General features: G+C 46.5%; 64 protein-coding genes and 5 pseudogenes (1 of these 69 only partly in view). 60 read left to right on the top strand and 9 right to left on the bottom strand.

The window, feature by feature from the left end; all coding sequences use genetic code 11:
* Positions 1 to 73 precede the first annotated feature (73 nt).
* Genes Q0V21_RS08440 through Q0V21_RS08430 form a run of 3 tightly spaced genes read left to right on the top strand, consistent with a single transcriptional unit; the run spans position 74 to position 4,036 of the window.
* Entirely contained in the window at positions 74 to 1,039 is a 966-nt protein-coding gene (locus Q0V21_RS08440) for a cation diffusion facilitator family transporter (RefSeq protein ID WP_285078910.1), read from the top strand.
* Positions 1,040 to 1,078: 39 nt separating this feature from the next.
* Positions 1,079 to 3,487 (top strand): single-stranded-DNA-specific exonuclease RecJ, encoded by a 2,409-nt coding sequence (recJ, locus tag Q0V21_RS08435; RefSeq protein ID WP_079350714.1) that lies wholly within the window; start codon positions 1,079 to 1,081, stop codon positions 3,485 to 3,487.
* A gap of 36 nt (positions 3,488 to 3,523) precedes the next feature.
* Complete coding sequence (locus Q0V21_RS08430) at positions 3,524 to 4,036, top strand: adenine phosphoribosyltransferase (protein ID WP_024633046.1); 513 nt, start codon at positions 3,524 to 3,526, stop codon at positions 4,034 to 4,036.
* Positions 4,037 to 4,229: 193 nt separating this feature from the next.
* Here Q0V21_RS08430 and uraA read toward each other — a convergent pair whose 3' ends face one another.
* Positions 4,230 to 5,546, bottom strand: a complete 1,317-nt coding sequence (uraA, locus tag Q0V21_RS08425) for a uracil permease (RefSeq protein WP_079350713.1) — start codon at positions 5,544 to 5,546, stop codon at positions 4,230 to 4,232.
* Positions 5,547 to 5,920: 374 nt separating this feature from the next.
* Between uraA and Q0V21_RS08420 the strand changes: the two genes are divergently transcribed.
* The 12 genes from Q0V21_RS08420 to Q0V21_RS08365 all read left to right on the top strand — a co-directional run bounded on the left by Q0V21_RS08420 (position 5,921) and on the right by Q0V21_RS08365 (position 22,536).
* Positions 5,921 to 8,098 (top strand): RelA/SpoT family protein, encoded by a 2,178-nt coding sequence (locus tag Q0V21_RS08420; protein WP_024633048.1) that lies wholly within the window; start codon positions 5,921 to 5,923, stop codon positions 8,096 to 8,098.
* Positions 8,099 to 8,110: 12 nt separating this feature from the next.
* The gene (gene dtd, locus Q0V21_RS08415; RefSeq protein WP_024633049.1) at positions 8,111 to 8,572 is read left to right on the top strand and encodes a D-aminoacyl-tRNA deacylase; all 462 of its coding nucleotides are present in this window, start codon (positions 8,111 to 8,113) and stop codon (positions 8,570 to 8,572) included.
* Between the two features lie 75 nt (positions 8,573 to 8,647).
* Entirely contained in the window at positions 8,648 to 8,815 is a 168-nt protein-coding gene (locus Q0V21_RS08410; protein WP_160319650.1) for a hypothetical protein, read from the top strand.
* 303 nt (positions 8,816 to 9,118) lie between these two features.
* Positions 9,119 to 9,625, top strand: coding sequence for a type 1 glutamine amidotransferase domain-containing protein (locus Q0V21_RS08405; protein ID WP_024633050.1), 507 nt, complete (start codon positions 9,119 to 9,121; stop codon positions 9,623 to 9,625).
* 112 nt (positions 9,626 to 9,737) lie between these two features.
* Positions 9,738 to 10,184 (top strand): hypothetical protein, encoded by a 447-nt coding sequence (locus Q0V21_RS08400; RefSeq protein ID WP_024633051.1) that lies wholly within the window; start codon positions 9,738 to 9,740, stop codon positions 10,182 to 10,184.
* 617 nt (positions 10,185 to 10,801) lie between these two features.
* Positions 10,802 to 12,070 (top strand): SEC-C metal-binding domain-containing protein, encoded by a 1,269-nt coding sequence (locus Q0V21_RS08395; RefSeq protein ID WP_301878364.1) that lies wholly within the window; start codon positions 10,802 to 10,804, stop codon positions 12,068 to 12,070.
* Between the two features lie 617 nt (positions 12,071 to 12,687).
* The gene (hisS, locus tag Q0V21_RS08390; protein WP_024633053.1) at positions 12,688 to 13,938 is read left to right on the top strand and encodes a histidine--tRNA ligase; all 1,251 of its coding nucleotides are present in this window, start codon (positions 12,688 to 12,690) and stop codon (positions 13,936 to 13,938) included.
* A gap of 104 nt (positions 13,939 to 14,042) precedes the next feature.
* A complete protein-coding gene (gene aspS, locus Q0V21_RS08385; protein WP_079350693.1) occupies positions 14,043 to 15,821 on the top strand; it encodes an aspartate--tRNA ligase in 1,779 nt (592 codons plus the stop codon).
* An 18-nt stretch (positions 15,822 to 15,839) separates the two neighbouring features.
* A complete protein-coding gene (locus tag Q0V21_RS08380) occupies positions 15,840 to 16,598 on the top strand; it encodes a tRNA threonylcarbamoyladenosine dehydratase (protein ID WP_024633055.1) in 759 nt (252 codons plus the stop codon).
* Positions 16,599 to 17,011: 413 nt separating this feature from the next.
* Positions 17,012 to 18,310: an NCS2 family permease gene (locus tag Q0V21_RS08375; protein ID WP_079350691.1), complete on the top strand. Its 1,299-nt coding sequence runs from the start codon at positions 17,012 to 17,014 to the stop codon at positions 18,308 to 18,310.
* 70 nt (positions 18,311 to 18,380) lie between these two features.
* The gene (locus Q0V21_RS08370) at positions 18,381 to 20,174 is read left to right on the top strand and encodes an ABC transporter ATP-binding protein (protein ID WP_024633057.1); all 1,794 of its coding nucleotides are present in this window, start codon (positions 18,381 to 18,383) and stop codon (positions 20,172 to 20,174) included.
* 175 nt (positions 20,175 to 20,349) lie between these two features.
* On the top strand, positions 20,350 to 22,536 hold the full coding sequence (locus tag Q0V21_RS08365) for a HelD family protein (RefSeq protein ID WP_301878362.1): 2,187 nt from the start codon (positions 20,350 to 20,352) through the stop codon (positions 22,534 to 22,536).
* 139 nt (positions 22,537 to 22,675) lie between these two features.
* Here the strand turns inward: Q0V21_RS08365 and Q0V21_RS08360 are convergent, their stop codons facing one another.
* Complete coding sequence (locus Q0V21_RS08360; protein WP_367620510.1) at positions 22,676 to 23,581, bottom strand: DMT family transporter; 906 nt, start codon at positions 23,579 to 23,581, stop codon at positions 22,676 to 22,678.
* Between the two features lie 162 nt (positions 23,582 to 23,743).
* Between Q0V21_RS08360 and Q0V21_RS08355 the strand changes: the two genes are divergently transcribed.
* The 3 genes and pseudogenes from Q0V21_RS08355 to Q0V21_RS08345 all read left to right on the top strand — a co-directional run.
* Positions 23,744 to 24,622, top strand: coding sequence for a LysR family transcriptional regulator (locus Q0V21_RS08355; RefSeq protein WP_079350688.1), 879 nt, complete (start codon positions 23,744 to 23,746; stop codon positions 24,620 to 24,622).
* Positions 24,623 to 24,676: 54 nt separating this feature from the next.
* Positions 24,677 to 25,984, top strand: a complete 1,308-nt coding sequence (locus Q0V21_RS08350) for a replication-associated recombination protein A (protein ID WP_079350687.1) — start codon at positions 24,677 to 24,679, stop codon at positions 25,982 to 25,984.
* A gap of 68 nt (positions 25,985 to 26,052) precedes the next feature.
* A pseudogene (locus Q0V21_RS08345) lies at positions 26,053 to 26,224 on the top strand (AAA family ATPase); the annotation flags it as partial.
* Positions 26,225 to 27,109: 885 nt separating this feature from the next.
* Here Q0V21_RS08345 and Q0V21_RS08340 read toward each other — a convergent pair.
* Both Q0V21_RS08340 and Q0V21_RS08335 read right to left on the bottom strand, forming a co-directional pair.
* Positions 27,110 to 27,871, bottom strand: a pseudogene (locus Q0V21_RS08340) (COG4705 family protein); the annotation flags it as partial.
* 40 nt (positions 27,872 to 27,911) lie between these two features.
* Positions 27,912 to 28,142 carry a hypothetical protein gene (locus tag Q0V21_RS08335; protein ID WP_079350686.1) on the bottom strand — a complete coding sequence of 77 codons (231 nt, stop codon included), beginning with the start codon at positions 28,140 to 28,142 and terminating at the stop codon, positions 27,912 to 27,914.
* 206 nt (positions 28,143 to 28,348) lie between these two features.
* Between Q0V21_RS08335 and Q0V21_RS08330 the strand changes: the two are divergent.
* Positions 28,349 to 28,543 (top strand): annotated as a pseudogene (locus Q0V21_RS08330) (winged helix-turn-helix domain-containing protein); the annotation flags it as partial.
* Positions 28,544 to 28,656: 113 nt separating this feature from the next.
* Here the strand turns inward: Q0V21_RS08330 and Q0V21_RS32980 are convergent.
* A pseudogene (locus tag Q0V21_RS32980) lies at positions 28,657 to 28,740 on the bottom strand (helix-turn-helix domain-containing protein); the annotation flags it as partial.
* A 165-nt stretch (positions 28,741 to 28,905) separates the two neighbouring features.
* Between Q0V21_RS32980 and Q0V21_RS08325 the strand changes: the two are divergent.
* The 3 genes and pseudogenes from Q0V21_RS08325 to crcB (Q0V21_RS08315) form a co-directional block, all read left to right on the top strand.
* Positions 28,906 to 29,781: pseudogene (locus Q0V21_RS08325) on the top strand (AAA family ATPase); the annotation flags it as partial.
* 28 nt (positions 29,782 to 29,809) lie between these two features.
* Entirely contained in the window at positions 29,810 to 30,211 is a 402-nt protein-coding gene (gene crcB, locus Q0V21_RS08320; RefSeq protein WP_301878360.1) for a fluoride efflux transporter CrcB, read from the top strand.
* The gene (crcB, locus tag Q0V21_RS08315) at positions 30,208 to 30,567 is read left to right on the top strand and encodes a fluoride efflux transporter CrcB (protein ID WP_301878359.1); all 360 of its coding nucleotides are present in this window, start codon (positions 30,208 to 30,210) and stop codon (positions 30,565 to 30,567) included. The genes crcB (Q0V21_RS08320) and crcB (Q0V21_RS08315) overlap by 4 nt, the downstream gene beginning before the upstream one ends.
* A gap of 140 nt (positions 30,568 to 30,707) precedes the next feature.
* Here crcB (Q0V21_RS08315) and mnmA read toward each other — a convergent pair whose 3' ends face one another.
* Complete coding sequence (mnmA, locus tag Q0V21_RS08310; RefSeq protein WP_301878357.1) at positions 30,708 to 31,832, bottom strand: tRNA 2-thiouridine(34) synthase MnmA; 1,125 nt, start codon at positions 31,830 to 31,832, stop codon at positions 30,708 to 30,710.
* Between the two features lie 330 nt (positions 31,833 to 32,162).
* Here mnmA and cymR point away from each other — a divergent pair, with 330 nt between their 5' ends.
* Positions 32,163 to 32,582, top strand: coding sequence for a cysteine metabolism transcriptional regulator CymR (gene cymR / locus Q0V21_RS08305; RefSeq protein ID WP_024633066.1), 420 nt, complete (start codon positions 32,163 to 32,165; stop codon positions 32,580 to 32,582).
* A 92-nt stretch (positions 32,583 to 32,674) separates the two neighbouring features.
* Here the strand turns inward: cymR and Q0V21_RS08300 are convergent, their stop codons facing one another.
* The 3 genes from Q0V21_RS08300 to Q0V21_RS08290 all read right to left on the bottom strand — a co-directional run bounded on the left by Q0V21_RS08300 (position 32,675) and on the right by Q0V21_RS08290 (position 34,852).
* Positions 32,675 to 33,895: a tyrosine-type recombinase/integrase gene (locus tag Q0V21_RS08300; RefSeq protein ID WP_301878356.1), complete on the bottom strand. Its 1,221-nt coding sequence runs from the start codon at positions 33,893 to 33,895 to the stop codon at positions 32,675 to 32,677.
* 93 nt (positions 33,896 to 33,988) lie between these two features.
* Positions 33,989 to 34,393 (bottom strand): ImmA/IrrE family metallo-endopeptidase, encoded by a 405-nt coding sequence (locus Q0V21_RS08295; RefSeq protein ID WP_301878355.1) that lies wholly within the window; start codon positions 34,391 to 34,393, stop codon positions 33,989 to 33,991.
* A 9-nt stretch (positions 34,394 to 34,402) separates the two neighbouring features.
* A complete protein-coding gene (locus Q0V21_RS08290; RefSeq protein WP_301878353.1) occupies positions 34,403 to 34,852 on the bottom strand; it encodes a helix-turn-helix domain-containing protein in 450 nt (149 codons plus the stop codon).
* Positions 34,853 to 35,096: 244 nt separating this feature from the next.
* Between Q0V21_RS08290 and Q0V21_RS08285 the strand changes: the two genes are divergently transcribed.
* From Q0V21_RS08285 to Q0V21_RS08105, 37 genes are all read left to right on the top strand, one after another.
* Positions 35,097 to 35,300, top strand: a complete 204-nt coding sequence (locus Q0V21_RS08285) for a helix-turn-helix domain-containing protein (RefSeq protein ID WP_301878352.1) — start codon at positions 35,097 to 35,099, stop codon at positions 35,298 to 35,300.
* Positions 35,301 to 35,335: 35 nt separating this feature from the next.
* Positions 35,336 to 35,518: a helix-turn-helix domain-containing protein gene (locus Q0V21_RS08280; protein WP_301878351.1), complete on the top strand. Its 183-nt coding sequence runs from the start codon at positions 35,336 to 35,338 to the stop codon at positions 35,516 to 35,518.
* A gap of 35 nt (positions 35,519 to 35,553) precedes the next feature.
* Complete coding sequence (locus Q0V21_RS08275) at positions 35,554 to 36,342, top strand: phage antirepressor KilAC domain-containing protein (RefSeq protein WP_301878350.1); 789 nt, start codon at positions 35,554 to 35,556, stop codon at positions 36,340 to 36,342.
* A 23-nt stretch (positions 36,343 to 36,365) separates the two neighbouring features.
* Entirely contained in the window at positions 36,366 to 37,313 is a 948-nt protein-coding gene (locus Q0V21_RS08270; RefSeq protein ID WP_301878349.1) for a hypothetical protein, read from the top strand.
* 102 nt (positions 37,314 to 37,415) lie between these two features.
* Positions 37,416 to 37,697 (top strand): hypothetical protein, encoded by a 282-nt coding sequence (locus tag Q0V21_RS08265; protein ID WP_301878348.1) that lies wholly within the window; start codon positions 37,416 to 37,418, stop codon positions 37,695 to 37,697.
* The gene (locus Q0V21_RS08260; protein WP_301878347.1) at positions 37,694 to 38,164 is read left to right on the top strand and encodes a helix-turn-helix domain-containing protein; all 471 of its coding nucleotides are present in this window, start codon (positions 37,694 to 37,696) and stop codon (positions 38,162 to 38,164) included. The genes Q0V21_RS08265 and Q0V21_RS08260 overlap by 4 nt, the downstream gene beginning before the upstream one ends.
* Positions 38,161 to 38,376: a hypothetical protein gene (locus tag Q0V21_RS08255; RefSeq protein ID WP_301878346.1), complete on the top strand. Its 216-nt coding sequence runs from the start codon at positions 38,161 to 38,163 to the stop codon at positions 38,374 to 38,376. The genes Q0V21_RS08260 and Q0V21_RS08255 overlap by 4 nt, the downstream gene beginning before the upstream one ends.
* Positions 38,377 to 38,516: 140 nt before the next feature.
* Entirely contained in the window at positions 38,517 to 38,903 is a 387-nt protein-coding gene (locus Q0V21_RS08250; RefSeq protein WP_301878345.1) for a hypothetical protein, read from the top strand.
* Positions 38,893 to 39,219, top strand: a complete 327-nt coding sequence (locus Q0V21_RS08245; protein ID WP_301878344.1) for a hypothetical protein — start codon at positions 38,893 to 38,895, stop codon at positions 39,217 to 39,219. The genes Q0V21_RS08250 and Q0V21_RS08245 overlap by 11 nt, the downstream gene beginning before the upstream one ends.
* Positions 39,220 to 40,314, top strand: coding sequence for a replication protein (locus Q0V21_RS08240; protein WP_301878343.1), 1,095 nt, complete (start codon positions 39,220 to 39,222; stop codon positions 40,312 to 40,314). It abuts the gene before it with no gap.
* Positions 40,244 to 40,552 (top strand): replicative helicase loader/inhibitor, encoded by a 309-nt coding sequence (locus Q0V21_RS08235; RefSeq protein WP_301878342.1) that lies wholly within the window; start codon positions 40,244 to 40,246, stop codon positions 40,550 to 40,552. The genes Q0V21_RS08240 and Q0V21_RS08235 overlap by 71 nt, the downstream gene beginning before the upstream one ends.
* A complete protein-coding gene (gene dnaB, locus Q0V21_RS08230; protein WP_301878341.1) occupies positions 40,545 to 41,861 on the top strand; it encodes a replicative DNA helicase in 1,317 nt (438 codons plus the stop codon). Before Q0V21_RS08235 ends, dnaB begins: the two co-directional genes overlap by 8 nt.
* 19 nt (positions 41,862 to 41,880) lie before the next feature.
* The gene (locus Q0V21_RS08225; protein ID WP_301878340.1) at positions 41,881 to 42,261 is read left to right on the top strand and encodes a hypothetical protein; all 381 of its coding nucleotides are present in this window, start codon (positions 41,881 to 41,883) and stop codon (positions 42,259 to 42,261) included.
* Positions 42,233 to 42,667 (top strand): hypothetical protein, encoded by a 435-nt coding sequence (locus Q0V21_RS08220; RefSeq protein WP_301878339.1) that lies wholly within the window; start codon positions 42,233 to 42,235, stop codon positions 42,665 to 42,667. Before Q0V21_RS08225 ends, Q0V21_RS08220 begins: the two co-directional genes overlap by 29 nt.
* Before the next feature lie 143 nt (positions 42,668 to 42,810).
* Positions 42,811 to 43,062: a hypothetical protein gene (locus Q0V21_RS08215; RefSeq protein ID WP_301878338.1), complete on the top strand. Its 252-nt coding sequence runs from the start codon at positions 42,811 to 42,813 to the stop codon at positions 43,060 to 43,062.
* Positions 43,059 to 43,247 carry a hypothetical protein gene (locus Q0V21_RS08210; protein ID WP_301878337.1) on the top strand — a complete coding sequence of 63 codons (189 nt, stop codon included), beginning with the start codon at positions 43,059 to 43,061 and terminating at the stop codon, positions 43,245 to 43,247. Before Q0V21_RS08215 ends, Q0V21_RS08210 begins: the two co-directional genes overlap by 4 nt.
* Positions 43,244 to 43,450, top strand: a complete 207-nt coding sequence (locus Q0V21_RS08205; protein WP_301878336.1) for a hypothetical protein — start codon at positions 43,244 to 43,246, stop codon at positions 43,448 to 43,450. The genes Q0V21_RS08210 and Q0V21_RS08205 overlap by 4 nt, the downstream gene beginning before the upstream one ends.
* A gap of 22 nt (positions 43,451 to 43,472) precedes the next feature.
* On the top strand, positions 43,473 to 43,868 hold the full coding sequence (locus Q0V21_RS08200; RefSeq protein WP_301878335.1) for a hypothetical protein: 396 nt from the start codon (positions 43,473 to 43,475) through the stop codon (positions 43,866 to 43,868).
* A 335-nt stretch (positions 43,869 to 44,203) separates the two neighbouring features.
* Entirely contained in the window at positions 44,204 to 44,425 is a 222-nt protein-coding gene (locus Q0V21_RS08195) for a hypothetical protein (RefSeq protein ID WP_301878334.1), read from the top strand.
* A gap of 72 nt (positions 44,426 to 44,497) precedes the next feature.
* On the top strand, positions 44,498 to 44,677 hold the full coding sequence (locus Q0V21_RS08190) for a DUF3797 domain-containing protein (RefSeq protein WP_301878333.1): 180 nt from the start codon (positions 44,498 to 44,500) through the stop codon (positions 44,675 to 44,677).
* Positions 44,664 to 44,954: a hypothetical protein gene (locus Q0V21_RS08185; protein WP_301878332.1), complete on the top strand. Its 291-nt coding sequence runs from the start codon at positions 44,664 to 44,666 to the stop codon at positions 44,952 to 44,954. Before Q0V21_RS08190 ends, Q0V21_RS08185 begins: the two co-directional genes overlap by 14 nt.
* Before the next feature lie 17 nt (positions 44,955 to 44,971).
* On the top strand, positions 44,972 to 45,532 hold the full coding sequence (locus Q0V21_RS08180) for a tyrosine-type recombinase/integrase (protein ID WP_301878331.1): 561 nt from the start codon (positions 44,972 to 44,974) through the stop codon (positions 45,530 to 45,532).
* 518 nt (positions 45,533 to 46,050) lie between these two features.
* Positions 46,051 to 46,848, top strand: coding sequence for a phage terminase small subunit (gene terS / locus Q0V21_RS08175; RefSeq protein ID WP_301878329.1), 798 nt, complete (start codon positions 46,051 to 46,053; stop codon positions 46,846 to 46,848).
* Positions 46,841 to 48,175: a terminase large subunit domain-containing protein gene (locus tag Q0V21_RS08170; protein ID WP_285074775.1), complete on the top strand. Its 1,335-nt coding sequence runs from the start codon at positions 46,841 to 46,843 to the stop codon at positions 48,173 to 48,175. The genes terS and Q0V21_RS08170 overlap by 8 nt, the downstream gene beginning before the upstream one ends.
* Before the next feature lie 2 nt (positions 48,176 to 48,177).
* Entirely contained in the window at positions 48,178 to 49,680 is a 1,503-nt protein-coding gene (locus Q0V21_RS08165) for a capsid protein (protein WP_285074774.1), read from the top strand.
* Entirely contained in the window at positions 49,677 to 50,798 is a 1,122-nt protein-coding gene (locus tag Q0V21_RS08160; RefSeq protein WP_285074773.1) for a phage minor capsid protein, read from the top strand. The genes Q0V21_RS08165 and Q0V21_RS08160 overlap by 4 nt, the downstream gene beginning before the upstream one ends.
* 137 nt (positions 50,799 to 50,935) lie before the next feature.
* The gene (locus Q0V21_RS08155) at positions 50,936 to 51,526 is read left to right on the top strand and encodes a phage scaffolding protein (RefSeq protein ID WP_285074772.1); all 591 of its coding nucleotides are present in this window, start codon (positions 50,936 to 50,938) and stop codon (positions 51,524 to 51,526) included.
* Positions 51,527 to 51,562: 36 nt separating this feature from the next.
* Positions 51,563 to 52,438, top strand: a complete 876-nt coding sequence (locus Q0V21_RS08150) for a capsid protein (protein WP_285074771.1) — start codon at positions 51,563 to 51,565, stop codon at positions 52,436 to 52,438.
* 31 nt (positions 52,439 to 52,469) lie between these two features.
* Positions 52,470 to 52,793 (top strand): hypothetical protein, encoded by a 324-nt coding sequence (locus Q0V21_RS08145; protein WP_285074770.1) that lies wholly within the window; start codon positions 52,470 to 52,472, stop codon positions 52,791 to 52,793.
* An 8-nt stretch (positions 52,794 to 52,801) separates the two neighbouring features.
* Complete coding sequence (locus tag Q0V21_RS08140) at positions 52,802 to 53,167, top strand: head-tail connector protein (RefSeq protein ID WP_301878328.1); 366 nt, start codon at positions 52,802 to 52,804, stop codon at positions 53,165 to 53,167.
* On the top strand, positions 53,167 to 53,493 hold the full coding sequence (locus tag Q0V21_RS08135; protein WP_285074768.1) for a hypothetical protein: 327 nt from the start codon (positions 53,167 to 53,169) through the stop codon (positions 53,491 to 53,493). The genes Q0V21_RS08140 and Q0V21_RS08135 overlap by 1 nt, the downstream gene beginning before the upstream one ends.
* A gap of 1 nt (position 53,494) precedes the next feature.
* Complete coding sequence (locus Q0V21_RS08130) at positions 53,495 to 53,881, top strand: hypothetical protein (RefSeq protein WP_285074767.1); 387 nt, start codon at positions 53,495 to 53,497, stop codon at positions 53,879 to 53,881.
* Positions 53,878 to 54,267, top strand: coding sequence for a minor capsid protein (locus Q0V21_RS08125; RefSeq protein ID WP_285074766.1), 390 nt, complete (start codon positions 53,878 to 53,880; stop codon positions 54,265 to 54,267). Before Q0V21_RS08130 ends, Q0V21_RS08125 begins: the two co-directional genes overlap by 4 nt.
* Before the next feature lie 9 nt (positions 54,268 to 54,276).
* Positions 54,277 to 54,729 carry a phage tail tube protein gene (locus Q0V21_RS08120; protein WP_285074765.1) on the top strand — a complete coding sequence of 151 codons (453 nt, stop codon included), beginning with the start codon at positions 54,277 to 54,279 and terminating at the stop codon, positions 54,727 to 54,729.
* Between the two features lie 25 nt (positions 54,730 to 54,754).
* On the top strand, positions 54,755 to 55,066 hold the full coding sequence (locus tag Q0V21_RS08115) for a hypothetical protein (protein WP_285074764.1): 312 nt from the start codon (positions 54,755 to 54,757) through the stop codon (positions 55,064 to 55,066).
* Positions 55,035 to 55,400 (top strand): Gp15 family bacteriophage protein, encoded by a 366-nt coding sequence (locus tag Q0V21_RS08110; protein WP_285074763.1) that lies wholly within the window; start codon positions 55,035 to 55,037, stop codon positions 55,398 to 55,400. The genes Q0V21_RS08115 and Q0V21_RS08110 overlap by 32 nt, the downstream gene beginning before the upstream one ends.
* Positions 55,401 to 56,341 carry the 5' portion of a phage tail protein gene (locus tag Q0V21_RS08105; RefSeq protein ID WP_285074762.1) on the top strand. Its footprint extends 2,077 nt past the window's final position, so only the first 941 of its 3,018 coding nucleotides appear in the window; it begins with the start codon at positions 55,401 to 55,403; its stop codon lies beyond the right edge, outside the window.

Raw genomic sequence — 56,341 nt, 5'->3', positions numbered from 1 at the left:
CATTGTATTGTCAAGCCGCGTCTGCCAGGCGCGGTTTTGCAACTTTAGGTAGAGTATTAAGGGGGGCATCGCCATGACCAGAGAACGTTTCCCTTCTGTTCACGCTGCCACGTGGAGCGGGATCGCCGGGAATTTGACACTCGCAGTAATCAAGGCTGGGTTCGGTTATATGGCAAACAGCAAATCGTTGCTTGCAGACGGCCTGCACTCTGCTTCAGAAGCTGCTTCTTCATTGTCCGGCCTCTTTCCCTCGAAGTCTGTACAAACCAAAAGAAAGGCTCGTAGGGAGCGGTCAAAGGAACATTCACGTATCGCGAGACCTGGAATTTCGGTATTATTGTCTGTGCTCATCCTTATGGGAGGATTGCAGATTGCTATCTCCGCTTTGGGTAGTCTGTCTGGAGATGAACCAGAGTCGCTAGAGAAGTATACCCATGCACTTGTCGTGGCTTTTGCAGCACTGGCTGTGAAAGAAGCAATCTTTCAATATCAATACAGATATTTCCGTAAACGAAATCAATCGCAGGCTCTGGCGTATGCACAGCAGCATCGTCGGGCACTCTACTGTTCACTTATCGTCTTGGTCGGCATTGTAGGTTCCATGACAGGAGAAACAACGGGGTGGAGCATTCTTCGATATATGGACCCGGCAGCTGCATTAATCGCTTCCTGTTTTGTGCTTCATAAAGGGTACAGAATGATTGTGGATACCGTATATGGTTCGCTTGTTCAGGAACTGGAGCAGGAAGAAGCGCATGACTTCAAAGAAACGGTGCAGCGTGTATATGGCATTATTACAATTGAACATCTGGTCGCACGTGAACAGGAACATGATGTTACGATTGAACTGGTCATTAGTGTGAACCCGAGAATTTCTGTGCTCGAGGCACAGGAGATTGCGAATAGGGCGAAGACACTTCTTCTGACTCGTTTCAGTCATGTTAAAGAAGTACAGATCCAGGTTATACCTTATGATCCCGGATATCCTTATAAATCCAATCATGAACTGCCAGATCCTGAAGCGACATTAATTCAGTAATGAAGCTTGGTCCAGTAGATCAGGAAAGGAGCGTTATCATTGCTTTATTCGCAATACCGGTGGAATACACCGAATATCGATTTGGAGGCGGCTGCGGGACTCTCGCAGGCGCTTTCCGTTTCATCACTTGTTGGACGTTTGCTGGTCAGTCGGGGGGTTCATAATGAATTAGAGGCAGAACAGTTTTTGCATCCTGATCTGAATCAGATGCATGATCCTTATCTGCTTCTAGGCATGAAAGAAGCAGTGCCTCGAATCCAGCAGGCCATTGAGCGTGAAGAACATATTTTAATATATGGGGACTATGACGCGGATGGAGTATCGAGCACATCCCTGATGATTCATCTGATGCGTTATCTCGGTGCTTCCTACGATATTTATATCCCTCATCGTTCCAATGAAGGCTACGGGTTACACAATCATGCCTTGGATTGGGCTCATCAACAAGGCGTCACGCTGGTTATCACGGTAGATACCGGAATCAGTGCGGTAGAGCAGATTGCTTATGCTTCAACACTGGGCATGGAAGTTATTGTGACGGATCATCATGAACCGCCTGAAGTTTTACCTGAGGCTTATACGCTTATTAATCCCAAGCTTCCGGACTGTCCTTATCCTTTTAAAGGGTTAGCTGGTGCGGGTGTAGCATTGAAGCTGGCTCAGGCATTGATCGGTGAAGTGCCTGGAGAATGGATGGAGATTGCCGCGATCGGTACGGTTGCCGACTTGATGCCTTTGGAAGGCGAGAATCGGGTTATCGTCAGTTATGGCATTGAATCCATGCGAGGTACGCGTCTGCCTGGTGTAAGTGCTCTGCTTGAAATTAGTGGTGTGGATCAAAGTCAGGTCACCTCCATTAATATTGCTTTTGCAATGGCTCCGCGTATTAATGCAAGCGGACGTCTGGATCATGCTGGCAGAGCCGTATCGCTTCTCACAACCGAGAATCTGGATGAGGCTCACACTCTGGCAGGTCAACTGGACTTGCTGAATCGTGAAAGGCAGCAGGTTGTTGAGGGCATACTTCTGGAAGCGACAGCCCAGTTGGAACAGAAAATTCAGCTTAACTCGGGAGCAGTGCCGGATGTCATCGTTTTGGCGGGAGAAGGCTGGAATGTTGGAGTTGTAGGTATCGTGGCTTCCAAGTTACTTGAACGGTATTATCGGCCAACGCTTATCCTTGGAATCGACCCGGAGAGCGGCGCTTGTAAAGGCTCAGCACGCTCCATAGAGGGCCTGGACATCTATGAGGCATTAACGGCTTGTAAACACACGATGGATCATTATGGTGGTCATCCAGCTGCAGCAGGTATGAGCCTCCATCGTGATCAGCTTAAAGAGCTGGAAGACGGACTGAATGAGTTTGCGGCATCCGTGCTGACGGAGGAGGACTTTGTTCCCCATCGTCTTGCGGATGATGAGTGCAGAATCAGTGATGTGCCATTGCAGGTCATTCAAGAGATCGACAGACTCCAGCCATTTGGCATGAATAATCCTTCTCCTCGTTTTGTTTTGCGCAATGTGACTGTAAAAGAAACACGGACGATGGGACGCGAAAAACGCCATCTGAAATTGGTTTTGGAGCAGGACGGGCAGCAGCTGGAGACGGTCGCTTTTGGTAAGGGAGCATTGGCTGATTTTCTGCCACCAGGCACCATCATTGATGTTATGGGTGAGTTGTCCGTCAATGAGTGGAACGGGATGAGAAAACCACAATTGATGCTTCAGGACATTCAAGTACCACATGCGCAAGTGTTTGATTTGCGAGGCAGTACGGAGCCTTTGAACGCAATGAAGCAGTTCTTGAGCTCGCTTGAAGTCCATTTACGATACAAGTCAGGCTCTATTGGTGCCATCGTACGGAAAGAAACGAATGTTTCCGAGGGAAATTCATTGTATGAACCGTGCCTTTGGGTATATGATAGAAAGGTCGGGTTGTTTCCGTGCAATGCTGCCGCGCAGCATTATGGGCAGGAACAGGTCCGGACGTTATTTGTGTTTGATACGCCGGAAACCCCGGAACAACTTGATGCAATGCTGGCCTTATTCAGCGGAGCCGAGAATATCATCCTTCTGCACGGATCAGGCAACCGCCGAGATCGCCTTCAGATGCCTTCCAGAGAACTCTTCAAGCGTATTTATATGCTGGTGTCCAAATGGAGAGCTGAACCGGTGGAGGAACAAGAGATCACTCCTGTGCTCAGTCGTCAGTGTGGTTGTACACCGCGCATGATTACAATGATGTTGGATGTATTTGAAGAGTTATCGTTCATTACCCGAGAAGATGGAAAGATTATGTTTGTGGATAACCCGCCCAAGCGTGAGCTAACCGCCTCGCGTCATTATCAGGCGCTGGAAAGTATGGCTGAGACAGAGCAGGTGATGCTGGATGCATCTACCCCTCAACTGACACAATGGATGATATCCCGGATGAAGGGCGTATCTTAGATAGAAGTTGTGCATTTATTTTAGGAGGAGATTATTTTGGATTTTAAAGATTATATTCGTGTCATTCCTGACTTTCCACAACCGGGAATCAGCTTCAAAGACATTACGACATTGTTGAAGGATGGAGAAATGTACCGCAAGGCGATCAATGAGCTGAAAGTAATGGTTTCAGATCTCAAAATTGACGTTATTGCCGGACCTGAAGCACGTGGATTCGTTGTGGGCGCTCCTCTAGCGTACGCTCTGGGTGTCGGTTTTGCTCCGATTCGCAAAAGCGGAAAATTACCTGGAGAGACGATCGAAGTCGGTTATGATCTTGAATATGGCAAGGATACGCTTGCTATGCATACAGATGCGATCGAAAAAGGACAAAATGTTCTGATTGCGGATGATCTGCTGGCGACAGGCGGAACGATTGCTACCTCCATTAACCTGATTGAACAATTGGGTGGCAAGATTGTAGGTGCAGCATTCCTGATTGAGCTGTCTGATTTGAATGGACGTGCAAAATTGCCGGGAATTGATGTATTTACATTGATGAACTACTAGAATTCCAGCATTCATTGCTGTTAAATCACGTGAACTGGATCTCCCGTTTCCCGGGAAATAATATACAGCATTAACTATTTGCAAAAAGCCTGTCCCTCAACCTGTAAAGGTGAGAGAGCAGGCTTTTTGCGTTGTACGATGTATAAAATGAAGAATGAATAAACATGGTTCGTTCAGATCAGTCGGCAAGAAATCAATCCGGCGTTTTCTCGGTTAAAGGCTGTTTCTCCGTTTGATCATTCGACCAACCCAGTACTTCAAATAATTTAAACAACAAGCTCATCAGAATTCCGACGATGGTTGCCAGAGCCATTCCCTTGAGATGAATACCATAAAACGTGATCTCAGTACCACTGAGTCCGATGACGAGTACAAGGGTTGTTAACAACAGGTTGGTCGGTTTGGCAAAATCCACTTTCTGTTCGACCAGAATACGCAAACCGGATGCTGCAATAACTCCGAACAGAAGCAAAGATACACCACCCATAACCGGAACGGGAATGTTAGCTATAAGTGCCGAGAACGTACCTGAGAACGAAAGCACAATGGCAATGACAGCTGCGCCGCCAATAACATACGTCGAGTAAACCCGGGTCAGAGCCATAACTCCAATATTCTCACCATACGTTGTATTCGGTGTGGACCCAACGAAACCGGAAAGAATGGTTGAAACGCCGTTTCCGAGCAGGGAGCGATGAAGACCCGGGTCCTTGGACAGATCTTTACCCACAATGCTGCTCGTTACAAGCAGATGTCCGATGTGCTCAACAATGACAACAAGGGCGACAGGCAAAATGGTGAAGATGACAGACCAGTCAAATGTCGGTGTTGTTACGGTAGGCAGCGAGATAAAGTCAGCGTTCGCTATATTCTCGGTTTTCACCTCACCCATAAAGTATCCAAGCACGTAACCGGATACAATCCCGATTAGAATGTGAATGATCTTGGGGAATCCACGGAAGGTTACTGCACCAATCACAGTGATTCCGAGAGTAACCATGGCTAAAATAATCGGTTTGGCCTGAGGTACCCAGTCGGGGTTCTCAGCAGGGTTCGAATTGATCAGACCAGCCATTCCGGCTGCCACAGGGACAAGCTCGAGACCGATTAGGGCAACAATGGCACCCATAACCGCTGGCGGGAATACGACGTTAATCCAGCCTGTGCCCGCATACTTGATGATAAGAGCTACAATGCAGAAAACAACTCCCGTTACGATGAACGCTCCAAGTGCCATGGGGTATCCGTTATCAGGGTGAGCGAGTAACACGGAAGAAACAGGTGCGATAAAAGCAAAGCTTGACCCAAGATAGGCTGGAATCTTTCCTTTGCACATGAGTATGTACAACAATGTTCCAATACCGTTCATAAGCAAGATCATACTTGGATCGACACCGAACAGGTTCGGCACGAGCACGGTACTGCCAAACATGGCGAACAAATGCTGGAGACTCAGCAGTGAGCCTGAGCCAAGCGGCATTTTTTGATTAACCTGAATTTCACGTTGCAATGAATGTTCATCTCCTTTTTCCGAAACACAAATCTTCAATATAGTACAGAGTTTCTCTTCATTTAGCAATAACATTTTTCCGCTGAGCATTGAAAGCTCTATTTATTTTTACAATCTATCCTTCTATTTCGGTAAATAACGGTAATAATATATGGTAATTGAGGATGACCTCGAAGCCCTGTGGAGGACAGGGCAAGCTCTTTCGGGAATGATACATCACGTATAAAAAAATTGGATATGTGCTCTTATTCGTCAGTAGTTGACGGGAAACGGGCGAAGCGTCATAATTATAGGAAATTACTTTTACGGGGAACCTGTGTTGATATTATGTCACGGGTTCCATTTTGTATAGAAAGGACACGGAACAGATCAGAATGGGCATAGAGCAATTACTCGAGAAGGCCGGGGCATATATCAAAGAACCCGATCTGGTGCGCATACGTGAAGCTTACGAATTTGCTGATCAGGCCCACCATGGACAGACGCGAAAATCGGGAGAACCGTATATTCTGCATCCGCTTGCGGTTGCCGATATTGTTGTAAACATGCAGATGGACACCATCTCCATAATTGCAGCGCTTCTTCATGATGTAGTAGAAGATACTACGGTTTCACTTGAAGAAATCCGCAATCATTTCGGCAATACGTGTGCCATGCTTGTTGACGGCTTGACGAAGCTGGAACGTATTCAGTTCCGCTCCAAGGAAGAACAGCAGAACGAGAACTACCGCAAAATGTTCATCGCCATGGCGCAGGACATCCGTGTCATCGTGATCAAATTGGCTGACCGTCTGCATAATATGCGGACACTCAAGTTTCAGTCGGAAGAGAGTCAACGTCGGATTTCATATGAAACGTTGGAGATTTTCTGTCCGATTGCTAATCGTCTGGGTATCTCTGCGATCAAATGGGAAATGGAGGACATCGCCCTCCGTTATTTGAATCCGCAGCAATATTACCGAATCGCAAACCTGATGCACAAAAAGCGTGCGGAACGTGAGCAATATATAGATACCGTTATGGACGGTATTACGAGCAAGCTGGATGAGATGGGAATTCAGGCAGATCTGTCGGGTCGTCCTAAGCACATCTACAGCGTGTTCAAAAAAATGACTACGAAAAACAAACAGTTTAACGAGATTTATGATCTGCTTGCGATTCGTATTATTGTGGATAACATCAAGGATTGTTATGCTACGCTCGGAATTATACACACGTTATGGAAACCGATGCCTGGACGTTTCAAGGACTATATCGCGATGCCAAAGGCGAATATGTATCAATCGCTGCATACCACGGTCGTAGGTCCCAACGGTGAACCGACTGAAGTTCAGATCCGGACATGGGATATGCACCGCACTGCTGAATTTGGGATTGCTGCCCACTGGGCCTACAAGGAAGGCGCTGCGAACGGAAATAATTTTGAAGATAAAATTACGTTCTTCCGCGAGATTCTTGAACTTCAAAATGAAGCGCAGGATGCGTCTGAATTTGTAGAATCACTCAAAATGGATTTCTTCTCGGATCTGGTGTTTGTATTCACACCAAAAGGTGAAGTTATCGAATTGCCTACCGGATCTGTTCCATTGGATTTTGCATACAGAATCCATACAGAGGTGGGTAATCGAACGATTGGTGCGAAAGTAAATGGTCGTATCGTTCCGCTCGATTATCATCTCAAAACGGGCGATATCATTGAAATTTTGACGTCCAAACATTCTTACGGGCCGAGCCAGGACTGGCTTAAAATTGCAAAATCCTCTCACGCACGAGCGAAGATCAAGCAATGGTTCAAAAAGGAACGACGCGAAGAAAACGTTGAAAAGGGACGCGACAGTTGCGAACGTGAACTTAAGCGCATGGGGCTTGATCCATCTGCCTGGATGACGGACGATAAGTTGCAGGAAGCAGCCAAAAAGTATGCCTTCAATGATATTGAGGATATGCTCGCAGCGGTTGGATTTGGTGGCATTACGGCTGCTCAGATTGTGACCAAAGCAACGGAGAAACTCCGCAAGGAGCAGGAAGAATCCAGCTTGCTGGAACTGAATTCCGAGATGCGTGAGCTGAAGCCTGCACCTGAACGCAAAAACCGTCCGACCAATGGCATTCGTGTCAAAGGCATAGACAATTTGCTTGTTCGTTTTGCGCGCTGCTGTAACCCTGTACCAGGGGATGCTATTATCGGGTATGTTACACGTGGGCGCGGGGTTTCCGTGCATCGCAGTGACTGTCCAAATATTCCGTCCAGTACGGATGGAGAAGAAGCAGCTCGCGTCATTGAAGTCGAGTGGGAAGAGAATATTGAAGCCAACTACAGTGTGGATATTGAGATTACGGGCCATGATCGCAATGGTTTACTCAATGAAGTGCTTCAAGCTGTTTCCGAAAGTAAAACCAATATATCTGCCGTCACCGGACGTACAGATAAAAATAAATTAGCATTGGTGCACGTCACAATTCTGATACGTAATACGGAGCATCTGCATTCGGTTGTGGAACGAATCAAACGGGTGAAAGATGTCTATTCTGTGCATCGGATTATGCAGTAAGGAGCCTGTAAGATGAGGGTGCTTGTACAACGCTGTAAAGAGGCTCAGGTAACTGTTGGGGACGAGCTGACGGGAAGAATTGAATCTGGATTGATGCTACTCGTGGGCATTACACATGAGGACACGGAGAAGGATGCCATATATTTGGCAGACAAAATTGCTGGACTTCGAATCTTTGAGGATGAGCAGGAAAAGATGAATCTCAGTTTGATGGATGTGGGCGGGGCTGTATTATCTGTCTCACAATTTACATTGTACGGGGATTGTCGCAAAGGGAAACGCCCAAGCTTTGCAGCGGCAGCCAGACCTGAAGCGGCAGAATTGTTGTATGAAACATTTAATCAACTGTTACGGGATAAAGGAATTCAGGTGGAAACCGGGCGTTTCGGTGCGATGATGGATGTGACTTTTACCAATTGGGGACCCGTGACTTTAATGCTCGAAAGCCCTATTCGTCAAGAGGCACATGCATAATTGATGGGGGAACAGGCCATAATGAGGGATAATTCGGTTTATAACATAAGATGATCAAAGGAGTACCCTACCCTTATGCGCCAATCCGTCAAGGAAACACGTTCCCGAATAGAACCTTTGCTTCTACCTGGAAACCTGTATGAGTCCCTGAAGCTTGCCCGCGCTGCTGCCGAATGTGCAACAACAATTTGGGCCCTTCAGGATTCGGATAAAGGGGAGCAGAGCCGTCTTCCGCGTGACTGAGTGCTGACAGTATTCGATCAAATATTTAGGTAACAAAAGCGAAAAAGTCTTGATTCGATCATCGAATCAAGACTTTTTTTGTTAGGAAGCTTAATCATTTCGGAGTTGGAGTGTTTAATCAAAGTCAAAATAATACAGGTTCGTCTTGTTATAAATGACTCTGGTTAGGGTAATAACAGAACGAGGCGCGATGCGTGCCAGGTTCAGTGTTTATTACGGGCAATGAACAAGAAATGTAGAATATATGTTTCTGCGATTACCCGATTCCAAGAAATTTCGAATACGGAAAGGAGAACATACGTTATGAGTAAAGTTGCTTTTTTATTGGCGAATGATTTTGAAGATTCGGAAATGCAGGTACCATATGATGAGGTGAAAAAAGCCGGACACGATGTGGAAATTATCGGCTTGAAAGCAGGAGAGACACTGAAGGGTAAAGGTGGTAAAGCCTCCTACACTTCAGACAAAGCGATTTCCGAAGTCTCTGCTTCCGATTATGATGCAGTTGTGATTCCAGGGGGATCTTCACCAGAGAATTTACGTACAGATGCGCACATTCTGAAATTCGTAACGGAGATCAACAGTGCGAAGAAACCAATCGCTGCGATTTGTCACGGTCCTCAAATTTTGGCGTCTGCCAATCTGTTGAAAGGTCGGACAATTACGTCCTATCCACCGCTCAAGGATGATATGGTGAACGCGGGAGCAGAGTTTAAGGACCATGAAGCTGTTGTAGACGGCAACTATATTACTTCCCGAACACCTGCCGATGAGCCAGCATTTGTCCGGGAGCTGCTAAAAGTTATTTAATGATATGGAATCAGATAACTATCCGTTAAAAATGATTACGTTATAGGGTGGAACTGGAAGCTTTTAAGTTTACGTTTCATTCGGTATTTATTCCGATAAAGGAGGGTTTGACATGACAAAGCATATTCAGGCGTATTTTCGGACCGAGGACGAGGCGGAGGGAGCAAGAACTTCACTTCAGACGTTCCGTACAGAGCATTTGGAAGTAGGGCAACTGGACAGTGCAGTTGGCAGAGACAAGCGGATTATGGTACCTCTGGTGCCTTATAACACAGCAGGTGGCGTAGGAACCAATGGAGCTATGGGTGTGGGTGCAGCACCCGGGGTTCCCGCTAGTGAAAATGTAATTCCGGTCGTCAGTAATGTGGATCGCGATACCGAGAGAGGTTCCCGTGATAATGTCAATGAGGATGGCGACCTGTTGGATGCTGCGGATGTGTCCTCGGCTGACTATGACGATCTGCATTATGTTTTGTCTGCCAAAGTAAGGGATGAGGATTATGAGGAAATCGTTCATAAACTTCGTTCTAACCAAGCTTATGTGGAAGAATTGAATTAACATGTAAAAGAGAGCCCTTGCAAGGCCTGACTTGGTGTCAGGAGCCTTTGCAGGGGCTTTTAATATGTAGAAAAAATAAATTATAAAAAAAGCGCTATCATTTTTGTAATATTACTGTAATATTAGTTACATAAGCCTTTAACATAGCCCGTTTATAATAACACACATGACCCCCTTTTTTTATATATCCTTTGAGCCTGCACACCGTGTGCAGGTTTTTTTTTTGAGATGAGAATGTATATGTTTTGGGCAAAGCTTACCCCGTATTTAAATTTTTGCTAGAATAGAGAAATGGATTTAAATATTTTAAAGCGAATTTTTTTCATAGTTAGGCTACATTGGTCGGTAAATCAAGCTTCTAGCGATTGGGCTCAGTCGAATCCAATCCTATGATAGAGAGTGTGAGGAATTCATCGCCAGAGTGATCCGTCATATTCCAGATGAACATATACTCGCTGAAACGGCCCCCGCCCTTTTATAAGAGCGGGGCAGCCGTTTCTGCTTATGGAAATTGACAGCTATATAGAATGCCTCGTTTGAGAAATGAAATCTATAATGCTAAAGCAACAGTGTTCTCATGCGAAATGGCTAGTGAAAGATTTAAGGGGGAATTAGTTTTGAGTAAGGTTGGAAGAAATGATTTATGCCCATGCGGAAGCGGGAAAAAATATAAGAAATGCTGTCTGGACAAGGAGCCCTCTGCGGTAGAATCCGTACTGCGGCTGATATCAACCGAGCAGCCTGTCCAGGAAGCCTCGGTTCAGCCTGAGAGCAAACTGACCTTGACCAAGCTGAAAAAGATGGTGGAGCGCGAACTGAAATGGGCGCATCCGGCTCACGAACAGCTGGCCCTGCAGCTTATTGAGGACATGAGGAACCAATACGAGCGGGAGCTGATTTTGGAAGCTCTGGTGCTATGGAATGGCTATTCCCGTCAGACCCGCCCTACTGTGAAGAAGACAGGCTCGTTCTGTGCCGCAATCGAGTATTTGTTGTCCGAGGAATACGGCTTCAATGTTTCGAAGGATGAGCTAGCCGTTAAATATGAGGTAACGACAGCAACGATCTCCCGAAAGGTTAAGGAGATGTTCAATTACATCGAAGAATACGGCATGGGCGGCGAAACGGACGAGCTGATGATTCTGAACAGCCCAGACACACCGAAGGACAAAGCGCAGGCTCTGCTGAATAAGGCGATGGAATCCAGTTCTTCCAAACGCAGAATACAGCTGGCGAAAACAGCGCTGGAGATGTATTCTGACAGCTCTGATGCGTATCTTATTCTGGCTGAGGAATCGGACAATGAGTCTGATGCACGTGCTTACCTCAAGGCTGGAATCGCTGCTGGCGAACGCGAACTGGGCGAACTGTTTTTTGAGAAGAACAAGGGGGACTTCTGGGGGCTTCATGAGACTCGTCCATATATCCGGATATGCAAAAGCTACGCCGAATCCTGCTGGTTTGGCGGAGATGCCGAAGAAGCGGCACAAATCCTGGAGCATATTTTGGAGCTTAACACGGAAGACAATACCGGAGCGCGTTACCTGCTCGCTGCTGTGTATTTGTACAGCAACCAATTGAAGCAGGCAGAGCAACTGCTGGAGAAGTATGGGAAAGGTGACGCCGCAGCCGCCTTTGCCTATGACCAGATCATTCTGGAGTATAAGAAGAACGGAATCACCTCCCAGCTCAAAATGCTGTACCGTGTGGCCCGGGGTGTGAACAAGCATGTGCCTGACTACCTGCTGGGTTTGAAGCGGCTGCCGCATAACCTCCCTGATTTTGTCGGAATGGGGGATTCCGACGAAGCGATTGAATATGTCATTATGCACTCCCGTCTATGGGCGAATGTGCCGGATCTGTTGAAGTGGATGCTGAAACAATAGAGATATAAGAAGGCAATAGAAGTTGGAATTCATTTGATGAATCCAGCTTCTATTAGCCTTGATATCTGTGGACTCCGCATCTCGTACGGCGTGTGAGAATTTTTTTTAGTGCTATCTTTTTGTGTTAGCCCTTGACTTTAGCACTGCGGTTCATTACAATCAGAAAATAAATTAACTTTAAACGTTATATAATAACTATAGGCGTTATTCAATAATATAACTTGATGATTTGATGACGGGACCAAGTACTCCGTGCCCACATGAACAGAGAGGAATCCCCTGGCTGTAAGGATTCTCTTGATGAGCGGACGAATGACTTCCCCGAGAACAGACGGCGAACACATTAGATTTATATCTGATGATCATTAGCCGGCCTGCGCAGGGCGTGCGTTATACGTAGAGCGGAATGATCTGTGTTTGATCGGATTGCCTGGAGCAACCCGACATCATCACACGATCACCTGAACGGCGAAAGTGTCAGGGATTCCGGAATGTGGGTGGTACCACGGGTGAATGTGTAAACACAATCCCTCGTCCCTTTGTTTGCTGTTTATACAGCGACAGGGCGAGGGATTTTTTTATTATACAGAGAAAAATAGATGCTGGAGGGATGAAAGATGGCTTTTCAAAAACCGACTGGAACGCAGGACTTGCTGCCTGGCGTTGTCGAAAAGTGGCAGTTCGTAGAGGAAAAAGCGCGTGATCTGTGTCGCCGTTTTAATTACCGCGAGATTCGCACACCGATCTTCGAACAGACTTCTTTATTTGTACGAGGCGTTGGGGAAACAACCGATATTGTTGAGAAAGAAATGTACACCTTCAATGATAAAGGGGACCGCAGCATGACCCTTCGACCGGAGGGTACAGCGGGGGTTGTCCGCGCTTATGTGGAAAATAAAATCTATGGCGAACCGGATGTGAGCAAGCTTTATTACATCGGTCCGATGTTCCGGTACGAACGTCCGCAAGCAGGTCGCCAGCGTCAGTTCCACCAGTTCGGTGTAGAAGCCATCGGAGCCCTTGATCCAGCGATCGATGCTGAAGTCATTGCGCTTGGGTATCAACTGTGTGTAGAACTGGGATTGAAAGATGTCAAAGTCGAAATCAACTCGGTCGGTAACCCAACCAGCCGTGCGGAATATCGCGAAAAATTGCTTGGATTTCTCAGACCAATGAAAGACAGTCTGTGTAAGGACTGCCAATCCCGGATGGAACGTAATCCGCTGCGTGTGCTCGACTGTAAAGTTGATCAGGACAAGTTTGTAGGAGCACCGTCCATCTTGGATAGTCTGGATGAAGAGTCCTTGAACCACTTTGCCAAGCTGAAAGAGTATCTGGATGACTTTGGCGTAGATTACGCGGTGAACAATCGTCTGGTACGCGGACTGGATTACTACACCTTGACTGCTTTTGAATTGAAAGCCCAAGGTATTGGCGCGATTGATACAGTCGGTGGTGGCGGCAGATACAACGGTCTCGTTGGAGATATCGGTGGACCTGATCAGCCTGGTATTGGTTTCGGTATCGGTCTGGAGCGCATTCAATTGATTCTGGAACACCAGAACATTGATGTAAGTTCCCTTGCCCCACTCGATGTATATTTTGTTGCTCTTGGTGAAGCAGCCGATCGTGAAGTCAATCGTCAGCTGTTCAAGCTCCGTCAATCCGGACTGTCCGGTGAACGCGACTATCTCGGTCGCAAGATGAAAGCACAGATGAAATCTGCCGACCGATTCAAAGCCCGTTACACTGCCATTCTTGGTGATGATGAACTGGAGCGCGGCGAGATTGCCCTGAAGTCCATGGATACAGGTGAACAACAAACGGTGAAGCTGGATGATCTTGTTGCCACGGTAAGTGGAAAGTAAGCAGTAACACCATTTGAATAAAATCGTCTTCACGCAACCGCACTGTTGAAAAGCGGGTTCTGCCCGCCATACAGAACGGAAATTCACATATGAGGAGTTTGGTTATGAAAAGAAGTCATCATTGCGGCGCGTTAACACCCGCACACATCGGTGAAACTGTAACATTGAACGGCTGGGTACAGACCCGCCGTGACCTGGGGGGCGTACTGTTTATCGATCTGCGTGACCGCAGCGGAATTGTACAGGTTGTTTTTAACCCGGCATACTCTGGCGAAGCATTGCAAATCGCTGACAGAGTACGGAGCGAGTATGTTATCGCGGTAACGGGTAAAGTCGTTAAACGTGACGAAGAGACTGTAAACAAAAACTTGCCTACAGGCGAAATTGAAGTCCAAATTACGGAGATTGAAGTGCTGAACGCTGCTAAAACACCTCCATTCTTCATCGAAGATGGTGTGGAAGTCGACGAGTCCCTTCGATTGAAATATCGTTACCTGGACCTGCGTCGTCCGGAAATGTTCGAAACATTAAAATTGCGTTCCAAAGCATCCAAAGTGTTCCGTGATTATCTGGATGGAGAAGAATTTGTTGAAGTAGAAACACCAATCCTGACGAAGAGCTCCCCGGAAGGTGCGCGTGACTATCTCGTACCAAGCCGTGTGCATGAAGGTGAATTCTTCGCCCTGCCGCAATCACCGCAAATTTACAAACAATTGCTGATGGTCGGCGGACTTGAGCGTTACTATCAAATCGCCCGTTGTTTCCGTGATGAAGATTTGCGTGCAGACCGTCAACCGGAATTCACTCAAGTCGACATCGAGACTTCCTTCCTGCAACAGGATGACCTGCTGCCAATGATGGAAGAACTGATGGCCAAATTGCTGCGTGAGACGAAAGGTATTGAGCTGGAGCTGCCGTTCCAACGGATTACGTATGCAGATGCCATGGGTAAATACGGTTCGGACAAACCGGATCTGCGTTTTGGCATGGAACTGGTTGAAATGAACGATATTGTAGCAAACAGTGGTGTGAAAGTATTTGCTTCTGTCATTGAAAAAGGCGGAGAAGTGAAAGTTCTGAACGCTAAAGGCTGTGGCACATGGAGTCGTAAAGAAATCGATGACCTCGGTCCATTCGCAGCGCGTTACGGCGCAAAAGGTTTGGCATGGATTCAAGTGAAAGACGGCGAGTTCAAAGGACCAATCGTGAAGTTCTTTACACCGGAAGAGATCGAAGCAGTTAAAGAACGTACTGGCGCTGAAGAAGGCGACTTGCTGCTCTTCTCTGCTGACACCAAAAAAGTGGTTGCAGATGTACTGGGCGCGCTTCGTCTGAAAATCGGTCGTCAACTGGGCCTGATCGATGACAGCAAATTCAAATTTGCATGGGTTGTTGACTTCCCATTGCTCGGGTACGATGAAGATGCCAAACGTTATGTAGCAGAGCACCACCCATTCACACGTCCTAAAGACGAAGATGTACATCTGTTTGACACAGATCCGGGTGCGATTCGCGCTCAAGCTTATGACCTTGTTCTGAATGGTTATGAAGTGGGCGGCGGTTCAATGCGTATCTATAAACGTGATGTTCAAGAAAAAATGTTCTCTGCCCTGGGACTCTCTCCGGAAGTAGCCAACGAGAAATTCGGTTATCTGCTCGAAGCATTCGAATACGGAACGCCACCACACGGCGGAATCGCTTTTGGTCTCGACCGTCTGGTGATGCTGCTGGCAGGACGTACGAATCTGCGTGAAACGATTGCCTTCCCGAAAACGGCAAGTGCAACGGATCTGCTCATGAATGCACCTTCTGAAGTGGATAACTCCCAATTGGAACAACTTCACATCCGTGTAGCCCGTAAACCGGTGGCGGAAAAGAAATAAAGGAGGCATCGATTCTCAATGCTCCATCAATTTTCAAGAACAGAACTGGCAATCGGACCTGAAGGTCTGAACGCCTTGAAAAATAGTACAGTAGCTGTGCTCGGCATCGGCGGTGTGGGTGGTATTGCAGTGGAAGCCCTCGCTCGCAGCGGTGTTGGCCGTATCATTCTGATTGATAAAGACGTGGTGGACATCACGAACATCAATCGTCAGATTCATGCTTTGACAACGACCGTGGGTCAGAAAAAAGCAGATTTGATGGTGGAGCGGGTGAAGCTCATCAATCCAGAGTGTGACGCCATTGCACTGAATATGTTTTACACGGAAGAGACGTATGAGGAATTGTTCAAGTATGAGCTGGATTATGTGCTGGATGCTTCCGACACGATCATTTACAAAATCCACCTCATCAAGGAATGCCTCAAACGGAAGATTCCGGTCATTTCCAGTATGGGTGCGGCAAACAAAATGGACCCGACAAAATTCCAGGTTGCGGATATTTCGAAAACGACCATGGACCCGATTGCTCGTGTTGTCCGTACGACACTTCGCAAAGACGGTATTAAAAAAGGTGTAAAAGTGGTCTTTTCAACGGAAAAGCCGCTCAAACCACGCGAAGATGTAACACAGAAAATTGTACCTGAAAATGCGCCGGAAATTCGCAAGGCCAAACAGCCACCAGCGAGTAACGCCTTTGTTCCTCCGGTAGCCGGACTGATCATGGTCAGTGTTGCTGTCAAGGAACTGATTGAAATTGCAGAGAACAAGCAGCAGTAATTTGCTGTAAGGGAAAAGCGTAGATGCCGACAAGGTGTCTGCGCTTTTTTGCATACGCAAAACCCTAACCAATGTCAGGGTTACGTGATGTACTTCGATCCCAAAACCGTGTATGATATGTGGTGCTGCACGAAATGATGAAAAATACATAGAGAAATCGCAGCTATATAAGATGAATATAAGATTTGCACAAGAACGAAGAGGACAGAAAAAACCTGGAGAAGCGAAGCGTTCGACTAAAAGCTTTCTGAAAGAAAGCTGCATCGGAAGCATACGCTTATCACCGGATTTAACTTTAAAAACATAAATCTAAAAATCCGGGGATAACAGCGATCAGAAGGTTGTTCTGTCCGCGCAGTGGTAGAGTGTAAATACATTTGTTCGGCTTATATAGAGAGAGGAGAACGGAACGAATGAAACAAGGATGGATGGCCAGAAGACTTGGCCTGGAGCAGGGAGACCAGTGGAAGAAGGAAATTATGGCGGGGGCCATTTCCTATTTTGCCGTGGTGTATATCGTGATGGTCAATGCAACAATTCTGGCGGATGCCGGAATGCCGCTGCAGGCAGCTATGGTGGGCACACTTCTGACGTCCATTGCAGGTTGTTTGCTGATGGCATTTGGCGGCAAATCACCGATTATCGTTGTACCTGGCATGGGCATCAATGCATTTTTCACTTACACACTCGTACATTCGATGAAATTGAGCTGGCAGGAAGCCTTGGCGGTTGTATCGGTCACAGGTGTGCTATTTTCGGTCGTGACGTTTACATCGTTATATAAAATGATCAGTGAGGCCATTCCCAAAAACCTGCAGCATGGCATCACTGTCGGAATCGGTCTATTCCTGACGTTTATCGGTTTGCAAAAAAGCGGAATCGTCATCGCACATCAGACGACGTTTGTAGCCATTGGGCATTTTAACGACCCTGGAGTAATTACTGCTTGTGTTACACTTGTGCTTGCATTGATTCTATTTATACGAAATGTACAGGGCGGGCTTCTGATCAGTATTCTGGCGGGAACAGGACTGGCTTATGTGCTTGGGGCCGTAAAACCGGGTGACCCCGTGTCTGCCGCAGAAGCATTGCATCAATATGGCGGTTTGTTCGCTGAGCTTTCCTTCGCAAATCTGGTGGACTTGTCGTTCTGGATTGCTGTATTTCTGTTGCTGCTGATTGTTGTATTTGAAAATATCGGCCTGATTACGGCCCAGACCCATTTGATTGGTCGCCCCGAAAGATTTAAAGGCAGCTTGCGAGCCCTGTCAATTTCGAATATTTTTGCCGGGATCTTTGGAAGCAGCCCTACTGTAGCTGCGGCTGAGACAACAGCCGGTATAGCTGCAGGCGGGCGCTCAGGCTTGACTCCACTGGTTACCGCAGTGCTATTCGGTGCAACATTCTTCTTTATTCCACTGCTGGCTTATATCCCGGACAGTGCCATCGCTCCCATTTTGATCATTATAGGCGGATTGATGGTACAGGATGTGAAGGACATGGATTTCCGTGATTTTACGGAGGCTTTCCCGGCTTTTCTGATCATGGTCATGATTCCATTTACATATAGCATCGTCGACGGTATGGCATTTGGATTCATTGCGTATCCCGTAGCGAAGCTGGCGGTGGGTCAGGGTAAGCAGGTGCCTAAAGTCATGTATGGCATTGCAATTCTCTTTTTGGCGAATTTTGTTCTGCACGGGATATTGTAAAAGATAGGAAACATTATGTTAACTCATACGTATGATCTCTGGTGAACATCGGGAGAACGGGGGAACGGGAATGGAAGAGCAACAACAAGCGGGTCAAGCTGAACCGAAAGTAGGAAAAAAAGGATTCAGGGATTTTGTGAAGCTGATTGCTGCCACAAATCCACCGAAGCTTATTCTGATTATAGCGTTAATCCTGACACTCATTCAGACGACAGCTGGCCTGATTGTCCCGCTGATGACCAAAGGGCTGATTGATGGGCTGACGATGTCCGCGCTGAACAAGTCCGTTATTTTTCTGCTGCTGGGAGCATTCGTTATTCAGGCCATTGCTTCAGGCATCAGCATCTACATGTTGAACTATGCAGGCCAGCGCGTGGTTGCGACATTGCGAACGAAGCTGTGGAACAAAGTATTATCCTTGCCGATGCCATATTTCGACCGAAATCGTACGGGTGATACGATGAGTCGAATTACGAATGATACGAGTCAGATTATGACGCTAATTGCGGATTATCTCGTTTCTTTTGTATCCAATATCGTTGCGGTTGTGGGCGGGGTAGCGTTGCTATTCTATCTGGATTGGGTCATGTCTCTTATTATCCTGAGTCTGGTCCCGCTAACGCTGCTTATTCTGTTACCTGTCGGACGTAAAATGTACAAAATCTCCAAAAAGCAGCAGGACGAAATGGCGGGCCTTACTTCCGTGCTCAGCCAAGTCATAGGCGAGATTCGTTTGGTGAAAGCTTATGGTACGGAGAAACAGGAGGCAGAAGCAGGCGATTCCCGCATTGGCAAGATGTTTGCTTTTGGACTACAGGAAGCTCGGATCTTGGCGTTGATCGGTCCGCTCTTTACATTTGTCATGACGGCTGTACTGGTTGTTATTCTGGGTGTTGGCGGCATGCGGGTGGCTTCGGGATTGCTGTCTCCGGGAGAACTGGTTGCCTTCATTTTGCTGTTGTTCCAGGTCATTATGCCGATGGGGCAATTTACGACACTGTATTCACGTTTGCAAAAGGTTGTCGGTGCGACAGAACGCATTCAGGCTATTCTGGCTCATGAAGAAGAACCGCGTCATAGCACAGCAATTGCTCCCAAGGGAAATGAGACGATTACATTTAACAACCTGCACTTCTCTTATGTAACAGGGGAAGAGGTACTGCATGGGATTAATCTGACCGTTCCTGCCCGTAAAGTGACGGCTATTGTAGGCCCAAGCGGTAGCGGGAAATCAACGCTATTCTCTCTGTTGGAGCAGTTCTATCTTCCGGGGTCGGGCAGTATATCATATGGTGGACAAGCCATCACGGATTATTCGTTGGCTTCCTGGCGCAGCAAGATTGGATATGTCTCTCAGGAAAGCCCACTGATGGCAGGTACAATTAAGGAAAATATGACATACGGACTGGGCCGTGAGGCAAGTATGGACGAAATTCGACATGCGGCAGAGATGGCGTATTCCTCCGCTTTTATTGATAAGCTGCCTCAGGGCTATGATACGGAAGTGGGAGAACGCGGGATTAAGCTCTCCGGAGGCCAACGCCAACGGATCGCTATTGCTCGTGCACTGCTGCGCAGCCCTGATATTCTGATGCTGGATGAAGCGACGTCCAGTCTGGACAGCACCTCTGAACATGAAGTGCAGCAAGCCCTGTCCAATCTGATGGAAGGACGAACAACGGTTGTCATTGCACACCGATTGTCCACCGTTGTCGACTCTGATCAGATTGTTGTTCTGGAACAGGGCCATGTGACGGGAACCGGAACACATGCGGAGCTGATCAGCAACCATCCGGTATACCGTGAGTTGGCTCAGAAGCAGTTTGTGGCACAGGATGGTAAGTCGGATTTGGAGTCGGAGTAATGAAAAGGATGGCCGTTGTTCATCTGTTCTTTGCGAACAGGAGCAGCGGTTTCTTTCATTTTGCTATCCGGGTTACTGTAGCTTTTTGTACATCAATATGATATAGTGGGTATCCTTTTGTGTCGTCAGTGATTGGCTATGCAGAACAAACATATTCTTAGGAGGTAACTGAAACATGTCAGACAGCTTTCAAAGTGCCTATCAAGAAGAAGAGTACAGGTTAGAGCGAACGATGAAGGAAGTGGACAGTCAGCTGGAACGGCTGCACAATATTCCGGTGTACACCGGCCACGACTTCACAGAACAAGTGCTGGAAGCCGGACGCGAAGAGCGCCGCACCGCCTTGTCCAAGAGCGCGCAGCAACCCTATTTCGGACGCTTGGATTTCGAAGAACAGGGCAGTGGTGCACGGAAACCGCTGTATATTGGCAAAATCGGCGTAGACCGCGAAGAGGTGGGAGAGCATCCGCTCGTCATCGATTGGCGTGCTCCTGTCGCAAGCCTGTTTTACTCATTTACTGGAGGGGAAGCCTCCGCAACGTATGAAGCCCCGGAGGGACTCATTGAGGGCTTGGTTTATCTAAAACGAAACGTGGTCATTCGGCAGCGTATCTTGGAACGGGTGGCAGATACGTACAATCGGGACAGCGACCAGCCAGCCGTATCGGATGAATTCCTCGTGTATCGACTGGGAGAGAACAAGGACAACAAGCTCCGCGATATCGTATCTACCATTCAGGCAGAGCAGGATCAGATTATTCGTGCGGCAAGAAACACCGCATTGATCATTCAGGGTGTGGCCGGTTCTGGAAAAACAACCGTGGCCCTGCATCGACTTGCCTTCCTGCTGTATCAATACAAGGAGCAGGTATCTGCGGAGAAGATGGTTATTTTTGCACCCAACCACATGTTCCTGGATTACATATCAGATGTACTTCCAGAGCTCGGTGTAGGGGACATTCAGCAGCGTACATTCCCGGATTGGGCAATGAACCTGCTGGGACTGGACCAGCCTTTGGCGGATACGTCGGAGACATTGAACACCTGGTTTGAAACCCCGGATGCACGTCCTGAACTCAATGATGATGTGCCTGGGCGGTACAAAGGCTCGATCCGCTTCATGGAATTAATTCGCGAGTGGCTGTCCGGGATGGAAGAGGAGTCCGTACCCGATATGGACTTCAGTCCATGGGATGGTGCGGTGCTCCGTAAAGCCGAGATTGAGAACTGGTTCGGGGAAGAGTACAAACATTATCCGCTGGCGAAACGGAAAGAGCGGGTCATGGCGCGTATTCACCGCTGGATTGAGATGGAGCTCAAGAAGCCTTCGCCGGAAGCCGTTCGCAAAGAGCGTAAAAAGAAAGCGGCAACCCGTGAGAAAGCCTACGCCAAAAAATGGCCTCAATATGAACCGCTTACGCTGTACAAACAGCTGTTCAAGGTCGTTAAAGGTGGCTCGGTACCTGCCTCGCTGAGCGCTCTTATCCCCAAATTGGTGATGAAGCAAACGGCAGCAGATCTGAAGCAGGATATTATCCGTGAAGAGGATTTGCCTGCATTGGTGTACATTCATACCTTGGTTCATGATATTGAAAGTTCAGAGCGGTTCGATCACATCGTCATTGATGAAGCGCAAGACTTTTCTCCTTTTCATGTGGCATTATTGGATCAGTTCGTCAAAGGACATTCCTTCACCATACTGGGCGATCTGTCCCAAGGTATTCATGAGTACCGTGGTGTTCATGCGTGGGACGAGATGAGTTCGCTGTTCCCCGAGGAACAGAATGCATATTTTGCATTGACCCGGAGTTATCGCTCGACAATGGAAATTATAGATTATGCCAATACGATTCTGGAGCGGGGCGTCAAGAGCGGGATTACGGCGATTCCTGTATTCCGGAGTGGTGATCCTGTACGGACATTGTCCTATGGGAAAAAAGGACGTACAGCAAGCCTCGAACAGGCTTTGAAGCTGTTAACGGTCAAAGACTATCGCACCGTCTCCATTCTGACCCGTACCCTGCATGAGGCAAAGGAGCTTCATCATGAACTCCAGGCAGCAGGCTGGGAGCTGAACTTGATTGACGGCGGCAAAAAACAGTACACAGGCGGACACTCCGTTTTACCTGTCTATTTGTCAAAAGGGTTGGAGTTTGATGCCGTTATCGTAGCGGACGCGGATGAGAAACACTATTTGCCCAATGCGGGTGATGCGAAGTTGTTATACGTTGGCTGTACACGGGCATTGCACGAACTGTGGTTGTTCAACGATGGCCCATTGCCTGACTATGCTGCTGCAACTCACAATTCAGAAGGTGAGTCCGTTGCCATTCAGGGTTGGCCTGACAGCGAGTCAGAGTGAATTCTTGTTTGTTGAACATCGTATTCATATGGAAAGAGCATGGCGCTGTTCAAGCACCATGCTCTTTTGTACGTTCTCAGCAGAGGTGTGTTATTCACGAAAGTATATTTGCAATCAGGTAGTTGATATTATCCTGCGGTTAACTTGCAGGTGTTCGTTGGTTCAAACCCGGTTTATCCAAGGTTGAATTATGCCTGTTGGGATGACGGTTAACCAGAAAAATGCCCAGACAGATCATTACTCCACCTGCACCGACGATCCAGCCGACATGCTCTTCCAGCAAGACAAAGCTCGACAACAGTCCAAACAGCGGTGCCAGAAAAAGAAAGGAACTGGTTTTGGCTGGATCTGTGTTTTGCAGCAAATAAAACCAAAGTGTGAACTGAATGATGGAACAGAAAATCGTCAGCCATACCAGGACAACGATAGACGTTGTATTCACGATAAAATGGGGCTGCTCTGTAAAAACGCTCAGTAAGAGCAGTACGGCGCCTCCAGCAAGCATTTGATAAGCGGTAAGCACAAATGTATCATGAGCAGCTCCCCAGCGCTTAATAAGCAACGTGGATACAGCAAAGGATATAGCACCACCAAACCCAATCCCTGTCCCAGGATTCAAGCTGAGATGCATTCCAAAGGTCAACGCCACTCCGACAAATCCGAGAATTACACCGGTCCATTGGCTAAAACGATAGGACACACCGTATAATGCAGCACTCAGGATGATGACAAGCAAGGGATTTGTGAACGTGATAATGGCGGACTCTCCCGAACTGATCCAGTTCATGCTGTAGTAGGCACAGCCCATCACGCCCGCCGACTGGAACAGACCGATTACGCCGATTTGCATCCATTGTTTCCACCCCACAGGCATGGGTCGTTTTCTGATGATCCAGGCGAGTAATGCTCCTGCCAATATATAGCGAAGTCCCATTAACAAAAAGGGAGGAGCATACATCATACCGATTTTGCCTACAGGAAACGAGGTTCCCATGATGAGAGTGGTTACGATGATCAGGAACGTATATTTTAGAGGCTTCATCATCCTTAACACTCCTTAAGTGAACTCAGCGAAAGTAAGTTGCTGTGTTCTGATATACCCCGATTGTAGCTCGGAGTTGTTATACTGTATAATGATTGTTAATGGATTGGGTATCATTTTAAATGATGTCTGTCTAAAAAAGGTGATCGTTGGGAGGCTCATTCAATGGAGAGCGGCGATTTAAGGATATTTCAATGTGTGGCACAAGAAGGAAATCTGACCCGAGCTGCGGAGCGCCTCGGTTACGTGCAGTCCAATGTCACAGCAAGGATACGACATCTGGAATCTGAAGTAGGGACACTGCTGTTTATTCGTCATAATCGGGGAATGACGTTATCTCCAGCAGGTGAGATGCTGCTGACATATGCAGATAAAATTATCGGCCTGCTTGATGAGGCTGGAAAAGCGCTCAGCTCTACAAGTGTGCCAGCTGGCCCGCTGCGCATCGGCTCCACGCAGACTGCTGCAGCGGTTCGGTTGCCTGAGCTTTTTGCAAAATATTATAAACTGCATCCGGCGGTCTCCTTATCATTGACTACGGGGAACTCCCAAGTGCTTATGGATCAGGTTATTGGGTATGAATTGGAAGGGGCTTTTATCGGTTGTTCCTGTGATCACCCCGATATTGCGTCTACTCCCGTATTTGATGAAGAATTATATGTGGTCTCCTCCGGTATGGGACCGGAAGACGAAGAGCTCACCAGTAAACCGATTCTGGTCTACAGTATGGGTTGTTCATATCGTCAGGTTTTGGAGGAATGGTTATCGGTTAGTGGCGTAACCCGTCCGATCATTATGGAATTTGGAACCCTTGAAGCGATTATTAGCGGGGTTACCTCCGGCATGGGAATTTCAGTGTTACCTGAGATCGTCATTCGGCACCAGATCGAAAGTGGATCACTGCGAAAGCACACTCTCCCCGCAGGCATGAATCGGATGATGACTCATTTTATTACGCGCAAGGATGCCTTTGTCAGCAGTGCGCTTGGCGCTTTTATGGGTATGCTGCCGCGGGAGTATGATATGATAGAGAATAGAGATTAATCAGGATTTTGATAAGGGTCAAGTAAAGGAAATCCGTTAAGGAAGTGATGAGCAATGGATTTATTTTCGTTTCAGCAGGATTCAGAACCTCAAGCAAGACTGCTCGCTGACCGCATGCGGCCAGAGCGGCTTGATGAATATATTGGGCAAGAGCACATTATTGGACCGGGTAAACTGCTTCGGCGCGCTATTGAAGCCGATCAGATCTCGTCCATTTTGCTTTACGGTCCTCCGGGATGTGGCAAGACGACCCTCGCACATATTATTTCCCAGCATACGCAGGGACAGTTCGTTCGTCTGAATGCGGTGGATGCCTCGGTTAAAGATGTACGTGAAGTCATTGAGCAGGCACAGACGAACAAGCAGTTGTACGGATCAAAAACCATTTTGTTCCTGGATGAGGTACACCGCTTTAATAGTTCACGTCAGGATGCATTGCTGCCTGCAGTAGAGAAGGGCACGATCATTTTTATCGGCGCTACGACAGAGAATCCCTTTCATTATGTGAATGGGGCCTTGATGAGCCGTTCTACGCTGTTTCAGCTGGAGTCTTTGAACAAAGAGCATTCCCTGATTGCGATGCGCCGGGCACTGGCAGATGCGGATAAAGGTTTGGGATTCATGGATCTGCAGGCTGACGACGAGGCATTGGAGCATATTGCGACGATGGCGAATGGCGATATTCGGCGTGCGCTAAACGCGTTGGAACTGGCTGCCCTGACTACACCGCCAGAGAAGGACGGCTCCATTCACATCACGCTCGATGTAGCGGAAGAATCTATACGTCGTCCGATTGTGAAGGCAGATGAATCGACACAATATGATGTATTGTCAGCATTTCATAAAAGCATTCGGGGTTCCAGTGATGCGGCTCTGTTCTGGTTTTTGTATGCAGTAGAAAAGTTGGGTATGGACCCGATGACGTTTATACGTCGTCTGATTGCAGCGAGCAGTGAAGATATTGGACTTGCGAATCCGCAAGCGATGACCCAGGCCATCGGGGCGCTGGATGCTTATCGCAATAATGGCTGGCCTGAAGCCAAGCTGAACATTGCCCAAGCGATCCTGTTTGCTGTTGAAAGTCCGAAGTCCAATGCGGTGTACACTGCGATCTCAAAAGCGATGAATGCCATTGATGAGGTGAAATCTGCTGAGGTCCCTCTTCATCTGCGGGATACCCATTATTCGGGTGCAGTGAAGCTTGGACATGAGGGCTATCAATACCCGCACAATTATCCGGGCCATTACGTGAAGCAGGAATACTTACCGAAGCAGCTTTCGCGTCGTGTATTTTATGAAGCAACGGAACAAGGCAATGAATCCAAGATTCGTCTAAACCAGCAGCGGCGCAGAGAGCTTTAAGATCGATGAACCGGGAGAGGCTTGAACGATGAAAGAAATTTTCTATATTGGAATCGGTGGGATCTTGGGTACGTTGTGCTGATCCGAACGTAGGTAATATTACATGTAGTGCAATCGAATCGGCAGAGCGTTTGGGTCTCCCAGAAGCCCGTATATCACTCTCTGTCTCTTGGTGTAACTCCTAAGTCAAACACGGCCTATACAGCTTTGGACAGGGCTTGGGGAGACGTCCGCAAAGGGACCAAAATCCAGGGGAAAAGAGAAGGTAAATAATCTAGTAAAGGTTCAAACGATCTTGGGAAAGGGTTAAACGCTGAATAGTAAAAAAAGGTGCCTTGCTGTAGCTACACCCAGTTTATCTACATTATCCATAACTTTCTCCATTTCACTTGATGAGAGATGTGCACCGAACAGGCGTTTAACATCCATTGGCTTACCGCTACTATCATAATTAGTCACAATCTTTTCTGGATGGGCTACTTGTCCTATTAGGCCAGTTGACTCCCAAACTCCTTGAGAGTCAGTTGAACCATAACCCTTTTATCAAAACGCATTTTTTTTATATTTTAGCAAATGAAGTATGTTAATTTATCGATGTTGTGAAGGAATATTCTTAACGGAGTTTAGTTTAATAAAAAGTTCCATTTTAAAAGGAATCGCGGTTGGCGATTCCTAAGATTATTATTTATTTGCTGCGTTTAGGGTACTAAGTGAATTGTTAAGTGCTGTTTTGCACTTGTTTACATCAGGATTCGATGAACGACCTGCTGCTAATACAACATCAATTGTTCCATCAATTTTCGTCCATGTAGTGCCATCAATTTTTCGAAGCTTAGGTTCTTGTGTATCCCATTGATGTTCTAATTCATCTGCCCCTTTTTTTGCTGTAGCAAAGTCGTTTTTATTTACAGCGTTTAGCATATCATTTTCAATTTTAACAAAATCGTTTAATTCACCTCCTAACGTAGCTTGCTCAGCAGCACCTTGTGATGCAATATAATTACTGAGCCAGTTATAACCGCCTATACCAACAACTAAGAAAATTACGAGTACACCAATCGTTTGTGTTAGCACATGTTTCTTATTTGCATTACTTTGATTTGTTTCCGCTTTATCACTTTTAGCATTTGTATCCATTTTTGAAACGGAAAGGAAAACGATGATCGCTAAAATAGCGATAAGAAAAATGACACTCGTAACGGTTGTCCCGAGTCCTAATCCGCCATTTACTTTTGGTTGAGATAGGTAATCTCCAAGTGACGCTCCAAGAGGACGAGTTAAAATATATGCAATCCAGAAAGCTAATACCCCGTCAAGTTTCAAAAATTTATAAGCTAAGAACACAAGAGCAATAATAATAACAACGCCTATTCCTGTGTTAAGATAACCAAAACCAAGTTGTTCTGAATATAAATCGCCGACTGCAGTTCCAAGTGCAAAGGTGAAAAGGATCGTAAGCCAGTAGAAAACTTCTCTTTTTTTAGTAAAAATCGAGTGGATCGATAGTGTTTTTTCACTAAGATACCAAAATAGAAAAGTGAGTCCTAGTAGCACCGAGAAAACAGCTGTATTAACCTCAAGTGGTACGCTCATATTATCTGTCAAATTATCCGTTACCAGTGTTCCAAATACACTTATAAGAACAACTGTTACCCAGTAAATGGCTGGAACATACTTGTTTGCTTTAAGTTGAAAAAACAATGCAATAAAAAACGCAACTCCCATAATAATGGTAGTAAGAGTTAAACCAAGCCCAATGTTGAAATTGATGAAGTCAGCAAATGTTTCACCAACAGTGGTACATAAAATTTTGATGATCCAAAAGAAAATCGTCACTTGTGGCACTTTGTTAAGTAAAATTATCATTTTATTTTGGTTTTCTTGCATATATAATTTCCTTTCTTTAAAGTGGTTTCCCACAACTTTATTATATTTCATTTACTAATAAGGAAGTCTGCGTTGTTTCTCCCACACTGGTTGCCATAGCCCCGATCAAAAGCACCGTCATCAGCAGCGTCGTTACGGTCAGGCCAAGATTGAGGTTTTGGTTCAGCAGGTCCGCTGCCGTCTCCCCAACGGTCGTTGCCAAGATTTTAATGATCCCAAAAAAGATGGTGACTTGCGAGACTTTGTTTAACTTCCGTCTTCCCGGGCTCATGGGCGGCTGGATCAAGCCCTCCTGATTATGCGTCTACTGTTCCAATTTCCCATCCTCCTTTATCGTCATAGAAACCACCGCATCAGCTGCTCATACTGTCCATGTTGATTCGGTTTTGTCCATTAGTGTAACAGCTGAAAATGAGAATTTTCTGTGAAAGTGACCCATCTCAACCGAAGCTACGCAGTAAGCGTTGGATAAAATTACTGATCAAGCGTGAATTCGCCCTGTTGGCCGTGTTTATGAAGCATCCAAACCTTGTCCAAACGAGAGATATGCTGCTCGACTTGGTATGGGGCTACGATTCGCTGGTGGAAAGGAATGTGGTCGATGTGTACATCCGGTATTTACGGAATAAGCTGTATGTTCCCGGCAAGGATATTTCATGTCAGCAAAATTAAGGTCGAGTCTTAGCAAAGATCCTGGCCGGAACTGGCTTTAAAATAAATTGCCGCGCTAATTTGTTGTGTCCATAGGAGGGAACAAGCATGCTTACCCGTCTTCCTAATTCTTATGCGATGGCTCTTGAACTTTGACCTTGCCGATGGAGGATTTCTAGCTTGCTGCGCTCAATTATGCTAAGATGTGTGTAGCTTATGGTGGATTCTCCTTGTGTGAATATGGTGTAAGGAACCTTCATTCTACACGAATCCGGCCATGGGTCCTTTTTTATTTATTTTCAGTAGGTGTCGCACTTCATATTACAATCCGTCATTAATTTAAATCTAGGAGATATTAATTTTCACCAAATCCTATATATAAGACAGAGAATCCCTTTCATTATGTAAACGGGGCCTTGATGAGCCGTTCCACGCTGTTTCAGCTGGAGTCTATGAACAAAGAACATTCCCTGATTGCGATGCGCCGGGCACTGGCAGATGCGGATAAAGGTTTGGGATTCAGGGACCTGCAGGCTGACGACGAGGCATTAGAGCATATTGCGACGAGCAATGGCGATATTCGGCGTGCGCTGAACGCATTGGAACTTGCTGCACTAACTACACCGCCAGAGAAGGACGGTTCGATTCACATTACGCTTGATGTAGCTGAAGAGTCTATTCGTCGTCCGATTGTGAAGGCGGATGAATCGACACAATATGATGTATTATCGGCATTTCAAAAAAGCATTCGGGGTTCCAGTGATGCGGCACCGTTCTGGTTTTTGTATGCGGTAGAAAAGCTGGGCATGGACCCGATGACGTTTATACGTCGTCTGATTGCAGCGAGCAGTGAAGATATTGGACTTGCGAATCCGCAAGCGATGACCCAGGCCATCGGGGCGCTGGATGCTTATCGCAATAATGGTTGGCCTGAAGCCAAGCTGAACATAGCCCAAGCGATCCTGTTTGCTGTTGAAAGTCCGAAGTCCAATGCGGTGTACACTGCGATTTCAAAAGCGATGAATGCCATTGATGAGGTGAAATCTGCTGAGGTCCCTCTTCATCTGAGGGTTACTCATTATTCCGGTGCAGTAAAGCTTGGACATGAGGGCTATCAATACCCGCATAATTATCCGGGCCATTATGTGAAGCAGGAATATTTACCGAAGCAGCTTTCGCGTCGTGTATTTTATGAAGCAACGGAACAAGGCAATGAATCCAAGATTCGTCTAAACCAGCAGCGGCGCAGAGAGCTGTAAGATCGATGAACCGGGAGAGGCTTGAACGATGAAAGAAATTTTCTATATTGGAATCGGTGGCATTATAGGTACGTTTTGCCGATATGGGATTCAATTATGGGTGCCAGTAACAAATGAAGGCTTCCCTTGGGCAGTGCTGCTGATTAATGCCATCGGGAGTCTGTTTTTGGGTTGGTTCTTCACCATAGCTGTTCCAGGCAAAATAACGCCTCAACTTCGTCTAGCGATTGGGGCGGGGTTTACGGGCGCATTCACCACATTCTCCACGTTTACGTTGGATATTGTCCGTTTATCTGAGGAAGGAATGTGGGTGAAGGCTGTTGTATACCTCGTTGTGAGTTTACTTGCAGGGTTATTGCTGTGTGCATTGGGAATGAAGCTTGGACAGCGAATGTTGGGTAAACCAACGCAGGATGGTGTTGCACCATGATCATCTGGATTGGTCTTGCAGGGATGCTGGGAGCAGTGCTCCGCTATAGTTTGGGTAGATGGATATCCGGTTCGCTCGGAACGGCCTTCCCATGGGGGACATGGGTCATTAATATCAGTGGTTCATTGTTACTTGGATTGCTCTATGGCTGGCATCAGTCAGCCTCGATTTCGGACGGAATCTGGGTGATAGGGGGGACTGGATTTTGCGGAGCGTATACCACATTCTCTACATTTGGATATGAGACCCTCGGTCTGCTGGGGCAGGAACGTTACTCAAGAGCAGTTGTATACGTCATCAGTTCGGTACTGCTGGGGGTTGCGGCTTCTTTTGCAGGCGTGTGGTTGGCTGCATAAGTGAAAAAAATTATTTTTTTTGCAGGAAAAAGAAGGAAAAAAGCCATCCGTCATGGTATACATGAAAGATGGCTTTTGTTATAGGAATACAGGGTATTGTGCAAAATGCATATGGGATGGGTTCATTTCTATTATTGAATCTATTGCAGCGCTGGTACAGGCACTTTTTGAACCTGATCAATCGTTCCACCGCCGAGACACACATCTCCATCATAAAACACAACAGCTTGACCAGGCGTAATCGCTTTTTGCTGTTGGTCAAATTGTACATCCACGCTGCCATCATCCTGCCATGTCAGGGTTACACCCTGATCCGGCTGACGATAGCGGAATTTGGCGGTACAACGGAAGGGTACGTTTGGCATATGCGCTGAACCTGCGATCCAGTTTACACCCGTTGCAGTGAGACCAGTTGAGTACAGACTTGCATGTGCATCGCCTTGAACAACAAGCAGCTGATTTTTCTCCAAATCCTTGTCTGCCACGAACCAGGGCTCACCATTACCGGAACCGCCAATGCCGAGACCTTGACGCTGTCCAAGCGTATAGTACATCAGACCGTCATGACGGCCCTTCACTTCTCCGGTTGCAATATCAACCATGTCTCCGCCTTTGGCAGGAAGATAGTTGCTCAGGAACTCTTTGAAGTTGCGCTCGCCGATGAAGCAGACACCTGTGCTATCTTTTTTCTTCGCGGTGTACAGGCCAGCCGCTTCTGCAATCTTGCGCACTTCCGGTTTCGGAAGATGACCAATCGGGAACATGGCTTTGGACAGCTGGTTCTGATTCAGTGCATTGAGGAAGTACGTTTGATCTTTGTTACTGTCGACACCGCGCAGCAGTTTGAACGTTCCATCTTCTTCAATGAGGCGAGCATAGTGGCCTGTAGCCACATAATCAGCGCCGAGATCCAGTGCTTTGTTCAGGAATTCGCCGAATTTAATCTCGCGATTACACATGACATCCGGATTCGGAGTCCGACCCGACTTATATTCATCAAGGAAATAGGAAAATACTTTATCAAAGTACTCTTTCTCGAAGTTGACAGTGTAGTAAGGAATGCCGATCTGTTCGCAAACCCGGCGTACGTCCTCTGAATCCTCTTCAGCGGTACAGTGGCCGAACTCGTCCGTGTCATCCCAGTTTTTCATGAAAATGCCGATGACATCGTAACCCTGCTCCTTCAACAGCAGTGCGGTGACGGAAGAATCGACACCTCCGGACATGCCAACGACGACCCGTGTATTTTCAATTGTTTTGGACATCGTTATCACCATTTCTCTATATAAATGTGTTTCGTTTCTATTCTAGCATAACCGGACTCAAGTTACGATACACCCGGCCAATTTTGGATAGTGTCCACCACAGGCGTACATTTTCTGAATTTCGTCAATCTTTCTTTTCCATAAAGCAAGCAGATATGTTAACATTAGCTGAGGGTTATGATCGGAATACGGAGGATTAGAGGGACTAGGCCTGTATTTTTAATATCCCCCTGTGGCGGATCCTGGAATCCTGGAAAGACAGGCTTGGGCCACAGCCTGTAATTTATGTTTCACAACTTGTTTTTTCGAAAATTGAAAGAGGTGACTCCTTTGAAAATATCTACAAAGGGCCGTTATGGGCTCACAATCATGATGGAGCTGGCAGCCAGAACAGGCGAAGGCCCTACATCTTTGAAAAGTATTGCCGAGCGCAATCAGCTCTCGGAGCATTATCTGGAGCAATTGATCGCTCCCCTGCGTAATGCAGGATTGGTCAAAAGTATCCGTGGCGCCTACGGCGGTTATATTCTGGCAGGCGATCCGGCTACCGTAACGGCAGGGGATGTTATTCGTGTACTGGAAGGTCCAATCTCTCCAGTGGATTTCACGGAGGAAGATGATCCGGCGAAGCGCGACTTGTGGTTGCGCATCCGTGATAGCATTGCAGAAGTACTGGATTCAACAACGCTGAAGGATCTGATTACATTCCAAAATCAGGAACAAAAAGATAGCTACATGTTTTATATTTAATGCTGATTTGTATTATTGGCTGAAAAGCCTTATACAGCAAGGGTTTTCGAGGTTTATTTTAAATGGAGTTACCCACATTTTACCCACAATTTTTAATTATTGATGGCCCATTCAAAGTCATCAGCAATTTTGATTTGTCGATTCTTTGTGACGTGGAGATAAATTAGCTCTGTAACTTTGGAATTACTTTTGTGTCCGATCCGTGCCTGAATTTCTGGAAGACCAACACGGGGGTTAGACGCAAGAAGAGACACATGGGTATGACGTAAACTATGCGGCGTGAGATTTGTTGGCAGATTAGCTGGTTTGAGAACTCTCCTCATAAATTTACCGATCACAGTTACCTGAATTGGATATCCGGGAAAATAACAACTCCAGAAAACAAAGTTATCCTTAGGATTAAATTTCTTGGCAGATGCGCGTTCTTCGGTCTGCCATTCCTTTAATAATTCGAATGCTTTAGCTGCTGTATCCCCGAAACTCACCACACGTTCACTTTGTTCATTTTTCGGGGGGATAAACGAGTAATCCAGAATACTTGATCCGAAAATTTGCTTATTTATGTCTATAGTCCTGTTCTCCATATCAATATCTTCCCACTGAAGACCTGCCGCCTCACTGATCCGCAAACCTGTATAAGACAATATAACGAAGAGCGCCCATTGGTTTGTGGTGAGCATGAACCTTCCCATTTGAAGAAAAGCTTTAAGTTCGTCCTTCTCAAGAAATTTGGGGAGGACTTGTCTTTTTTCGCCAACTTTTCGAGCTGGTTTTCTCTCCTTAGGAATGACAGCATTTGCAGTCGGATCTACTTTAATTAGTTCCGTTCTTAACGCATGCTTAAACATTAGGGATGCAGCAGTGTGATGGGTTGTGATAGTGCTTCGACTCATACCCTTTCCTTTTAATTCATAGAGAAAATCCTGATACATACTCGAAGATACCTCATTGAGAGCAAAACCCCCAAACTCCTCTAAAACAACACTCAAACCGTACTCCCGGCTTCGAACGGTGTTTTTAGCTGGTTCTCTTTCTAAGATATAAGCCTTAATCCATGATTTGCTCCACGCACTGACTGTCAGGACCTCAGTATGGTTGAGTTTCTTCTTTATCTTCTTTGCTCCAATTAAGATTCCAAAATCAACAGCTTCTTGGATGGTTTCGAATCTAGGTGATTCCTTCTGTTTACTACTTTTCTTTTCAATCCCATCAACAATTATTGTAGTCGGCACACGATAACGATACGTGAATTTTCCATCTCGTTCTCTCACATTAGGCGGTAAAGGTTTGGTTATCTTGCTTTTCTTTTTCAAAGTAATTCTCCTTTCGTTTGGTTATTAAGGAACGTATGTTCCTTTTTTGGATATATTTAAACAGCCTTGCGACTGGGGATTGCAAAGTATACTTCAAATATGATGGAGCTGCTTAGGAATACCGCAGCGTAACAAATAAGATTCGTTGGATTCATCAATTTCAGGAGCGACCAAACAGGTGAGTAGTTTCACAGCAAAGGCATTGGCTTGTCGCTCAAATTTACCTGTATTGAAAAATGTGTGTTGATCTATCCAGAATCTACTGAGGCCAGGATGTAACCGATCATGAGCAAGCTCATGGGCACAAACTACTCTTTTCCATTCTTCTGATAAGTTAGAATCAATTACAATAAATCGCCTTCTCAGTTTTCTGTAGTAAAGTCCTCGTGTGCCTTCCTCGAAAGCGACGTATTTAACCCTTATATTTAAACCCTCTGCGATAACAAAGGGGTCGTTCGACTTAAATCTCTTCACAAGTTTATGAATAATCTCATCCAAAACAGTCACCTACTCCTGGCTGTTTTTTTCTTCTTCTTTTGCTTTCTTCTTCGTACCATATGTTTGTTTATTAAGCTCTTTAGCTTCCCAAAAGAGTCCAGAAAGGATGTCCATAACTCTTTGACGCTTCTCGCCTTCTATTGGTACGCCGTCAAACATAACCGGTTGATCTTCTTCCAGCATCTGTTTGAAGTCAGCAATATCTTTTTTAGTTGCCCAATTAGGCAATTCAGGTTTTTCTACCTTAGCTTCATTACTTGACCCAGAATCGATTAAATCATCAACATCTACATTGAAATACTTAGCTATGCTTTGCAGGGATTCTATTTGAGGATTCTTTGTGGTGCCATCAAGTATCTTAATCAAAGTTGTGTAAGGCACACCAGATTCTTTTGCCAATTTATACTTTGACAAACCCTCAGACTCCATAAGTTTAGACACTGTTTCAGCGATACTCACGACCTTATCCCCCTAAATATGTATATCCAAATTCGGTTATAACCGTTTAAGGTAATACTACTACGCAATTAGGATATAAGTCAAGCTTATCAAAGCATGATCGAGATATTAGTGGATTTTGTTACCGAAATGGGTTAATACGACACTTTACGACATACCGTATAAGGTAGTAATATCGAATTCGAAAGCAATACTACCTTATACGGTAGTAAATTATACGGTTGCATTCAGAGGGGGTGAGTGAATGGGATTGGCTGTGAAAAATAACGTGGACAAATTGCTTGCTTTAAAGAAATGGTCATTATACAGGCTGAGCAAAGAAAGCGGAGTCTCTCAAACAGTTCTATACAGTCTCGAACAGAAAGAGAAAGGACCCACAGCAGATACATTAATTAAAATCGCTGGTGCTTTGAACTGTTCTGTAGATGACTTGCTGAAAAACACCTAAAGAACTATTTCTTACAGCAAAGGTGGTGAGGGAAGATGGTAGCTGATTTAGGACCGACCCTTGATGTGATCGACGCTGCTAATTATCTGAAAGTCAGCAAATACACCGTGATTAATCGCATCAAGAAAGGCCAGTTAAAAGCCTATAAACAAGGACGTGGCTGGAGAATTAAAAGAGATTGGCTGATCGAGTATGAAAGGGAATTGTTTCCTGAATGAACAAAAAAACGAACTGGAAAGGAGAGTGAAAACGAATGACTCAAAATCAAATGGCGTTATTTGAAGGACAAGTATCAATCACGATCCTGATGCCGGGGGATGTGGACTTTGATTTTGTAGGGGATTTTATTATCTCTGCAAAGGATGTCGCTAACGGACTTGAATATCAAGGAGACAGAGCAACAAGTCATGTGTTGAAGTTCTGTAAAGAAAGCCATATTTATCAGGTTAAAAATTCAGACCTTCTGAAACGGAATGTCCGAACCTTAAATAATGCAGGTGAGAAGTTCATATCCAACTTGTCATTGAATCGGGTGCTGGGTCAGTCTGGACAACCAAAGGCAATTCCATTCCAAGATTTCTTGTATGAGGAAATGCTCCCTTCCGTGCAAAAGCATGGTGGTTATCTGACCCCTGCAAAAATCGAAGAAGTGTTGGCTGATCCAGATACAATCATTTCACTTGCTACTCAATTGAAAGTCGCTAGAGCGGAGAACGAGAAACAGAAACCGCTAGTTACCTTTGCTGAAATGTGCATGCAGTCAAATGATTCAATTAAAGTCCGTGACCTGGCACATTCTCTTAGTAGTCATGGTATCAAGATTGGACAGAACAGGCTTTACGACAAGTTGAGGGAATGGAAGCTGATTAGTAAAACCGGAACAGAACCAACGCAAAGGGCAATTGAACAGGAGTTGTTCGAAATTGTTACAGGCGTAAAGCAGAAACCGAGCGGCGAACCGTTCACATGGCGAACACCATATGTGACTGTCAAGGGTCAAGTGTATGTTGCTGATCGGTTGAAAAAAGAACAGGGAATCTAACCCACACTGAGAGGATGAACAATATGAAAAGAGCTGAAATCCAACAACAAATGAACGCATGGGTGATTAAGGCAAATAAATTTCTTGAGCATTTCCCTCTTGAAAGAAACAAACTGGATCTTGAATTGTTAGATTATAACATCAAAATTGGACGTGTTGCTGGTGGGTACTGGGCACGGCAAGTTTCCAAAGAAGATGTCGAAATCTTTAAACGTGAAATGGTGGAATATTATGGCGAAGGTAGTGAGGATGAACGCGAATTCTCAAATTATATCAACTCCATGCTAGCGCTTCCGTCTTATAAGGCGACCAATGTTTTTGCTGCATTGAGAATTTACGGAAGACGCCGTATCAAGGTTCTAACTAAATTTAGTTCTTTGAAAGATGAAGGGCGTGTTTTGCTGGACGAAATCAAGTCAATTGGAAAAGATGCGAAAGAACATATTAAAGAAAATCCATCTGCAGAAGCTGGTTTATTGATCTGGCAGACTCTCGACTTTTGGAAGCAGTTTAAGAAAATTTTAGATGAACCTTTGACTGGTAACAAGACCGATTTCATGATACAGGTTGAAGCTATTTTCAAAAATTCCACGATCACAAGAGATGAACTGTTACAGGTAATCACTATTGATAAAAGCCTAAAGTGGTGGGATGGTAGCAGACGCGAAACGTTCAAGGAAGTATACTCCAGAATCCCTGAGAAAATCGATTACGAAGCGTTCAAGGAAATCGTCTTCATAGAAAAAATTGAGCATGAACGTGATTGCTATTTGATGGATATTTTCATGCATCACATGTTTTCAATGATGGACAAGCACAAAAAGGAAACTGGCAAAGACATGATTGATACGTTTGGGATTTTGGAAGAGATTACAGGCAAACCGATCCAGACATTCACATCTAAACTTGATGAGTACGGGGACATTGTTGATATGGTACCAAACAAGCCTAATCTTAGGGTGGTGAAGTAACTATGACGTTGCCGGAACTTGCTCGTATCTGGTTCAGTCACCCCATGCAGCACTCCATCATTGTACGTAACATCCAAAAACAATCTAAAGGAGCTAAGTAATATGAAATTATCACCAAACGAAATTGCACTAATAGCCGTTCTTCGAACTCTTGATTTTTGCGACATGCTTGACATATTCGATTCTCTTGCGGAATTGTCTGTTCAGTCTCAATTAAAAGGCATGGCTCAAACCCAGAAAGGTGATAACCCTGCAAGTGCTGCTAGATGGCTGAAACGTGCATCTGATGTGGATAGACTTCGTGATGCTCTTTGCCTAGCGAATGATGATTATCGCGCCAACATTTTCCCTGAGACACAAGGACAACCGGAGGTGCTGCAATGAAGGGAGCTGACGGAATCTCTATCGCTCAAAAGTTGACATTGAGAGAAGCGCGGGAGAACTTCGGGTATTCTCTGGAGGACGTGGCCCGTAAAACAGGGATTGCTACAAGCAGGATTAGCGAACTTGAGGATGATGCCAATCATGCAGCCGTAGATGAATTTGTAAGTCTCTGCCAGTGCTACGAAAGCAATTGCAGACACATCTATTCCGGACTGGCTAATGATGTATACCGTGCCCGGTTGCATATAAAATCAGTTGATTTTAATGACTTATCCCAACTCATTCAAATTAAGTTAAGAGTAGCTGAATTGATTCAAAATGTAGAAGCTGATGACTTATTCAGCCGGGAGGATATTTCTAAGGAAATTAAAGGATTGTTCCGCGATCTGCATGAGTATGAAGCTATTAATCTCAGCCCGTTTTTGAAAGGTAACGACAATATATTTGTGGGAGGTAGGGCGGTATGACGGAAGGGCAACACACTGAACTGATGGCGTATTGGGAAATGAAGAAAGAGTTGTTGGATATCATCTATCTTGTGAGTACTGATGAAAATTATACCAAAGATCAGATGAACAAAGACATTACGAAAGTGCTGACCATTGTTGATGTGCGCGAAAAAGAAGCCATGTCAGCCATTACATCGGCGTACACAGCTTCTGTTAGTCATCTTAGATAGTCATTCATGGTGAGCCTTAATCTAACTCTTGGCGGGGTTATTAAGGCAACCTAAATCAAAGGGGTATCCCTTCGCGCACATTATATCATCATATTTTTGAAAAGCGCAAGGGCTGCCCCAAAATTAGAGGGGTGAACAATATGAAAACGGCTGTTCCTTTTGCAAGATTGAGCCGCGAAACAAAGGTTCAAGAACTGGCTGAAAGCATTCAAACAAAGGGCCTTTATCCGGTACTGAACAACTTTCATGTATATATCAGCGAACGTGGAACGTTAAAAAATAAAGTAGATGTATGGACATATGTATTGGGCTTGGTTTGTGATGCTATCCGTGGGTTGCCACAGGTAGAAGGGACGAACATTAAAGTGGCGCCTATGTACGATTCATCAAGTGAAATTGCTTCTATCATGGCGTGGCCCAGCGATTCGGAAGCCACCCATACCTGGTATAGCAAGCCGGTTCGTATTGAGGGGTTCGAAGTCATTTCAGCTCAATATGATTGGGAGGGTGAGAGTCTTGGAATCTAAGGAAACCATCGTTGACGTTGAATCGGTCAGTAATGATCTTATCAGTTATATTTCTCAATACAAATCGGATTCTGAGTTTGAAGGGATGTACCATCACATGGGTTTTCAATGGTGGTCATACGACATATGGAGCAGTGGGTTTCAAGCTACTATGCTTACACGTTTGGAATATTTGGATCGAAGCGAGTTATATGAATTTGTCTCCCAGTATCTTCGCCGTATGTGTGACACGAAGCAGCCAAAGGGCGATGCTATGCGGGCTTTGTTGGCGGCTGCATTCGGAACGCAAGATCAATTTGAAATAAAGGAAGAGTAGGTGAGACGTGTGACCGACTCTCGCAGGAGAAAAGGATTTATAGCAATTGCCAACGAGATTTGGGATGAGGTCATTCGTCGGGATTTCTCTAAGCGCCAGAAGGATATTTTGCTCCTTATCTGGCGCTTGTCTTACGGCTGTAATCAACAGATTGCAGTTATCCCGATGCAAAAGGATTTCGCCTTATGCGGTGTTGGGACTGGACATATAGGACAAGAGTTGAAGCACCTAGAGACATGTAAGGTAATCAGCCGGAAAGGCAGTGAATACAGCTTCAACGAGAATTACGATGCTTGGCAAGTCACTCCAAACCGAGGATGGGATAAAAGCCGTTTTAATGAATTGCTTCATCTAAATCTGAGCCAGTCGAAACCCGAAACGGAAGTTACCAAAACAGGAACTGGACAGGTAGATGAAGCACATGAAGAAAGTTACCAAAACGGGAACTCAGAGTTACCGAAACAGGAACCGGAACACGAAGGTAAATCACTTGTTCAGAGTTACCAAAACGGTAACTTTAATGAGGATTCGAAGTTACCAAAACGGGAACTTTGTGGGGATGATCAAAAACAGGTCAAAGTTACTGAAAAAGTAATCGTAACACCCCTTGAGCCCTTACAGGACGCGGCTTCCGGGCTCTCTAAAGACAGTAAAGATTTAAAATCTTTAAAAGATATAAAAGATATGTGTGTTTTGGACTTCGATACCTTCTGGTCAACCTACCCAAAAAAGACAGCGAAAAAGGCAGCCTTAAACATGTGGGAAAAAGCAATTAAGGCGAAGGTTGATGCATCACTTTTGGTTCAATGTTCAGAGAACTATGCTGCACATTGCAAAATGAATAGGACGGAAGAGAGTTTCATCATGCACGGGTCCACGTTTTTAAATCCCAAGAACGAACGGTATGCCGATTTCACGGAACCACCAGTTCAAGCGACGAACGTTCCGACAGGGAGCAACCAGACCAAAGACAAATTCAGTCAAAATAAAGACTTGTTACTTTCACTCATGCAGGAGGGACGACATGATCAAAACGGAAACAGTCGCATTGATGTCACTGATTATTATAGCTTACCCACAGGTACAACTGAATAATGACATTGCTAACTTGTGGATAGAAATGCTTTCAGACATACCTCAATCTGTAGCACTGGAAAACTTAAAACATCACATCAAGACATCCAAATGGCCGCCAACGATAGCTGATATCCGGGCAAATACATCTGCAGCAAATAATCTTCTACGGGTAGAGACGCAGGAACGGTTAAGACTGATGGAGTTTTGGGAAGAGAACGCGGTACCACTTCTGAAAGACGGTGAGCCGAATGGATAACCATTTCAACCCACAAGCTGAACAAGCGGTTCTGGGTTGTATCTTACTTGATCGGACACAGGAAACTGCGGCACTTGCAGTTGAAATTCTGACGATTGACGACTTTTCAGCAAAGCATCAACCCATTTTTGAATCGATAGTAGACCTTCATGAAGAACAGAAAGCCGTTGACTTAATCACCTTGTACACCCATTTGAACGCCAAAGGGATAACGGGTGATGTAATCGGGTTGACGTATCTTGGAGAGCTGGCAGAAGCGGTGCCGACCACGTCGAATGTACGGGAGTATATCGCACTTGTTCAAGATGCCGGATTAAAGCGTCAGGGCTTGCGGATGCTGGATGAACAGCGGCAATTGCTTGAAGCGTCTTCCGATCCGCTAGAAGTGATTGCAGGGATCAAAGCGGGAGCAGAAGAGTTGTCCGAACGTTCCCCTTCTGGACGCGGTATGGTGAAAATCAGTGATGTCATGGACGGTCATGATGACGATTTGGACTTACGAAGCAAATCCAAAGGGATTACAGGCGTGCCCACTTGCGGTTCAGATCTGAACAGACTAACAGGCGGACGACAGAAACAAGATTTAATCATTGTGGCAGCTAGGCCCAGTGTCGGGAAAACGGCCTTTATGCTTAACAACTCAAAAGCGGCTGCCAAGCATGGCGTGACCACCGGGATATTCAGCCTTGAAATGCCAGGTAAGAAATTAGGGGAACGATTGATTGCAAATATAGCGAACCTGGACGGCACTATGTTACGCACCGGACTACTGGACCCCAAGAGCTGGGAGGACTACACAGATGCAAGGGCAGTCCTGAGCAATTTGCCTATTGTGATTGACGACACGCCGGGAATTACAATCCAGCAGATAGCCGCAAAGACAAAGCAGCTCAAGAAGGAATACGGTGACATTTATATTCAAATCGATTATCTGCAGTTGATTAGCGCAGGCAAAAAGTTCTCAAGCCGTGAACAGGAAATTGCCTATATCAGCCGTTCCTTGAAGCAGATTGCGCGGGATAATGATTGTCCGGTCGAAGTGCTGTCCCAGCTCAGTAGGGGCGTAGAACAGCGACAGGACAAGCGTCCGATGATGTCTGATCTTCGGGAGTCTGGTTCCATCGAACAGGATGCGGACGAAATTGACTTCTTGTACCGGGATGATTATTACAACGCTGAGACAGAGAAGAAAAACATTGTGGAAATCATCGTTGCCAAGGGCCGGAATACAGGAACAGGGGTCGCGGAAATGGTGTACATGAAGAATTTCAGCAAGTTTGTAGATATAGCACGGATACATTACAACTGATCAGAAAGGCGGTGTGAATGTGACAGCAGATCATTTGGAGATTGAAAACAACGTAAGACTCATCATGCGGTATCAGATCATTTTAATCAGCCATTTGGAAAATGCGTTGAAAAACGGCGACATTGACGAACACACATTCACCCGCCTGAAAAGTCGGGCTTGTATAGCTCAGACTCAGGATGAAATATTGGATCACTTCGACCGGATATTTCGTGAATTGGTCAGCTATTATCAGGAACGTTTGCGGGAACGGATGATAAAGGGTGCAGCATTTATTGATGCCCTCGCCCCTGACGATCCACGCCGGATACCCGCTATGGAAAAATACGATGGGCTATGTAAACAGCTCAAGGAAAGCGAGGACAGGGAGTATGGACGACACAACGGTAATGACGCCTAAAGATGCAGCAAGCCAGCTTCATGAATTGGTCAAGCATATCAAGGCTCAATTTGATAATACGGTAACCTGTGTTGGATTTTGTGATGGCGAAGCAACGGATTTATCACATGCATTCGAGTTTCTTGGTCCAGAAGAGGTGGCACCGGAAGAACTCATGCGTCAGTATCAGGCGAACAGAAGAACGCGCCGCCGTGCCAAGGAAGCGAACGAACAATGGCGTGTGCTACATGAAATCGTTATCCGGCTTGGACTGCTGCATGAATTCAGCCAGGGAAAACGTGAGGTGCGGTCAGTTATTAAAACTCAAGCTGCACGGCACTACACTGTGAGAAGTCGTGAGGATCTTCAAAACCATTTCGATAGAGCGAAGTTAAGACACACGGTTAATACAGGAACAGACTCGTAGACGAACGCAAAGGGTGCATAGAGCGTTTCGGGGTGTAAACACACCAGACCGCACCTGAAAACGGCGTGAATGTGCCATAGATTTGCGCTGGTGATGTTTTAAAGGGATTTGAAAGATCAGATTTTGTGAAAAGGGGTGTTTGAATGGAATTTATGGAACTGGCCATGCGATATTTTTTAATTGGATCGATGCTGGCAGGCGGACTTTTGATATTGGCTGGACTTGTTTACGCGACAATGTGGGTTGCTGGAGAAGTTTGGGCCCTATCTCTTACTTATCGCGGTATACGCAAATCGTACTTGGACTATATGGATTTTAGACGGACCATCCTTTTGTCCATGGCAAAAGAAGCGGATAGGGAAAAGGCTGACAAAGGGAACGGTGAACGAGAATGAACTTGCTTGAAGCAGCCAAAGTAAGCGCGAAAGGGAAAATCGTCATATCCAATACAGGTCGTGAGTATGAACCCCATGACTTAAGGGTGACTTGGTACGGGGAACACTACGCTTCAATGCGCACAGCAGACATGACGAGTGATGAAGCTAAGGGAAGATGGCGATTGAAGGAGGAACCGTATTGAGTAACGATATGGTAACAGCACGTACCCAATGGGCATGGACGGAGAAAGCCGAAAGCCAGAACCCTACACGTTCCCGAGCTGGGGAACCGATATGGCCGCAATACAAGACAAGCGCACCAAAAGCATGGTTGGATCAAGGGCTAATTCAAGATGCTTCGGAAGTGGTCACAGAAGGCCAAGCGACTCTTGATGATTATATGTAATAAAGTGCAAAAGGGGGATCATATGGACGCCATTGAACAATTGGAACTGCTGCCAAGCGCCGATGACGAGGATGTACGAGCTATAATCAAGATGCTCAGTGTGGATTACCCCCAGTGGAAGGCAAGTCGAAGCGTGTTAGAAGCTAAGCGGGTATTGACTCCAGAGCAGCAACAGAAATATGATGCCTACAATGAAAAAATCAGTGTAGTGGACATGGCGATTCGCACGATCAAGGATGATGAAGCCCGACGAATTATTGAACATCGGTTCATCAAAGGCGGGAAATGGAAGCTAACTGTAATCAACTATCGCAACACGATGAGTGAAAAAACAGTTGATCGGCGGATAAGCGCAGGCATCAAATGTATTGCGAATACGTTGAAAGATTGCGGCATAATAGAATCCTTGAAATATTGACGGTTAATTGACTGTAACATGACCATCATATGACGGTTAGTGCAAATTATAGTAGGGACATAGGGCTTTTGCCCGGGTGTCCCTGCTACCCCTTATCCCAGCAGGACTCGACCGTGCTGTGGGATTATATCCTTAGACGTGAATCGTCAGGGGTGCGGTGTGCGGGGAAAAGCGGTTATGATCACCGCTACTTTATATTATGGCCTATTGGTATAAGCCTGGTTCGATTCCCGGCAAGGTCAAAACGTTGGAACAGTGAAAAATCTCCATTGATAGCGTGTCCATGAGTGGGTATGATTGGGATGTATTCCAATTGTACTTAGGAGGATGACAGCATGAATGAAAAATTTGCACAAGCACAAATGGAACGTGTACTTAACACGCCGGGATTTGTAGTGATTTCTGACGAATCAGTTGTGAATGTTCGCAAGGTGACAAGGATCGATCCTTTGAATAGGGTGGTTTTCTTCCCAGATCAAGAAAAAGGTGAAGTAGGGAAGAAAGTAGACAACGACCGCTGGGATCATTTCATAAGTGAGTACAAGAAATTTCAATAGATTTAGGACATGGAAGAGAGTCGCCTTTAATGGCGGCTTTTTTTGTGTCTAAAAAAAGGAGGACAAAGCAAAATGGATGCTGCAACAGCGCTTGAATTGGCGCATAAGTACACGGCTTGTCCTGATTGTGGTAACACCTATGTAGGAAACGGAGAAGGAACAATCAAAATTGATGAAAATCTGTTCCATCGAAGTTGCAAATGCGGCTGGAAAGTGACCATAAAGGACGGTGTCGAGGTTGAAGGAGAATGAAACGTTCGATGCGGTGAGTAATGAACTGAAGCAATCATTAAAAATTGCACTTACTGCCGCGGCAGATGCTTTAAGGGATCATATGAAGCGACTTGGAGCGGCGATACGTGAAATGATAAGCCTTTGGGAATATGTTCAGGAGTCGCAGGAGTTGAACGAACACGATGTGAAGAGGATCAAACCTCTCCAGCTGCCGAGAAATCCGGTCACGCTTCCGCTCAAGCATCAAGTAATCAATCGTAAGCCGGTTCTTGCGGTAGCACGCAGCCGCTGTTAATTCAGTGAGGTGGTGACATGAAAAAAGTCCAACCGATCCGCGATGAACGGGTTATTGATGGCATGAAGGATTATTTTTGGATACGCAGCTTACGTAATTACTTGTTCTTCTGTATTGGCATCTACAGCGGTTTGCGTGTATCTGACTTATGCAGACTGAGGGTTATTGATGTAAAGGGATCACACGTTAACCTGGTTGAACAGAAAAACAAACATGCCAAACGGTTCATCATTCATCCGAGTATCCGGCAGGATCTGGACAAGTACATCTCCACTATGCAGGATATGGATTTCCTGTTCCCTAGTCGCCAGGTCAAGACAGTTAGCCGAATGCGGAAACAACCGATTGACCGGACGACAGCATACCGATTCTTGAATAAGGCAGCCAAGGAATTTGGCCTGAAAGAGATTGGTTGTCATACGCTACGGAAGACATGGGCATACCGCCTATACATGCAGAATCCAGAGAACCTTGCGTTACTAATGGACATGTTCGGGCACAGCGATCCAAGGGAAACGTTGGACTATATCGGGCTGACTCAGGACATGATGGACAGGGCAATTATGATGCTCCGTTAATTCTAGTGCATCACAATATGGCGTTGGTTGCACTCATATTACAGAAATGGCTTTTGAATCTGAAATGACGCTGAATGCCAGTTCTAAACCGAGTGAAACACTATTGTATTTATGTTTCAGTCCTGATCCAGAAAATGGTTAATAATGACCCTATTTTGGGTTATTTTTGTGTTGGTTGATTAAGAAAAACAATTAGAAGTTTGTCTATTTAGACTGATTCTAAGAAAACCGACTCAATTATGGCTGTATAAACGATGAATAAACGCCCCAATCGAGGGCAATAAGCCGGGAAATAATCAAAATCGGTAAAATCGAAAAATCCAGTAATGACGCGGGTTTTCGGGTTTATGCATAAACTATGTATATTCGCACAATTCAGTTAGCTGTCAAAAAGCCCGTCAAATCAGGGTTTTCGGCGTGGTTGTGGGAAAGTACATATGTACAAAAGACCGGGTTTTGAACACATGTCTGTGCATAAATATTGCATAAACGATGTCAGGGGTGAGGTGTATTATGTAATGGCGAGAGAGAGAAGCCCGGACCGCAAGAAAGCATTAGCGATGTGGTTCGCCAGTGGCAAGGAAATGAAGCCAGGAGAGATTGCCGAAAAGCTTGGAATCAGTGCCGGACTTGTTCGTAAATGGAAAAGCCTTGATGAATGGGAGAAGCAGCCTGAGCCACGCCCAGGAGCGCCCAAGGGCAATCAGAACGCAGCAGGCAATAGAGGTGGGCACGGCGGGCCATATGGCAATGACAAGGCCGTCAAGCATGGTTTATTCCGCAAGTTCCTGCCAGATGATGAAGAAACGCGAGAGATTTATGACACAACAGCCGACCTTTCCACGGCGGACATTATGTGGGAAGGCATACGCATCCAGCTCACGAATATCATACATGCTTTGAAGATCCAGCACGTAACGGGCAAGGATGAAATGATTAAAGAGATCAAAAAGCAGAAATTCGAAGTCCATAACAGGGGAACCAAGAAGGAACCCAACCTTGAGCAAATCATAACTGAACAGGAATATGAATTCCAGTTTGCGTGGGAACGATCAGCAAACGGCCTGAAAGCCATGGCTGCTGCATGGACGGCCCTGGGTAGCTCCATTAAGAAGTATGAGGACGTTTTGCGGATGGCTTCCCCTGATGAGGTGAATGAAGACCGGAAGCAGCGCATGGAGCAGATCAAGGCCAGTATCGCTGTGATGCGTGGCAAGGTACCAGATAACAGCAAGCTTGATCTGAATCAGCAAATCACCGCTTTGGCTGACTTGATCAATAACCCTGTGCCGGAGCGGGTGATAGATAATGACTGACACAGCCCTGATTCCATATGCTCCATTTAATACGAAGCAGTCGGAATATATCCGGCGTTGCCAGGACTCCTGGTTGAACGTGGCTGAGGGCGGCAAGCGTGCAGGCAAGAATATCATTAACCTGATTGCCTATGCCATGTGCTTGGAGGTTCACCCGGACAAGCTCCATTTGGTTGCTGGTGTGAGTATGGCAGCCACGAAGATGAACGCCATAGACTCCAATGGATTCGGGCTGCAATGGCTGTTCAAGGGCCGTTGCCGTGAAGGCGAATACAAGGACCGTGCAGCGCTCTTCATTCAGACTAAGACAGGTGAGAAGATCGTTATTATTGCAGGCGGCGGTAAGGCAAACAACGCCGCACTGATCAAAGGTAACTCTTACGGCACCGCTTATGTAACAGAGGTCAACGAGTGCCATCCATCGTTCGTGAAGGAAGTATTTGACCGGACGTTGGCATCCACGAAGCGGCAATTGTTCTTCGACCTCAACCCCAAGCCGCCAGCCCATTGGTTCTATGCGGACATTCTGGACTTTCAGGATGAGTTGTTAAAGCAAGGGCAGAACGCAGGGTACAATTATCAGCACTTCACCGTTTTCGATAATCTGAGCATACCTGACGATCGGCTCAAGACGTTGCTATTGACGTATGACAAGTCCAGTCTGTGGTACAAGTCAGAAATCAAGGGTGAGCGGACGGCAGCTACAGGACGGATATACACGGGTTACACCGTCAAGGATGTCATCGTCACTCGGGAGCAGATAAGGGCTGAACGGTTCATTGAGTTTTCGATTGGCATAGACGTCGGGGGCACTGACGCCACGGTTGCCACGCTCACTGGATTTACGCCGCGATATGGATCGGTTATGCTGCTGGATGGTTTCTACCACAAGCAGGGCAAGGAGAACGGCTATACACATGACCGTTACGCAAAGGAAATCGTTGAGAAGATAGTCCAGTGGTCGGAAACTTATCCGGCCTTTTTGTCGTGTGCTCATATCTTTGCTGAATCTGCTGACAAGCTGTTCCGGCAGGCGCTGACAAATGAGCTTAAACGCAGGGGGATACACATTCCTGTGGTGCCTGCTTATAAGAAAGAGGGCATTGTTGACCGGATCAGATTGACGAACGTCCTAATTAACCAAGGGCGGTACAAAATCATGGCCCATCTTAAACATTGGATTGAAGCCATAGAGAACGCCACTTGGGACGAGACAGAACGCCAGAAGGGTGAATGGGTGCGGACGGATGACGGAAGTTACCCAGTGGACTGCTTGGATAGTAGCGAATACGCCGTACAGCCGTTCAAGAAGAGACTGGAGGTATAGAAATGGGGTGGATCAAGAATATGGTCATGAAAATGCTGCGTATTAACCCAGCGCCGGAGAATCGAATTGTAAACATCACTGAGCCGCTATCATATCGGACGAATGTATTGCGTAACCGCTTATGGTTCCGTGGTGATGCTTCTGAGCTGGATCAGTTTTACAAGCAGACAGGGACAGATGCAGTGGGCAAGGCAAGGTTCTGGGCAGCGGTACCCAGTCAGAACATGACGATTAGGAAAATTCATTCTGGTATGCCCGCCATGATTGCAGAGCGTCTATCGGATATCGTCGTTGCTGATCTGGAAGCCGTTGAGGTGGATAAGGAAACCGCATGGGATGATATCAGTGAGGACAATGATTTTGCTGAGTTGCTTGGTCAAAACATCATAGACGCTTTGGTGGCCGGGGATGGAGCATATAAAATCACCGTGGATACTGATGTTACCAAATACCCGATCATTGAGTTCTACAGTGGGGATCAGGTGGAGTACATACGGAATCGCGGCAGGCTGCAGGAGGTTGTCTTCTTTACGGATTACACGCTAAAGGGCAAGGATTACCGCTTGGAAGAAACCTATGGGCTTGGTTACATCCGGTATCAGCTTTATGATTCTTACGGGAAAGGCGTGCCGCTTACTGTATTGCCTGAGACGGCAGCACTGGCGAACATTGAATACGATGGCAAGTTTATTATGGCCGTGCCGCTGATGTTCTTCCGCAGCTCCAAGTGGGAGGGACGAGGGAAATCCTTGTTTGATAGCAAGTCAGACAACTTTGACGCATTGGATGAGGTGGTCAGTCAATGGTGGGATGCGATTCGGGCTGGACGGGTGCAGAAGTACATTCCAGATGACTTGGTTCCTAAGAATCCTGAGACTGGGGCGCCAATGCGTGCCAACCCATTTGATAATCAGTTCATCAAGGTTGGCAGCTCCATGGCTGAGGACGGTAAAGACCAAATCACCATGTTGCAACCGCAAATCCTGTATGAAGCATTCGTGGGGTCCTATGCCAGCGCTCTGGATATGTGCTTGCAGGGCGTTATGTCGCCATCCACGCTGGGCATTGACTTGAAGAAGACCGACAACGCAGAAGCGCAGCGGGAGAAGGAGAAAGCCACACTATACACCCGTGGCAAGATCATTGATGCGCTGAATGAGGTGTTGCCCCGTCTGGTGGAAACGGTATTGAAGGTGCATGACACGATGCAGAGTCGGGCAGCAGGCGAATATGAAGTATCGGTTAAGTTCGGTGAATACGCTAGTCCATCCTTTGACGCCGTGGTAGAGACGGTGGGCAAGGCCCGGACGTTCGGTGTGATGAGCGTAGAACGTGCGATTGAAGAAATGTACGGTGATACCTGGACGGATGAAGAAAAGGCTGCTGAGGTAGCACGCTTGAAGGCAGAACAAGGATACATTTTAAATGAACCGGCTCTAAATCGTGATGCCCCGCCTGATCCTGATGACGAGGACGATGAAGAGCCAGAAGTTGATGACGAATGAAGAAATACGACATCCGTCAAATCTTTTCTGACATGGAAATGGATCTGATCAAGTCCATGAAGCGTAACCTGAAACGTCATGAGCTTGCCGAAGAAGAGGAAGGCAAGGATTGGGAGCAGTGGCAGCAACGCAAGCTGCAAGACATCCAGCAATACCGCAAGGAGACGCGCCAGATATCCAAGAAGTATGAGCCAGAAGTGAAGAAGGCAGCCGAGGAAGAGGTTAAAGGCTCCTGGCGGCGTGGGGCTGATCGGGTGAAGGACACGGTAAAGAGCCTGTGGAACAAGATCACGGGCAAAAAGCCGGATATACAGCCTGAGGATGGTTCAGACCGCAGCTTCTTCAAACTCAACGAGAAGCGGGTTAACGCTCTGGCAGATGCAGCACAGAACAATTTGCAAATTGCCCGTCATGCCATGCTAAGACAAGCGGATGACGTGTACAGACAGACTATCTACAAGTCCCAGGTGTATCTAAACAGTGGTGCTGTTTCGCTGAATCAGGCTATAGATATGGCGACGAAGGAGTTTCTGGAAAAGGGGTTTGACAATATCACTTATGCCAATGGACGGCGAGTGAACATTGCTTCTTATGCAGAAATGGCGTTGCGTACCTCTTCCCAGCGTGCGGTGTTTGCTGGAGAGGGTGCCAAGCGGGATCAACTCGGCATTCGAACCGTGGTCATATCTTCACACGGCAACTGTTCAAAGCTATGCCTGCCATATCAGGGCAAGGTGTTCATTGACGATGTGTATTCTGGTGGAACGGCTGCAGATGGGAAGTATCCGCTGCTGAGTACCGCCATTGCTGGGGGGTTATTCCATCCGAACTGTCGTCATAACATGACGACCTTCATTGTGGGAACCAGCTCATTGCCTAAGCCAGTTGACGATGAGAAAGCCCTATCCAACTATCAAGCAGAACAGAAGCAACGGTACATGGAACGCCAGATACGCAAATACAAGCGTCTGGAAGCGGGTAGCGTGGATGAAGAGAATCAAGCGAACTACAAGGCCAAGGTTAGACAGTGGCAAGCCCAATTGCGGATGCACCTGAGAGAACATGATTACTTACGTAGGGATTCCAAACGTGAAAAACTCAGAATACCGCCTAATTAGCACCTTCTTACACAGAGGGTGCTTTTTCTATGGGCTCCAAATGAGACTTTTGGGGCTCACCGCTCAGTAACCGGAGCATATCGGTTAACTCCCTTAGCTGGAGAGCAGCTATACAAATCTATGGAGGTTGATGATATATGGATTGGCTGAAAACGTTGTTGAAGAATGCGGGATTGGATGATTCAAAGATTGACGGGATCGTAACGGATGCTGGCAAGGAGCTTCCAAAACATTTTGTTCCCAAATCACAGTATAACGATTTATCGGACGTGAAGAAGAAGCTGGAAAAGGATATCACCGATCGAGACACACAGCTTGAAACGCTCAGTAAGGATGCAGGTGCTTCCGAGACACTCAAGGCTGAGATTGCCCGCCTTCAGGGGGAGAATACCGCAGCCAAGCAGCAGTACGAAGCGGATTTGAAGGATATTCAGATGAACAATGCGATTTCTGCTGCGCTTAACGGAAAAGTCCATAACGAGAAGGTGGTTACGGGCATGATCGATAAAGCCAAGTTGGTCATTGGTGATGACGGCAAGGTGGTTGGGCTGGATGAGCAATTGAAGGGGCTCCAAACATCGGATGCCTACTTGTTCAAGCCTGATGAAGCAGGGGGGGGGAACGGTGGAGGTGCTGGTGGTTTCCGTGTTGGTAATCCAGGGCAAGGAACCGGGCAAGCCACGAATGATCAACTGGCAAGTATTTTCGGCGTTGCTGAAACGAAGTAATAAACCATTTTACTAATTTAAGGGAGAGATGAACACATGGCGTTCAACTATGTAGAAAGTTTTTTGACCACATTGCAGCAAAAGTATACGAAAGAGTTGGCTTCCGATGCCCTGACCACGCAAAATGCGATCTGGGTGAACACCAAAACAATTCAGGTGCCGAGTTTGGATGTAGCGGGTTATAAGAACCACAACCGTTCTGGGGGTTGGAACCGTCAGGCAGTGAGCAATAGCTTCGTGAACCTGACCTTGGATTTTGACCGTGACGTCGAGTTCTTCGTTGACGCGATGAACGTAGATGAAACGAATCAAGTCGTGGCTGCTGCTAATCTGACTGCCACATTTGAGAAGGAACAGGCCATTCCTGAGCTTGATAAATATCGCTTCTCCAAAATGTATGCAGACTATGTGGCGATGGGCTACACACCTGATACAACCGTTTTGGATGCTGCTAATGCCTTGGAAGTGTTCGACGAAATGATGATGAACATGGACGAGGCAGAGGTACCGCAGGAAGGCCGAATCATGTATGTAACGCCAACCTATATGAAGCTGCTGAAATCCGCTGAGAAGCTTCGCCAGATCGTCACCGTGGGTCAGAACAGCGGCGTGATTGACCGGGCAGTACGAAGCTTGGATGAGGTTGTGTTGAAATCCGTACCTTCCAGCCGCATGAAGACGGTATATGACTTCACAAACGGTGCTGTGGCGGGTGTGGGTGCAAAACAGATTAACTTGATCCTTGTTCATCCTGAGTGCGTGTTGGCACCGATCAAACACAGTGCGGTTTATCTGTGGGAGCCAGGTAGCCATACACAAGGTGATGGGTATCTGTACCAAAACCGCCGTTACACGGATCTGTTCTTGATCGAGCGCAAAGCTGCAGCAATCCAAATGAACGTTCAAGCCTAAACATAACAGCCAATAGAGAGGGGCAAATCACATGTTGATTGCAGTAAAGGGAAATACACAATTGAAGATTGACGATGCTGACCGGGATACCTATCTTAAACTCGGCTACGATATCGCTGAACAGTCGGGAAATACACTTGAGGTGGTTGAGAATTCTTCAAGCAAAAAAGTGGCCTGGAAGGAATATGAAGCCTTGGTGAGAGAGAACGAAGAGTTGAGGAATCAGATTGCGGAATCCGGGTCTGGTACACCGGAAGCACTGACAGGGCTGAAAACCCAGTTGGATGACGCGAACAAGGAAATTAAATCACTTAAAAAGCAGCTTGCGACCACGACTACACCTGATGACAAGTAGGTGATGGCATGTCATACGTAACGGCAGAAGAATATGAACTGTATGGGGACGGCATGATTCCGGCTGAGGACTTGAATAAGGCTCTCAGTCGGGCATCCGACCAAATAGACGCCCTGACCTATAATCGCATCGTACAACGCAATCTGGACGGTCTGACAGCCTTCCAGCGAGGGAACGTGGTTAAGGCAGTATGCCAGCAAGCGGATTTTCAGTTCCAATATGGGGATTACTTGGACTTCCCTCTCTCTGGATACTCCGCAGGCAGCGTCAGCGTGTCATTTAAGGCCGTTGACGGTCCCGGAGGGGTCAAGACTACCGAAGGTGTTACAAGCCTGCTGAGAGCCACAGGGTTGATGAATAGGGAGCTGCGCTGATGCGGGGTAAGTTTCCGTTTCCACATTGGATATTGAAGACACCGGTTCAAGTGTTTCACACCAAGCTGTCAGAAGACGGGGAGCCTGTCGAGGAATTAATCTTTGACGGGCTTGCTTGTTATGACGAGAAGATGCGTCAGAAGCTGGATAAGGAGCGCCGTTTGGTTACTCTGTCCGGCAAGGTGATTATCCGGGGTGACATTTTGCCTGGAGAACTGATTGAGGGCTTTGTCCGGGTTGGCGGTTCGGATCGGATCATATTCAGCGCATCGCGGCCGCAGCATCCAGACGGCAGCGTCTTTTCTACGGAATTGGAGCTGAGCTGACATGAAGGTTAAAGTGACGATGGATCCCAGGGCCATGCAAAAGCTGTCCAAAGCACCCATCGAAGCGCTTGAAGTTGTGGTGAACGGGAAGGAACAGAGTATCTTGACCGAGATTGCCAATGCTGGTGTTGTTCCGAAACAGACAGGAGAGTTGGAGCGAAGCGCCTGGGTAGACAAAACAGGGCTGAAAAAAGGCCAGGTGAAGATTGTCTATGACACGCCATATGCCCGCCGCTTGTACTGGCACCCAGAATACAACTTCCGTAGGGACAAGAATGCTAATGCTCAGGGGTTGTGGCTGGAAGCCTGGCAGAAGGAACAGAAGGGCTGGATACGTAAGACGTTTGAAAAGCTGGTCAAGAAGTTTGGGGGTGGGTTCATCAAATGATGCTGTCCGAGATTCGGGATTGGCTGAAAACGCAGATCGATTCCCCAAATTGGTACATCGGCAATATCGATGGGAAGAAGGAACAGTCCATTGGGATTTACAACCTGAACACTGGACAACCTTACATTGCCATCGGAGGGCTGGAGAACACCAGCTATGCCAGCAAGTCGATATCCATCCTGGTTCACTGGTCCAAGAATGCAGATACAGCGGAGCGTAAGGCCCATGAGGTCTATGCTGCGCTATTTGGTCGTTCTGATGGCGAGATAGCAGGGCACCGTGTCATTGCTTTTGAGATGCGGACACCATGGCCTATTGATGTTGGTACCGATGATGCAGGGATATACGAATATGTGATTGAGACAACGATTTATTACGAGAGGTAGGGGAATGGAATGGCGACAACAGGTGTTTTTCCGGTTCATAACAATATTTTTAAAGTTGGTATCAAGGGCCGCGCTTCCAAGGATTCAGAAATGATGATGATCAAGGATCTGGAGAATTTCGCGCCAGCTATCGACGGTAATACTGAGGAATGGAGTTCGATGGACCAAGGGGGCTGGACGAGACGTGCGGTAACGGGTAAATCCCTGTCTTTCAGCTTTTCAGGTAAACGGAACTATGGCGATCCAGGTAACGATTATGTTGCGGGTTTGCTGCTTGGAACGGGGCAAGAAGTGGAAACGATTTTCGAATGGACGATGCCATCCGGCGCGAAGCTGACTATGGATTGCGTCATTAATTTGACCACGCCAGCGGGTGGAGATTCGACGAACATTGACGGTCTGGAATTTGAGTTGTTGTCTGACGGTAAGCCGAAATTTGAGAAAGCACCAACTACACCATAATTCATAAACCAAGGGGGATTCATCCATGTCAAAAGTTATTAATATCACAGATAAGTTTTCTAATGATCTACCATCAATTCAGCTTGGCGAGAAGTTGTATCCGGTCAATAACGGTATTTCAGCCATGTTGGCGTTTGAAGAAGCGTCAACGGGTGGAATTGCTGGCATCCTGAAAGCCTTGGAAGGTGCGTTTGGCAAAAAGGCATTTAAGGAAATGGGAGTAGAGGACATGAGCATGGGGAATATCATGGTTCTGGCATCGGCAGTTCTTGCGGCAATGATGAACATCACCTACGAGGAAGCGAATGCGCGATTTCAGCGGGAAGTCCAGTCCTGATGGATGGTATGACCTGTACGAAGATTGGGGGCTAATCGAAGCCAGTCTTGCCAAGCAATATGGAATCCGCATCCGACAACACGGGGATATGCCGTGGGAAGAGTTCTGTACTCTGGTCGGGGGCCTTATGCCAGATACACCGCTGGGGAGTATTGTGTCGATCCGGGCGGAGCAAGACCCCAAGACCATTAAGGGGTTCAACTCCGATCAGCGCCGCATCTATAACGAGTGGCGAAAGCGGCAGTCAGATAAACAATTAGAAGACCCTCTGAAATACGCACAGGACATGAAGAGTCTGGAAGCCGTAATGGCCCGGGCGTTTGGGGGTGAGTAGATGTCAAGCGCAGGCCGCGTAGATTTAGACTTGGGCTTGAACTACGGAGCCTTTCAACAGCAGCTCAACGGTATCTCCAGTACCGCTACCAACCTGGTGGGTGGGGCCTTTAAGAAGCTGGGCGGGATCGTTGCCGCAGCCTTTGCTGTCAATAGCTTAAAAGAGTTTGGTAAGGAAGCCATTAACCTGGCATCCGACTTGGCAGAGGTCCAGAACGTGGTTAACGTCACGTTCGGATCAATGACAAACCAGATTAACAACTGGTCATCGAACCTGATTGAGTCGTTCGGTCTGTCCGAGTTGTCCGGTAAACGATATGCATCCACTATGGGTGCCATGCTGAAATCATCCGGTATTTCCGGTGAAGCCATGAAACAGATGTCCGTCAGGTTGACGGAATTGTCTGCTGACATGGCTTCTTTTTATAACATCACGAATGACGAAGCGTATTACAAAGTTTTCTCCGGTATGGTCGGTGAGACTGAGCCATTGAAACAATTGGGCGTTAACATGTCCGTGGTCAACATGGAAGCATACGCTATGTCACAGGGCATCACAAAATCATGGTTAGCCATGACACAATCAGAACAGGCCATGCTCCGGTATGGCTATTTGCTACAGGTAACCGCCGATGCTCAGGGTGACTTTGCACGTAACGGCCAATCTTGGGCCAACCAAGTCCGTATGATGTCGGAACAATGGAACATCTTCAAGGGCACGATGGGTGCGGGATTCATTAACATTCTGACGCCGATCCTAAAAGGGCTCAATTGGATCATAGCCAAGTTACAGGTTGCAGCAGCCTATTTTAAGGCATTCACAGAATTGGTCTTTGGTGACGCAGTGAACGCTGGTGGAGCCGGAATAACCGTGGCTACCGATGCCATGGGCGGCATGGGTGATGCAGCGGCTGCCGCAGCTCCTGCCGTCGAGGATACGGG

It is taken from the genome of Paenibacillus sp. 11B, from assembly GCF_030487755.1.
In the GTDB taxonomy this organism is placed as follows: domain Bacteria; phylum Bacillota; class Bacilli; order Paenibacillales; family Paenibacillaceae; genus Paenibacillus; species Paenibacillus vandeheii.
This window is presented reverse-complemented; position numbering and strand designations above follow the sequence as displayed.

Excerpts from the sequence above, each read along its gene's own strand:
- Q0V21_RS08110 (WP_285074763.1), top strand. The coding sequence starts at position 55,035 with ATGCGCGATTTCAGCGGGAAGTCCAGTCCTGATGGATGGTATGACCTG.
- Q0V21_RS08180 (WP_301878331.1), top strand. The coding sequence starts at position 44,972 with ATGAAAAAAGTCCAACCGATCCGCGATGAACGGGTTATTGATGGCATG.
- Q0V21_RS08355 (WP_079350688.1), top strand. The coding sequence starts at position 23,744 with ATGGAGAGCGGCGATTTAAGGATATTTCAATGTGTGGCACAAGAAGGA.
- Q0V21_RS08155 (WP_285074772.1), top strand. The coding sequence starts at position 50,936 with ATGGATTGGCTGAAAACGTTGTTGAAGAATGCGGGATTGGATGATTCA.
- Q0V21_RS08350 (WP_079350687.1), top strand. The coding sequence starts at position 24,677 with ATGGATTTATTTTCGTTTCAGCAGGATTCAGAACCTCAAGCAAGACTG.
- Q0V21_RS08120 (WP_285074765.1), top strand. The coding sequence starts at position 54,277 with ATGGCGACAACAGGTGTTTTTCCGGTTCATAACAATATTTTTAAAGTT.
- Q0V21_RS08380 (WP_024633055.1), top strand. The coding sequence starts at position 15,840 with ATGCTCCATCAATTTTCAAGAACAGAACTGGCAATCGGACCTGAAGGT.
- Q0V21_RS08135 (WP_285074768.1), top strand. The coding sequence starts at position 53,167 with ATGCGGGGTAAGTTTCCGTTTCCACATTGGATATTGAAGACACCGGTT.
- Q0V21_RS08250 (WP_301878345.1), top strand. The coding sequence starts at position 38,517 with ATGAAAACGGCTGTTCCTTTTGCAAGATTGAGCCGCGAAACAAAGGTT.
- Q0V21_RS08195 (WP_301878334.1), top strand. The coding sequence starts at position 44,204 with ATGAATGAAAAATTTGCACAAGCACAAATGGAACGTGTACTTAACACG.
- Q0V21_RS08270 (WP_301878349.1), top strand. The coding sequence starts at position 36,366 with ATGAAAAGAGCTGAAATCCAACAACAAATGAACGCATGGGTGATTAAG.
- Q0V21_RS08220 (WP_301878339.1), top strand. The coding sequence starts at position 42,233 with ATGGACGACACAACGGTAATGACGCCTAAAGATGCAGCAAGCCAGCTT.
- Q0V21_RS08265 (WP_301878348.1), top strand. The coding sequence starts at position 37,416 with ATGAAATTATCACCAAACGAAATTGCACTAATAGCCGTTCTTCGAACT.
- crcB (WP_301878360.1), top strand. The coding sequence starts at position 29,810 with ATGAAAGAAATTTTCTATATTGGAATCGGTGGCATTATAGGTACGTTT.
- Q0V21_RS08145 (WP_285074770.1), top strand. The coding sequence starts at position 52,470 with ATGTTGATTGCAGTAAAGGGAAATACACAATTGAAGATTGACGATGCT.
- Q0V21_RS08130 (WP_285074767.1), top strand. The coding sequence starts at position 53,495 with ATGAAGGTTAAAGTGACGATGGATCCCAGGGCCATGCAAAAGCTGTCC.
- Q0V21_RS08235 (WP_301878342.1), top strand. The coding sequence starts at position 40,244 with ATGATCAAAACGGAAACAGTCGCATTGATGTCACTGATTATTATAGCT.
- Q0V21_RS08255 (WP_301878346.1), top strand. The coding sequence starts at position 38,161 with ATGACGGAAGGGCAACACACTGAACTGATGGCGTATTGGGAAATGAAG.
- Q0V21_RS08115 (WP_285074764.1), top strand. The coding sequence starts at position 54,755 with ATGTCAAAAGTTATTAATATCACAGATAAGTTTTCTAATGATCTACCA.
- Q0V21_RS08215 (WP_301878338.1), top strand. The coding sequence starts at position 42,811 with ATGGAATTTATGGAACTGGCCATGCGATATTTTTTAATTGGATCGATG.
- Q0V21_RS08375 (WP_079350691.1), top strand. The coding sequence starts at position 17,012 with ATGAAACAAGGATGGATGGCCAGAAGACTTGGCCTGGAGCAGGGAGAC.
- Q0V21_RS08400 (WP_024633051.1), top strand. The coding sequence starts at position 9,738 with ATGACAAAGCATATTCAGGCGTATTTTCGGACCGAGGACGAGGCGGAG.
- crcB (WP_301878359.1), top strand. The coding sequence starts at position 30,208 with ATGATCATCTGGATTGGTCTTGCAGGGATGCTGGGAGCAGTGCTCCGC.
- dtd (WP_024633049.1), top strand. The coding sequence starts at position 8,111 with ATGAGGGTGCTTGTACAACGCTGTAAAGAGGCTCAGGTAACTGTTGGG.
- Q0V21_RS08420 (WP_024633048.1), top strand. The coding sequence starts at position 5,921 with ATGGGCATAGAGCAATTACTCGAGAAGGCCGGGGCATATATCAAAGAA.
- Q0V21_RS08150 (WP_285074771.1), top strand. The coding sequence starts at position 51,563 with ATGGCGTTCAACTATGTAGAAAGTTTTTTGACCACATTGCAGCAAAAG.
- Q0V21_RS08260 (WP_301878347.1), top strand. The coding sequence starts at position 37,694 with ATGAAGGGAGCTGACGGAATCTCTATCGCTCAAAAGTTGACATTGAGA.
- Q0V21_RS08275 (WP_301878350.1), top strand. The coding sequence starts at position 35,554 with ATGACTCAAAATCAAATGGCGTTATTTGAAGGACAAGTATCAATCACG.
- Q0V21_RS08280 (WP_301878351.1), top strand. The coding sequence starts at position 35,336 with ATGGTAGCTGATTTAGGACCGACCCTTGATGTGATCGACGCTGCTAAT.
- Q0V21_RS08140 (WP_301878328.1), top strand. The coding sequence starts at position 52,802 with ATGTCATACGTAACGGCAGAAGAATATGAACTGTATGGGGACGGCATG.
- hisS (WP_024633053.1), top strand. The coding sequence starts at position 12,688 with ATGGCTTTTCAAAAACCGACTGGAACGCAGGACTTGCTGCCTGGCGTT.
- Q0V21_RS08405 (WP_024633050.1), top strand. The coding sequence starts at position 9,119 with ATGAGTAAAGTTGCTTTTTTATTGGCGAATGATTTTGAAGATTCGGAA.
- Q0V21_RS08125 (WP_285074766.1), top strand. The coding sequence starts at position 53,878 with ATGATGCTGTCCGAGATTCGGGATTGGCTGAAAACGCAGATCGATTCC.
- terS (WP_301878329.1), top strand. The coding sequence starts at position 46,051 with ATGGCGAGAGAGAGAAGCCCGGACCGCAAGAAAGCATTAGCGATGTGG.
- Q0V21_RS08165 (WP_285074774.1), top strand. The coding sequence starts at position 48,178 with ATGGGGTGGATCAAGAATATGGTCATGAAAATGCTGCGTATTAACCCA.
- Q0V21_RS08285 (WP_301878352.1), top strand. The coding sequence starts at position 35,097 with ATGGGATTGGCTGTGAAAAATAACGTGGACAAATTGCTTGCTTTAAAG.
- Q0V21_RS08200 (WP_301878335.1), top strand. The coding sequence starts at position 43,473 with ATGGACGCCATTGAACAATTGGAACTGCTGCCAAGCGCCGATGACGAG.
- Q0V21_RS08365 (WP_301878362.1), top strand. The coding sequence starts at position 20,350 with ATGTCAGACAGCTTTCAAAGTGCCTATCAAGAAGAAGAGTACAGGTTA.
- Q0V21_RS08170 (WP_285074775.1), top strand. The coding sequence starts at position 46,841 with ATGACTGACACAGCCCTGATTCCATATGCTCCATTTAATACGAAGCAG.
- dnaB (WP_301878341.1), top strand. The coding sequence starts at position 40,545 with ATGGATAACCATTTCAACCCACAAGCTGAACAAGCGGTTCTGGGTTGT.
- mnmA (WP_301878357.1), bottom strand. The coding sequence starts at position 31,832 with ATGTCCAAAACAATTGAAAATACACGGGTCGTCGTTGGCATGTCCGGA.
- Q0V21_RS08210 (WP_301878337.1), top strand. The coding sequence starts at position 43,059 with ATGAACTTGCTTGAAGCAGCCAAAGTAAGCGCGAAAGGGAAAATCGTC.
- Q0V21_RS08360 (WP_367620510.1), bottom strand. The coding sequence starts at position 23,581 with ATGATGAAGCCTCTAAAATATACGTTCCTGATCATCGTAACCACTCTC.
- Q0V21_RS08190 (WP_301878333.1), top strand. The coding sequence starts at position 44,498 with ATGGATGCTGCAACAGCGCTTGAATTGGCGCATAAGTACACGGCTTGT.
- Q0V21_RS08410 (WP_160319650.1), top strand. The coding sequence starts at position 8,648 with ATGCGCCAATCCGTCAAGGAAACACGTTCCCGAATAGAACCTTTGCTT.
- aspS (WP_079350693.1), top strand. The coding sequence starts at position 14,043 with ATGAAAAGAAGTCATCATTGCGGCGCGTTAACACCCGCACACATCGGT.
- Q0V21_RS08160 (WP_285074773.1), top strand. The coding sequence starts at position 49,677 with ATGAAGAAATACGACATCCGTCAAATCTTTTCTGACATGGAAATGGAT.
- Q0V21_RS08370 (WP_024633057.1), top strand. The coding sequence starts at position 18,381 with ATGGAAGAGCAACAACAAGCGGGTCAAGCTGAACCGAAAGTAGGAAAA.
- Q0V21_RS08335 (WP_079350686.1), bottom strand. The coding sequence starts at position 28,142 with ATGAGCCCGGGAAGACGGAAGTTAAACAAAGTCTCGCAAGTCACCATC.
- Q0V21_RS08440 (WP_285078910.1), top strand. The coding sequence starts at position 74 with ATGACCAGAGAACGTTTCCCTTCTGTTCACGCTGCCACGTGGAGCGGG.